This window comes from Mesorhizobium sp. B2-4-14, from assembly GCF_006442155.1.
Classification (GTDB): domain Bacteria; phylum Pseudomonadota; class Alphaproteobacteria; order Rhizobiales; family Rhizobiaceae; genus Mesorhizobium.
This window is the reverse complement of sequence record NZ_VFVA01000006.1, coordinates 55,666-110,889: the sequence shown is the minus strand read 5'-3', so window position 1 is coordinate 110,889 and position 55,224 is coordinate 55,666. Positions and strand designations below refer to the sequence as shown.

Here is a 55,224-nt window from a genome sequence, read left to right as displayed (position 1 = left end):
GTCGATCGTTGGCCTGGGAATTGCCACCTCGGCAACCGTCGGCTGGGGCGAAGTCGGCACCGTTGCCGGGATCACCATCACCGGCAAGAACCTGTTCATCTGCGGCCTGATCGGCCTCGTGGTGACCGGTTTGATCGTGGTGATCACCGAATACTACACCGGCACCAACAAGCGCCCGGTCAATTCGATCGCCCAGGCGTCGGTGACCGGCCACGGCACCAACGTCATCCAGGGCCTCGCGGTGTCGCTGGAATCGACGGCGCTGCCGGCCATCGTCATCGTCGGCGGCATCATCGCCACCTACCAGCTCGGTGGCCTCTTCGGCACGGCGATCGCCGTCACCACCATGCTCGGCCTTGCCGGCATGATCGTGGCGCTCGACGCCTTCGGCCCGGTCACCGACAATGCCGGCGGTATCGCCGAAATGGCAGGCCTGCCCAAGGAAGTGCGCCATTCCACCGATGCACTCGACGCGGTCGGCAACACCACCAAGGCGGTGACCAAGGGCTATGCCATCGGTTCGGCCGGCCTCGGCGCGCTGGTGCTGTTCGCTGCCTACTCGAACGATCTGAGGTTCTTTGCCGCCAATGGCGACAAATATCCCTACTTCCAGGGCATGGGCGAGATCTCCTTCGACCTCTCCAATCCCTACGTCGTCGCCGGTCTGATCTTTGGTGGCCTGATCCCGTATCTGTTCGGCGGCATCGCCATGACTGCCGTCGGTCGTGCCGCGGGCTCGATCGTCGAGGAAGTACGCAAGCAGTTCCGCGAAGATCCGGGCATCATGGCCGGCACCTCCAAGCCGAACTATGCCCGCGCGGTCGATCTCCTGACCAAGGCGGCGATCCGGGAAATGATCATCCCCTCGCTGCTGCCGGTTCTGGCGCCGCTTGTCGTCTATTTCGGCGTGCTTTTGATCTCTGGCTCGAAGGCGTCCGCTTTCGCGGCACTTGGCGCCTCGCTGCTCGGCGTTATCGTCAACGGCCTGTTCGTGGCCATCTCGATGACTTCGGGCGGCGGCGCCTGGGACAATGCGAAGAAATCGTTCGAGGACGGTTTCACCGACAAGGACGGCGTCAAGCATCTCAAGGGCTCCGATGCGCACAAGGCCTCGGTGACCGGCGACACGGTCGGCGATCCCTACAAGGACACCGCGGGTCCTGCGGTCAACCCGGCGATCAAGATCACCAACATCGTGGCGCTCCTGCTGCTTGCGGTGCTCGCGCACGGCTGAGCAAGAGCTGTTGAAAAAGCGAAACCCGCGGGGAGCGATCTCCACGGGTTTCGTTTGGTTGGGATCGGGCACGGTGCTTCGGCCGCCATCCGGCTTGGCTCCATTGCTCTCGGTACGCTTGCGGTAGCGGGCCAGGGATGCCGCATGCGGCCAGAATCCGGCGTTTCAGATAGGTGGATTTCTTCAGGGGTCGAAAGTCCTCGGCCGCGGCAAGAATTTCCACGCGCAGGACGCCCCATCACTGACAAGTCGGCCTGTCCGGGGCCAAACAAAAACCCGTGAGATCGCTCCCACGGGTTTTTGGTCGCCTGAGATACTGCTGCTTTCCCGGGGGAAGCAGTGACTGAAGATCAGGGGGTGCCGCCGCCGGGGATGCCGGGCGCCAGCTTGCTGGCGCCGTTGATAATCTGGCTGAGGAAGTTCTGGTCCTTGCCGCCAGTGGGCGTGGTGCGCGAGATGAAGTCGAAGATCTTGCCGTCCTTCAGGCCGTAATTGGCGATCTGGGTGACGCGGCCGTCCGCGCCGAAATAGACCGCCAGCACATGCTGGTCGACCAAGTGCGGCTTGTCGAACGCGACATAGCGCTTGCGCGTCTGCGAGATGTAGTAGAACGCCTCATTGTCGAAAGTCGCCGTGGTCGACGGCGTGCCAAGCGCCAGCAGCACCTGCTCGCGGCTGGAGCCGACCGGTACCGAATCGACCGCCTGCTGGTCGATGACATACCCTTGCGTCAGCGTCTCGCTTGGATTGAGATCGCCGATCATCTTGTTCGTGTGGCATGCCGATAGCGCCGAAGCCATAAGCAGCAGCGAGATCGCGCCGGCGGGCCTGGAAGTGAAGGTCGACTTGAAATTCAGCGCGCGCAACAACAATTCTCCATTACATCGCCGCAACTTGCGCTGGGCCGCAAAACCGGTAAACCAGCTTGCTTGCCGATGCAACAAGGCCAATTCAACAAACGGTCCCCGGAGACCATCCCCATGTTCCAGCGCCTTTTTGGCCGTGAACGCCACACCAACCGCGCCATCACCGACGCGCTCTACGCACAAATCGTGGCGGCGGCGCGGCAGACTGCATTTTATTCCCACTGGAGTGTGCCGGACACGCCGCTTGGCCGTTTCGAGATGCTTTCGCTGCACATGTTCCTGTTCCAGCATCGGCTCCGTGGCGAGAACGGCGTGGCGCAGGAGATCGCGCAGGTGCTGATCGACGAGTTCTTCCTCGACGTCGATCATTCGCTGCGGGAACTGGGCATTGGCGATGTCGGCGTGCCGAAGCGCATGAAGAAACTGGCCAAGATGTTTTATGGCCGCACGGCCGCCTATGATGATGCGCTGGAAAGAAACGATCATGACGGGCTGACCGCGGCACTTATTCGCAACGTCCGGCCCGATGCCGACACCTGGCCGGAAGCATCGCAATTGGCCGGCTATGTCGCCGGTGCCTGCAAGGCACTGGCAGCGCAGCCGTCCGAATCAATCGTTTCCGGGACGGTGACATTTCCGCTGGCCAGGGAGGTCGATCGATGAAACATGCTAAGCCGCAAAGCCCGGTTTCCTTTTTCGCGAATATCGCCCGGCTGCCGCAGAAAGGGCTGCCCGTGGTGATCGAGGCCGACGCCGCGCAGCGCGCAGCCCTTGCCGAAGAGCACGGGCTGCTGTCTGTCGAAGCCTATCGCGCGGAACTCCTGGTCGCCTCCTGGAAGCGCAATGGCGTGAAGGTCAGCGGCCGTGTCGAGGCCGACATCACGCAGGCCTGCATCGTCACGCTCGATCCCGTCGCGGCGCATATCGACGAACCGGTCGAGGCGCTGCTGCTCCCCGAGGACTCTAAGCTTGGACGGCAGGGGTTTGAAGGCGGTGGCGAGATTCTGCTCGATGCGGATGGGCCCGACAGTCCCGAAACATTTTCCGGCGACACTATCGATGTCGGCGCCCTCGCCGAGCAGTTCTTCGGTTTGGCGATCGACCCCTATCCGCGCAAGCCGGGCGCGTCCCTGGACGCCGGTGGCGACACCGAACCGGAGGAGAACGAATTTCAGCAAAAACTGCGATCCTTGCTGGGAAAATCCTGAAAACCTCGCCCGCGACGGAAAAGTCGGTTGTGTGAAAACCCAAAACCGCTATTTTCGCCAAACCTTTGCGATCACTAAAGCGACCTGCCGCCTAACCGTGAGATGAATACCGCGTGATCAGGATTTCCATCGATGCCATGGGCGGCGATCACGGACCAGCCGTGGTCATTCCGGCGCTCATGACGGTCGCGACCCGCCGCCCAGACATCCGTTTCGTCATCTACGGGCGTGAGGACGTGGTGCGTCCTGAACTGGCCAAGTTTCCCAAACTGGCCGAGGTGAGCGAATTCTTCCACTGTGAGGTCGCGGTCAGGATGGACGACAAACCAAGCCAGGCGCTGCGCCATGGCCGCTGGAAATCGTCGATGTGGAAGGCGGTCGAGGCGGTCAAATCGGGCACTGCGGACGCTTGTATCTCGGCAGGCAACACCGGCGCGCTGATGGCGATGTCGAAATTCTGCCTGCGCACCATGGCCACCATAGATCGTCCGGCGATCGCGGCCTTGTGGCCGACATTACGTGGCGAAAGCGTGGTCCTCGACGTTGGCGCCACCATCGGCGCCGATGCGCACCAGCTCATTGATTTTGCCATTCTCGGCACCGGCATGGCGCGCTCCGTATTCGGCATTGCCCGGCCGACCGTCGGCTTGCTCAACGTCGGCGTGGAAGAGATCAAGGGCCAGGAAGAGGTCAAGGAAGCGGGACGCATGCTGCGCGAGGCCAACATGGCCTCGATGAATTATCATGGCTTTGTCGAAGGCGACGATATCGGCAAGGGTACGGTCGACGTGGTGGTGACGGAGGGCTTCGCCGGCAACATCGCGCTGAAGACGGCGGAAGGCACCGCCCGCCAGATCGCGGGTTATCTGCGCGCCGCCATGAGCCGCACCCTGATGGCCAGGATCGGCTATGTCTTCGCCAAGGGCGCTTTCGATCGCCTGCGCGAGAAGATGGATGTCGGCCGCTCCAACGGCGGCGTGTTCCTGGGACTGAACGGCATCGTCGTCAAAAGCCATGGCGGTGCTGATTCGGACGGTTTTGCCGCGGCGATCGAGCTCGGCTACGACATGGTGCGCAACAATCTGCTCGACCGCATCGAGGCCGACCTGGATCTGTTTCATGCGCGCAACCCGCATGCCCTGTCATATCGGAAATCCGACGTCGTTAGCGACGCGAAGGAATAGGAAAGAACTTTGATCAGATCAGTCGTGCGCGGCACGGGCGCCGCGCTGCCCCGCCGCATCATGAAGAATGCCGATTTCGAGGGCATGGTCGAAACCTCGGACGAGTGGATCGCCCAGCGCACCGGCATCCGTCAGCGCCATATCGCGGGCGACGATGAGACGACGGCTTCCCTGGGCGAGGCCGCGGCGCGCGCCGCCCTTGCCGATGCGGGGCTGACGCCAGACGATATCGACCTGATCGTGCTGGCGACGTCGACGCCCAACAACACGTTCCCGGCCACCGCGGTCGAAATCCAGGACCGGCTCGGCATGCATCACGGCTTTGCCTTCGACATGCAGGCGGTGTGCTCGGGCTTCGTCTATGCAGTCACCACGGCCGATCTCTATATTCGCGGCGGCCTGGCCAAACGCGTGCTGGTGATCGGCTCGGAAACATTCTCGCGCATTCTCGACTGGAACGACCGCTCGACCTGCGTGCTGTTCGGCGACGGCGCCGGTGCCCTGGTGCTGGAAGCGGGCGAGGGGGGCGGCACGATCGCCGACCACGGTGTTCTGGCGGCCAGCCTGCGCTCCGACGGCACGCACAAGGACAAGCTTTTTGTCGATGGGGGACCATCGACGACGGGGACGGTCGGCCACCTCAGGATGGAGGGCCGCGAGGTCTTCAAGCATGCGGTCGGCATGATCACCGACGTTATCGAGGCGACCTTCTCGGCCGCCGGCATCACCGCCGACGATCTCGACTGGTTCGTGCCGCATCAGGCCAATAAACGAATTATTGACGCTTCCGCCAAGAAGCTCGGGATAGCAGAGCAAAAAGTGGTGGTTACCGTCAATTTGCACGGTAACACCTCGGCGGCTTCCGTGCCGTTGGCGCTGTCGGTGGCCGTTGCCGATGGGCGCATCAAGAAGGGTGACCTTGTGCTCCTGGAAGCGATGGGCGGCGGCTTCACCTGGGGCGCCGTTCTGCTTCGCTGGTAAGTGCCGAACGGCTCGGTTTCGGTCCTTGACCTTGACGGATCAATTACTTAGGCTCAGCCGTTGTTGTGCCGATTTTATGTTTGAGCTGATGGGACGGTCGCATGGGGGGAAAGACACTTACGCGCGCCGACCTTGCCGAGGCCGTCTACCGGAAGGTCGGTCTGTCGCGCACTGAATCCGCCGAACTCGTTGAAGCCGTTCTGGACGAAATCTGCGAAGCCATCGTCCGCGGCGAGACGGTCAAGCTGTCGTCCTTCGCGACATTCCATGTCCGCTCCAAGAACGAGCGCATCGGACGCAATCCCAAGACCGGTGAGGAGGTGCCCATCCTGCCGCGCCGGGTGATGACCTTCAAGTCGTCCAACGTATTGAAGAACCGCATCTTGCGCTCTCACCAGAACAGCAAGGCCAAGGGCGGCAAGTAGCCTCCATTGTACGGTTGAAAACCGGCCCCACCATAACGTTGGGCTTGAATATTGTTGCACAAACCGCTGAAATAAGGCCCGATTCGGCAGCATGGCCGGATTGGTGTTCCGCGTATGATCCATTCCGCGCAAACGGAATGAGCTTCTCTCTTTGTTGAGCGTGATCTCGTCTGAAGACCGTTCCGGATCACGCTCCAGCGTGAGGATTTCGCCCATGGACAAGAGCCCTGACGCCTTCCGTACCATCAGCGAGGTCGCCGAGGACCTCGACCTGCCGCAGCATGTGCTGCGTTTCTGGGAAACGCGCTTCAACCAGATCAAGCCGATGAAGCGCGGCGGCGGCCGGCGCTACTACCGGCCGCAGGATGTCGAGTTGATCAAGGGCATCCGCCACATGCTCTACGATCAGGGTTATACCATCAAGGGCGTGCAGAAGCTGCTGCGCGAAAACGGCAATCATTTCCTGGTTGCCATCGGCAATGGCGACATGGCCGCGGTCGAAGCGATTTCCCAGCGAAAGCAGGCCGACCAGGTGCCGCTGACGTCGGCAGCGCAGCCGCGCGGCGGCGATGATGAACTGGTTGGCCAGCCAAGGGTCAAGCCCAGCCGCCGCTTTTTCGGCCTTGGCAAGGGCGATGAGGAAGGTCCCGTTCAGCCGGACGCCTCGAAACTCTCGCGCGACAATCGCGCTCTGCTGCAGGAGGCGCTGTTCGACCTGCTCGAATGCAAGCGCTTGCTCGACCAGGTGCGCTGAGCCGTCGCACGAAATGCTTTGAAGCCGCGAAACTGGAACCCGCCTCGGGGTGAGGCGTTACGTTTTCTTCTGCAAGAGAAGGAAACGTATGATGGCACCATTCTCGACCCTTTCGGACATCGATCTCGAAAAGCAGATCACGGCGCTGTCGAGGGAACTCGCGGCGTTGCGCAAGGCAGTGTCCAGGCGGGGTGGCGCCTACTATGAAGACGGTCGTGATGCCGCGCTCGACACATATTCCGATCTTGCCGGGCGTCTGCGGGACGCCATGCCGGCAATTCGCAAGCAGGGTAGGGTGATCGAGAGATCGGCCCGCGACCATCCGGCGGCAGCCGCCGCGGTTGGCCTTGTGGTGCTAGGGCTGGTGGCCAGCCTGTTGTTCAGCCGACGCTGAGATGCCTTCGCTGTCCTTGGCATCGTGAATTCCAGGGCAGACAATGACGGCTCGCCGTTTTGGCGCCGTCATCCTCGTTTTTGGAGCACTTGCTTCTCGCGCGCACACCGCGCGCTGGCCGATCCGGTCAGCGATATCGGCTGTCGCCTCGGTATCTGGCGCGAAGCGCTTCGGCATAGAGGTGCACAGCACCCCTGTGCGGTCGGCGCAGGAATGCGGACTGCTCAAGCCGCCAGAGCCGTTCTATTTCCGCTGCGATCGCCGGGTTCGTCCAAGTGCCGTAGCCGGCGGCCGAGTAGACAGTGATCTCGCCGACATAGAGGCGATCGTCGGTGACTAGGAAGTCGATGCGGATGTAGTCGAGGTCGCCAGCAATGCCAGGTGCTATCGAGATCGCCTGGCGGACATGGTCGAGCAGCCTCGCATTGACGGGCAGGGCCTGGTCCTCATCGGGATAATCCGGATCCCGCCCGGGCAACGGATTGGCTTGCCGGTCGAACAACACTGAAAGCTTGGCGTGCTTATCCTCCACCCAGACATGGGATATCACCCCGCTGCAGACATGAACCTTGATGTCGGTGGCAATTTTGCCGCCGCTCAGTGTAAGCATCTCCTCCACGAAAACGGCCGGCACGATTGGCCGATAGGCCCATTCGCCATGGCGCCGACCATAGCGTTCGCGTTGCCAGCGCCTCGCCTTGCGCACGATGGCAGCACAGTCCGGCCCGCCTTCGGAAACGAATATGTTCATCGCGCAGCCATGGTTTGCCTTGATCACGGCGGCGCTGGTCAGCAGGCCCGGAGGGATATTGGCAGCGTCGCGCCCGCACCAGAGTATCTCTGGCATGGCGATCCCGGGGCAGGCGTCACGGATGTAGACCTTGGCCGCGAGCTTGTCGGTCAGCGTCACGAACAGCGGGTTGCGGTCGACGATTTTCCGCCACAGCACCAGTTCATTGTAGCGCATGGGCGCGGCCGGATTGGGCAGATAACCCAGTCCCACGGCAAATCGTGCGACAAGGACAGGGTGACGAGCCGTGAGCCACAATCGTGCGATTGACAGAACAAGACGATTTTTCCAGGAAACATCGGCCCCGGCCGTCATCGGGAATACCTGGCCAAGTTGGCGAAACCTGCCCCGGTGCGCGTACCCGGTCAGCATATGCCTTGCCGTATCGTGATTTGGCTCTGCGTGAAAGGTTTCGCGTACCGTCGGGGCATCGGGATTGACGCCGGAATTCTGGGCCAGCGGTTTCGGTGTAACTCGACAGGCCCGATTCACGTCGTCCCCGGCATTGCATCACCAAGAGAAGACCGGCCTTGAACAAGAAGCCAAGGCGGTCTTCTCGTTGGTCGTCTGGTATGCTTAGTAGGCCTTCTTCACCAGTTTCTTCATGTGGTGGTGGTGATGATGGTAGTGGTAGTGATGATGGCGATGGTGATAGCGATGGTGATGATGCTTTGCCATGGGGGCCGCATCCGCGCTCGTCGCACCGATGACCGGCGCCGTGAAAGCGAGGGCAACTGCAAGCCCGAGGGCCGAGAGGAGGGACTTCTTCATGGATCGTTTCCTTCTTTTGGCAGGCAGATATAAATCGGGTCGATAGTCCGACCGCCGCGAATGGAATTACGCTCCCGAATTTTTTCGTCAGTATTTCCCGATTGTAGAATTTTGTTTCTGAACTGTGTCTGGCCGACTGAGCCTCCATCACCACCATGGCACGGGCTGAAAGCTGTCTTGGTCGGCTGTTTGGCTACACACGCGCAGCGTGTCCGCCGCCTGTGCAGCAGTCACGCCGATACCGGAAAGCAAGGAAATCGTGCCGAGCGCCAGGAGGAATGTCTTGAGAGTCATTGTATGGGTCCTTCCAGGAAAGAGGCTGGGTGAAAACCGATAGGTTTTCACGCCAGCAACGCCGAGACAACGAACGGGCGCACCCAAACCGCTGATCAAACGAGCGTTCGGGCATTTAAAACAACGTGATCGGGATGCGCTTGCGAGGTGTGGGGTTCACGATAGTGTGACGGCCCGTTTGGCTCTTGGCAAATCGCTGGCGAGCGGGCATCTTCCTGCTCGTCTCAGGCAACATCCATTTTGATCAAACGCTTTCAGCCTCCGGAGTTGCCAATGCCCAACAATGCAAAAGAACATGCCCCTTCCGAACCGTTAGCCAATGAGCTCGGGCCAATTTACAGCACCCTCAAGGCGATGCGGGAAACCCGCGGTTACAGCGTGGAAGAGCTGTCGCTGACCTGCGGCCTGTCGGTCGACGAGATCGAGGACATCGAGAGCGGCAGGGCGGCCGATCCGGCGAAGCTGCGTCGTATTGCGTCCGCGCTTCAACTGCCACAGGACGCTGTGATTGTTTCGGCTGCGCCGGCACCGGCCGCACAAGGCCGGCCCCTGGCATAGAATCAGCAACAGGCATGTCCAAGAAGCCCGCCAGGCCCACTTGGCGGGTTTCTTGTTGATGCCGCAGCGTTCTCCAGCAGCCGGGCTTGCCGACTTGTCGATCGCACGTGTTTATACCCACGGCATCCAGATCTGTTGCCGATTGCGTCCGCCGTGCCTTGGGTTTTGAGCTGTGGGTCTTCTGATATGAGCTTGGAATCGGTTCGTGCCTTCTTCGCCGCGCATGCGCCGGACATTGAGGTCATCGTCACGGAAGCGAGTTCGGCGACGGTGACGCTAGCGGCGCAGGCGCATGGTGTGTTGCCGGCGCAGATCGCCAAGACGATCTGTCTTCGCGTCGCGGAACGGACCATGCTCGTCGTGACCAGCGGCATCGCCAGGCTGGATAACCGCAAGTTCAAGGACCAGTTCGGAGGCAAGCCGCGCATGCTCGACGCTGAAGAGGTCGTCGAGGCGACAAGCCACCCGGTGGGTGGCGTCTGCCCGTTCGGCCTGCCGTCGCCGCTGCCGGTCTACTGCGACGTGTCGCTGCGCGAATTCGGCGAGGTCGTGCCCGCCGCCGGCGCCACCAACGCTGCGGTACGGATTGAGCCGCGGCGTATGGCGGACCTGGTCGGCGCCGAATGGGTGGATGTGTGCCAGGGTTAGAGGCCGGATCCAAGCCGGAACTGAAGAAACCAGGGCGCGGAAAGAGGCGAGTCGAAAATCGGCTAACTGGCCGGGCGGACTTCGGGGGCAAGTCCTGCATAATTGGTCGGAGTGGCCGGATTCGAACCGACGACCCCTTGACCCCCAGTCAAGTGCGCTACCGGGCTGCGCTACACTCCGGACCGGTCGCGATGTATCGTGATAACCCTGCTTCGGTCAACCAAAATTCGGCGTTTGTTGCACCGGCGTTGATACGATGGCTCTTGGCCTCTGCAATGCGGGCCGCAGCCGCCGCTGATGGCGGTATTCGAGCGCGATAGCACCCCAGATCAAGCCGAGCAGCAGGTAGACGTGGCGCCAGTGATCGATGTCGATGAAGGTGCCGAGCCCGATATTGCCGATGAAGGCGACATAGGCGCACAAGAGATAGGGTTGCCACGGCCGGTCACGCAAAAGGATGCGGAACCCGGCTGCCAGGGTCCAGAGGACAAGCGTCAGGAACGACACGAAGCCGAGCCAGCCATAGTCCATCAGCATCTTCAGCCAGATGTCGTGCGTGTCCTCGCCGAACCGCGTGCCGAAGACCAGTGGGCCGATGCCGAACGGATGCTCCATCGCCATCTGGAAACCGATCGTATAGCGGGCGAAGCGGCCGAGGCGGGCGGTGTCATAGCTCTGTTCGAGGTGCGCGCGGTTGGAGAACATCTCTGCCACCCCAGGCAGATGCAAGATGACGATGATGGCGATGGCCAGCAGCGACAGTGCGGCGATCGTCATGATCACCACGCGCAGCCGGAACATGCCGCTGTTGCTCTGCAGGAACAGGCAGCCGGTGAGCAGCACGGCGGAGACGGCAAACATGCCCCAGGCGCCGCGCGAGAAGGAGAAGAAGATGCCGGCCGTGATGATCAGCAAAGGTATCGCCAGCAATGGCATGCGCGAGATCGGTCCGGTCAGGAGCAGATAGAGCAGATAGATGCCCGGCAGCACCAGGAACGGTCCGAACACGTTCGGATCCTGGAAGGCGCCAGCGGCGCGATCGTATTTGGTGAACATTTCAGCACCGGGAAAGGCGTGGAAATAGCCTGCTATGCCAAGCAGCGACGTCGCCACCGCCGAGACGACATAGGCAATGAAGATCAGACGGTAGAGGTTCGGCTGCATGGCGGTGATCGATGCGAAGAACACGGCGCTGAAGGCGAGAAACAGCGATACGGCGAGATAGAGCGGCGTGTTGGCGAGGTTCGCCATCTGCGTCATCGAGATCATGCCGCCGATGTTCATCGCCACCAGAAGCACCAGCAGTGGCGTGGCGGCGCGGGAGATCCTCAGGCCGAAGAGGGCCCAGACGGCGATCAGCCCGGCCATGTAGATTTCATAAGGGGCCGGCTCGCTGATGACGAAGCCGGACAGGAGGATGCCGACCACCACCGCGCCCGAGGAAATCAGCGTGATCAGCTTGGCGTTGACCGCCGCGTGCGGCAAATCATGGCTGATCGCGCTCAATAGGCGTTTTCCGTGTTGAGCAGCCGAATCGGGGTCAGGAACAGGATCCGCAAATCGAACAGCAGCGACCAGTTTTCAATGTAGTAGAGGTCGTACTCCGTCCGCATGCGGATCTTCTCATTGGTGTCCATCTCGCCGCGCCAGCCATTGATCTGCGCCCAGCCGGTGACACCGGGCTTGACCTTGTGGCGGGCGAAATAGCCGTCGACCACCTCGTTGTAGAGAAGGTTATGCGACTGCGCGGCAATGGCATGTGGACGCGGCCCGATGAGCGACAGCGAGCCCAGCAGCGAGTTGAAGAATTGCGGCAGTTCATCGATCGACGTCTTGCGGATGAAGCGGCCGACGCGGGTGACCCGCGGGTCGTTCTTGGTCACCGTCTGTTTGGCGGTCGGATCCGACCTGTCGGTGTACATCGAGCGGAATTTGTAGACCTCGATCACCTCGTTGTTGAAGCCGTGCCGTTTCTGTTTGAACAGGACAGGCCCCTTGCTGTCGAGCTTGATGGCGATCGCGGTGCCGAACATCACCGGCAGGAAGACGACGATGCCGATGAGGCTGAAGATGATGTCGAAGGCACGCTTGGCGACCGAATCCCAGTCGTTGATCGGCTTGTCGAAAATGTCGAGCATCGGCACCGAGCCGATGTAGGAATAGGCGCGCGGGCGAAACTGCAGCGCGTTGGAGTGTGCCGACAGCCGGATGTCGACCGGCAGGACCCACAGCTTCTTCAGCAATTGCAGAACGCGCGTTTCGGCGGTCAGCGGCAGCGACACGATCAGCATGTCGATGCGGGCGATGCGGGCGAACTCGATCAGTTCCGAAATGGTGCCGAGCTTGGGATACCCGGCAACGATGGGCGGCGAGCGCTTGTCGCTGCGATCGTCGAAGATGCCGCAGATGCGGATGTCGTTGTAAGGCTGCTTTTCGACCGAGCGGATCAGGATCTCCGCCGCCCTGCCGCCGCCGACGATGACGGCGCGCCGCTCCATGCGGCCATCGCGTGCCCAGCGCCGGATCAGCTTCGACATCACCAGCCTGAGGCCGAAGAGGAAGACAAAGCCGACGACGAACCACGTCCCGAACAGCAGGCGTGAATAATCTTCCGACATCTTCGTGGCGAAGGCTGTCAACGCCATCAGGGCGAAGGCGCCGGCCCAGGCCAGCAGGATGCGGCCGAAATTGGCGATCGGCCGCATGAGGGAGACCACCTGATAGCAATCGGTGACATCAAGCAGCACCACGGCGAGGAACGACGCGGCGGCAATCGTCACCGGATATTGCCAGGCGAGATAGTTAAAGAACCCGACATAGTAGAAATAGACGCAGAGCCCCGAAACGAACAGCACCGCGAATTCGACCATGCGCAGGACGCCGCTGACCATGATCGGCGACATCGTATCGCGCCGGTATTGCGTGGCGACCTGTCGGGCAACGTCGTTCATGCCGCCCGGCGCATCGCCATCGGCCGGGCCGTCGAATTTACGCACCGCTTCGGGTGAAAAGCGGCGCGCGGGGTCGATCTCGTTCATGGGACAGTCCGCAAGCTTCCCTCGGGGATAGCAAAAGAGAGCTAAGAAACCCTTGAAGCAACGCATGGCTTTGGAAGGGCTTGGACTAGCTGTCGAGCGCGGCGAAGTAGGCTTTCTCGATTTCGGCGGCCATGACGTCGGCGCCGAAACGCGCCCTGAGGCCGGAACTGTCGGGCATCAGTTCGCGATAGGCGGCAAGGTCGGTCAGCGCCTGGCTCATCTTGCCGGCAAGCTCGGCCGCATCGGGCCGGATCAGGGCAGGGGAATCGGAACCAAAAATCTCTGGTATGCCGCCGACTGCGGTCGCGATCATCGGCCTTGCCCCGGCAAGGGCCTCCAGCACGATATAGGGCATCGCCTCGGCACGCGAAGGAACCACGACGAGCGCCGCCAGCGCGAAAGCCTCCCTGGCCGGCATTGGTGGCAGGAAACGGACATGGCCCTCAAGTCCCAGGCGCCGCACTTGTGCGTGGTAGCGTGGCAGGTCGTCGCCGTCGCCGACCATCACCGCGCTCAGCGCGCGGCCGAGGCGAGGGCCGGCGGCGGCCAGGGCATCGATGAAGATGTCTGGCCCCTTGAGGTCCCGCATCATGCCGATATAGAGCAGGTCCGCCTGATCGGCGTTGGCGATCACGGGTTCGAATTCGGCCGCGCGCAAGCCGTTGTAGACCAGCGCGTTCGGAATGGGCGGTTCGCCCACCTTCCTGCGATAGGTCCGCCGCTCATAATCGGAGACGAACAGCAGGCAATCGGTGAAGCGCGCCATGAAGCGCTCGAGCGCGAAGAACATCTTTCCGGTGGCGGTGTTTTCGTCATAGTGGAGGGAGCCGCCATGCGGCGAATAAAGGCGGGCTACGCGAGACCTTGACACCCGCAACAGTGAGCCGAACAGACGGGCATAGGCGCCACCCTTGGCGCCGTGCCCGTGCAGCACGTCCGGCCGCAATTCCTTGATGATCCTGTAGGTGCGTCTGGCCGAGGCGAGGTCGCCCGGGCCGACATGACGCTGCATTGGCGTGCGGTGGATGCCGAGCGCCAGCGTCTCCTTCATCTGCGCGAACAGACGCTCCTCGAATTCGCCGCCCGTGGTCGAATCGCAGACGATGCCCACCATGTGACCGGCGGCGGCCTGCGCTTCCGTCAAATCGCGCACATGCCGGAAAATTCCTCCGACGGGTGAACGAAAGCAGTGGACGATCCTGAGCTTGTCCGCCACGTGGTGTCATTCAGAACAGGCGTTCACGAACGTAGACGGTGTCTCCGGGCAGCAGCGGGTCCGAGGTGACCACGCGGCCGGTCATCACCTTGCCGTTGATGTCGCGCGTGATGTCGACGCTTTCCTGATTGGCGCGCGGCGTGAAGCCGCCGGCAATGGCGATGGCCTTCTGCACGGTCAGGCCGGGTACGTAGGAATACTGGCCGGCGGCGCCGACTTCGCCCATGACGAAGATCGGCCTGTAGCGATCGATCTCGACCGAGACGTCGGGGTCGCGCAGATAGCCTTGCCGCAGCTTGTCGGCGATCGCCTTTTCCATCTGCTGCGCGGTGTGGCCGCGGGCCGGTATCGCGCCGACGAGCGGGAATGAGATATAGCCCGACTGGTCCACACTGTAGGTATTGGTCAGCCCGTCCTGCTCGAACACCGTGACACGGACACGGTCGCCGGCGCCGAGACGATAGGGCTGGTCGAGGATCTCGTGGAAGGCTGCTGGCGTCGGCCGATAACTGGAGCAGCCGGCGAGCATCGATACGGCAAGCAGTGCGCGAAAGAGGGTAGCAGTGCTTTTCATGACCGGATACGTACCTTCGACTGGCCGCTGCCGCATCGCAGCAAACATCTGGGATCGGGCTCGTTATCATCCTGTTAGGGTTAATGGCCGGTAAAGGAGTCGGCTGATGCCGTTTACGCCGGCGAGAATTTCGCCGTATTTGCTGGTTTATCGTTTTTCTTCCCGTTCGCGCGTAAATGCTAACCAAAACTTACCGTGATCTTAACGGCTGAGTTACCATAGTTGTTTACGGTGCATCCCGACCCAGTTTCGGAGTAGGGATGCATGTCCGTTCAATCCGCGGCCGCAGATGTCGACGTTGATCTCAGGCAGCTTTTCGCCAGCCTGGCGAGGAATTGGCTGCGCATCCTGGTCTTCGTTCTGGTGGTGACAGGACTGGCGTTCGCGTTCGCTTCGCTCGCGACCCGGCATTACAAGGCCCAGACGCAGGTGGAGATCGTTCCGCGCGAATCCGTCTACACCCGTCCGGCCGGCAACACTGACGGCGACAAGCCGATCCTCGACGAGCAAGGCGTTGCCACCCAGGTCCAGATAATTTCGTCCAACGAGATCCTGAAGCAGGTGGCGCAGAAGCTCGGCCTGTCGCGGCTGCCTGAGTTCGACGAAACGATCAATATGTCCTCCCTGAGCCGCGTGCTGATCCTGCTCGGCTTGAAAAACGACCCGATGGACGTTCCGGCCGACGAGCGTGTCCTGAAGAAGATGGGTGAGAAGCTCAACGTCTATGGTGTTGAAAAGACCCGCATCATTGCCATCGAGTTCTCCTCGGAGGATCCCAAGCTCGCCGCCGCCATTCCCGATGCCATCGCCGCCGCCTATATTGCGGGGCAGGGTGCGGCCAAGCGCGAATCGAACACTGCTGCCGCCGACTTTCTGGCGCCCGAGATCGCCGACCTGTCGAAGCAGGTCAAGGATGCCGAGGCCAAGGTCGCGGCCTACCGCGGCCAGTCCGACCTCCTGATTGGCGGCAACAATTCCGTTCTGGCCACCCAGCAACTGGCCGAGTTGTCGACCGAATTGTCCCGGGTGCGGGCCAACCGCGCCGCGGCCGAAGGCACCGCCGACAGTGTGCGCAAGGCGCTGCAGAACGGCGGCTCGCTGGATTCGCTGCCGGAAGTGCTGTCGTCCGACCTGATCCAGCGTCTGCGTGAGCGGCAGGTCGAGCTGCGCGCCAACATCGCCGATATGTCGACGACACTGCTCGACAATCATCCGCGCATCCGCGCCGCGAAATCGCAGTTGGCCGACCTCGATGCGCAGATCCGCAGCGAAGCCCAGAAGGTCATGAGGGGCCTTGTGATGCAGGCGGACGCGGCCAAGGCGCGCGAAAACCAGCTCGTCGCGGACGTCAACACGCTCAAAGCGGCTTCGGCGCAGGCCGGCGAACAGCAGGTCGGCCTCGACGCGCTGCAGCGCGATGCCGCCGCCAAGCGCCAGCAGCTCGAACTCTACCTGACCAACTACCGCGAGGCGGCTTCGCGTCAGGACCGCAACTATGTCCCGGTGGATGCCCGCATCGTCTCGCCGGCCTTGGTGCCCGCCGAGCCATACTTTCCCAAGGTCGGGCCGATCATCGGTGCGGCCGCAGCGGCTTCGCTTCTGCTGGCGGCGGTGTTCACGCTGTTGCGGGAGCTCTTCTCGGGCCGAGCAATGCGCCCGGCCACAGGAGCCCGCTTTGAGCCGATCGACGAAGTGCCGATGCCGCCGACTGTCCATCAAGAGCCATCTGCTCGCCTGGAACCGCCTGTCGCCAGCAAGCCCGCCAATCGCGCCGCCGAAGCGCCATTGCCCGAAACGGTCATGGGCCCGGAGATGATCGCGCAGCCCCAGCCAGCTGTGGAGGCAGTATCTGCCGCCCATGCCGCCCCTGTCGCCGGGGCCTCGCCCATGGCTGAGGCCAAGCCTATGGCTGAGGCCAAGCCAGTGGCTGAAGCCGAGCCTGTCACGGAGATCCCGCGGCCACGCTCCGTGCTTGGCGAGATCGATATCGAGAAGGCCGCTGAAAAGCTGATCGCGAGCGGGGCCGCGCGCGCCATATTCGTTTCGCCCGAAGGCGACGAGGCGGCCGCGTCGGCGATCCTGGTGGCGCGTGAGGTGTCCGACGCCGGCCTGCGCGTCCTGCTGCTCGACCTCACCGCCTCGGGCGCCGCCTCGCGGCCGATGCTCGACAGCGGGCTTTTCCCGGGCATCACCGATCTGCTCGCCTCGCAGGCGCAGTTCAGCGACGTGATCCATGCCGATCTTTATTCCGACTGCCATGTCATCCCCGTTGGCACGGCCGACCCGGTCCGCGCCATGCGCGCCGCCGACAGGCTGCCGATCATCATGCAGTCGCTGACCACGGCCTATGATCTGGTGGTGGTCGAATGCGGACCGGCCGACGCGCAAGGCATCAGCCGCCTGGGCAGCGATGCCACCGAGGTGTTCCTGTCCATGCTCGAGCCGGACGACGAAGTGACGCGAGCCGCCGTCAAGCTGATCGAGAACGGCTATCCCGACCTGACCCTTGTTACGCCGCTTGGCCACGAACCGCCCGGCACCCCGGGTCAGCGCTCCGCGGCTTGAAAGAACAGCCGTTGGGAGGCTTGCTCACTTTACGGCGAGCTTAGCTGTCGTCCTCGCCAGCCGGGGGTGCTGCCTGTCCGGCTGACTTACGGCGCAGCATCTTGGCCAGCTTCCAGATCGCCGGGCTGTTCTTGATGAAAGCCTTCAGCCGTGCATTCTGGCGAAGCATCAATGCCAGCGCACGGCCCTTCAGCGTCAGCGGGACCAGCACCTCGAAATGCTGCGTTTCGATATCGCACCATTGTCGCTTGTAGGGCTCGTCGCCGACGGAGAAATCATAGACCGCGAAACCCGTCTCGCAGGCCTCCTGGATGTTGTCGAAGAACAGGAAGTCGCCGGGACTGGTGTGCGCGAGATCGTCCTCGGCGATCGCTCCGAACTCGCAGATCAGCCGCCTGCCCGAGCGGCTCGATCCGGTGATAGCGCGCAGCTTGCCGGCAACCTCCAGTCCGTGCAGCACGAAAGGAGGCTCGGGCTGGTCCAAGGCCTGGGTAAACAGCCCTCGGAAAAAGGCGCGCGTCGGATCGTCGCCGAAGACGTTGGCAATGCCCATCTTGCGAAAGCGAAGCTCCTTCATCTCGAAGAAGGCGTCGAGCAACCGCTCCACCTCGTCCGAGCTGCGAGCCTCGATGCGCCGGTGGCTGCCGACTGCCTCGAATTTGCGGGTCTGCGAACGATGCTTCTTGCGTTTGCGCTTTCCGCCGGCGCGCAGCAGCAACGCATCGAAGCCTCCGGCAAGGTCGGCGGCCAGCGAAAGATTGGGGCTGGAAAAACGTGCAAGCGACGCCAGCGGATTGGCGATATCATCGAGCTTGGGCAGCAAGCGTTCCAGCGCGATGAGATCGATGTCCGGACGGGATTTGGCGACGGCCGCAAGCATCGAACGGATGGCGGCGACATCCGCATTGGCCAGCCATTGCGGGTCAGCGGCCGCGAAATTGCCGTTGGCGTGCCGGCCGCCCATGAAACGGGCGACTCGGAACCGTCCCTGGTTCACAACTTCCAGCGCCAGTGCAAAGACCGGCTTGCCTTCGAGAGCGAGCGTAGCCACGAGGAGTTCGGGCTTGACCTGCGCGGCCCAGTTCATGACCCAGGTCGCGCCCTGTGCCGGCGCACAGACCGCCGAGCGGCAGAACCTCGCATAGGCCGCCAGCCCCTCGGCGCCCGCGACCGAGATCGATGGCCCGGTGGCACCCCCAGGCAGGGCGCGTGGTGATGCCTCGGTCGCCGCAAGCCGATTGCCGTCAAATGGCGCCATTGCGTCAACCATACCTCAATCCTTAAGGCGTATTGATCCCGATTTGGGGGGGCGCTCAGGCGTGTTCCGTGCTTGGATCAGCCTAGGCGCAAAAGGTGAATGAATGATCGACGGTGGGGAGGCTATCCGAAAACTGGCGCTCAACGTCGCGCGCTATACCGGCCTCGCCCCATTGGCCAGACCGTTTGTCGGCGGCATCGGCGCCATCCTGATGCTGCACCGCGTGACAGCGACACCCGAAAAGCCGGATAGCGCAAACCGGCACCTCAACATCGCGCCCGGCTTCCTCGATGCCGTGATCGCCGACATGAAGGCGGACGGCTATGCCTTCGTCTCGATGGACGAAGCCGTGGAGCGCATCGAGGCAGGCGGCAAAGGTGGTCGGTTCGCCACCATCACCGCCGACGATGCCTATCGTGACAACATGACGGAGGCGCTGCCGGTGCTGGAAAAGCACGGCGCGCCGATCACCATCTATGTCGCCCCGGGACTGATCGACGGTACCGCCGATCTGTGGTGGGATGTGACCGAGGATATCGTCAATGCCTGCGACCGGCTGACGCTGGCGACCTCAAATAGTCCAATCGTGATTGATTGCGCGACCCCCGCCAGGAAGCGTCAGGCCATAGCCCGGTTGCACGCCTACCTCGCCACCGAGGTTCGCGAGGAAGACCTTAGGACTGTGCTGCGCGATCTGGCCACTTCCAATGGCATCGACGTGGATGCTCCGCGCCTGCGGACCCTGATGAACTGGAATGAGATTCGCACCATCGCCGCGCATCCGCTGGTGACGATCGGCGCCCATACGATCAACCACAGCAATCTGAAGCGGCTTTCCGAGGCCGATGCGCGACACGAGATCGGCGCCGTGAAGGATATGTTGCGGGCCAGGCTCGGCAGGGTGCCGCGCCATTTTGCCTACCCTTATGGCTATGCAAGCGCCGTCGGCTGCCGCGAAGTGGGCTTTGCCCGCGAGGCCGGCTATGCCTCCGCCGTGACGACCCGCCATGGTGTGCTGCGCGCCGAACATGCCGGTTTTCTCCACGCTTTGCCCCGCATTTCGGTCAACGGCCGCTACCAGAGCCTTGCCCATATCCGCACCATGCTGTCGGGCGTGACGACGCCGCTCGCCAATGCCGGCAAGATGGTCGTCACCGTCTGACGGGCTGCCAAGGCATGGCTCAGCGCTTGGCGCGTGGCTCCAGCATCAGCCACTTGATGATGCCCATGGCCGGCAGAACCCAGAGCAGGCCGCTGAGCAGAAAGAAGAAGAAATGCACCCACGCGCCCGATTCCGACAGGCGGGCGACCGCGAAGATCGATGCGACCAGCGCGTAGATGATAACCAGCGCCACCAGCAGGAACATTCCGATCAGCTTTTTCAGGCGAATGGGCATGGCTTGGCCTCGTTGATCGCTATCGCTTAGGCCGAACACACGGCACGCGCAACCCGTGACAGGCGGCGCGACGGCGTGCCGCGCCGCCCGGTCTTGCCAGCAGGAATGCGATGGTCCACCAATCCGCGACATCAACCTGCCGGGATAGATTCATGGTCGCCATTACTGCTGCCGCGCCTTACCAGGCCCGTGACCGCGACCTGCACAACCGGGCGCTGGTGCGCGGCTGGCTCTACGTCGTGCTTCTGGTGCTGTTTGCGTTGGTGCTGGTTGGCGGCGCGACGCGGCTGACCGAGTCCGGCCTGTCGATCACCGAGTGGCAGCCGATCCATGGCGTCATCCCGCCGCTCAACGACGCCGAGTGGCAGGAGGAATTCCAGCGCTATCAGCAGATCCCGCAATACACCGAGCTCAACAAGGGCATGACTATCGAGGCATTCAAGTCGATCTTCTGGTGGGAGTGGGCGCACCGTCTGCTGGCGCGCAGCGTCGGCCTGGTCTTTGCCTTGCCGCTGCTGTTCTTCTGGGTGACGCGCCGCATAGAGCGCGGGCTCGGACCGAAACTTTCGGGAATTCTTCTCCTCGGCGGCCTGCAGGGCGCTATTGGCTGGTGGATGGTGGCCTCAGGCCTGGTCGACCGTGTGTCGGTGAGCCAGTACAGGCTGGCCACGCACCTGACGCTGGCGGCACTGATCTTCACCGCGACCATGGTCGTCGCCCGCGGGCTGGCGCCGCATTCCGAGCCCGCCGCCGATCGCTCGACGCAGAGATTGGCCGGTTTCATCGTGCTTCTGGCGCTGATCCAGATCTATCTCGGCGGCCTGGTCGCCGGTCTCGACGCCGGTATGAGCTACAACACCTGGCCGCTCATGGATGGCAGGATCATCCCTGGCGATCTGCTGATCCTCGAGCCGGTATGGCGCAACGTCTTCGAGAACCCGAAGACGGTGCAGTTCATACATCGCCTCGGCGCCTACACGATCTTCGCCGTCGCGCTCTGGCACATGATCGCCACGCGCCGTCGGCTGCCCGGCTCAACCCATGCCCGCCGCGCGACGCTGCTGTTCGTGCTGGTGCTAGTGCAGGCCTCTATCGGCATCGGCACGCTGCTGATGCAGGTGCCCCTGCATATGGCCCTGACGCATCAAGGGTTCGCTCTGGTTGTGCTCGGTTTTGCCGCCGCCCATTGGCGCGGCACCAAGGGCGCTTATCCCTTGCCCAACGAGGTCGCCGTCGGGCGTTGATCTAAGTCGGGGGCATCCGGAACCCGCTCGACCGCGGCGCCTTGCGGCTTCACTGTTCGAAGGGATCAGAAGTGCGCCCGCACCACGCGGATCGCCCTGGCGATCGATAGTTCGCGATTCTCCTCGACCTCGTTCTCATCCTCGTGGTGCCAGGCCGCCGACAGACAGCCATACGCCATGGCATGGTCGAGAATGGCTGCCGGCGTCTGGGCCAGCGTCCCGGCGAAGACTTCAGCCATGCGCACGATGCGCTCCGGATCGAGGCAAAGCGCGTCACGGCCGAGCGGATTGTAAAACATGTTGGCAGCGTCGAAGCCGGGGTCGCCGAGCACGCCCTTTGGGTCGATGGCCAACCAGCCGCGTGGGCCATGCAGGATGTTCTCGTGATGCAGGTCGCCGTGTAGGGGCCTAACATCGTGGGGAGCGGCCAGCAGCCGATCGGCGATGGCGCCGGCCTCGACATAGATGCTGGCGATGTCGGCCTCACGATCAGCCCTTGCTTTCTTGAACAGGCTCGAAAACCGCTCCCTGAGCGGCTGAAGCCCGGATGGGAAGGGGTGCTTCGAAGACGAAAGCAGCCTCGTCATCACCTCTGCGGCGATCTCGGTGGCGGTACTGTCCCCCTGTCCATCGAGAACCCCCGAAAGCAGGGTTTCGCCGCCATATTCGAGCAGCATGGAATGTCCGTCCCGGCCGAGCAGCCGTACCGCACCTTCGCCGCTTCGCCAAGCCAGGTAGCGCTCGCCGCGCAACTCGTCGGCGACATCGTCGAACGGTTTGAGCGCCTTGACGATCGCGGGCGAGCCGTCCTCGAACCGCACCTTCCAGATACGGCTCGAAAAGGTCTCGGCGATGAGTTCGGGCGCGCTGACCCTCCAGCGCGCCGGAAATGCGGGTCCGTCCATCAAAGGCCGAGCACCAGGTCCATGTTCTGGACGGCCGCGCCCGAGGCGCCCTTGCCGAGATTGTCATAGACCGCCAGCAGCAGCGCCTGCGCTCTGTCGTCGTTGGCGAAGACATAGAGCTTCATGCGGTTGGTGCCGTTGTAGATCTCAGGATCGATCTCCGGCATGCGTTCCAGATGCGTATAGGGCGCCACTTCGACCACGCCGCCCTTGATGGCGGCGAAATGGTCGGCAATGGCCGCATGCAACTCCGCACCCGTCGGCACATAGTCGAGGCCGCCGAGCTGCAGCGGCACCACCGTGATCATGCCTTGGGCAAAATTGCCGACAGCCGGCTGCATGATCGGATCATGCGACAGCTTCGCGTAGGCCCGCAGCTCCGGCACATGCTTGTGCTGCAAGGTCAGCCCATAGGGCAGGAACTCCGAGGCGTCCTCGCCCTTGGCGACGTAGTCCTCGATCATCGGACGTCCGCCGCCCGAATAGCCCGAAATGCCGTTGACCGTGATCGGGAAATCGGCCGGCAGCAGACCGGCGGTGACCAGCGGCCTGAGCGTCGCGATCGGCCCCTGCGGCCAGCAGCCGGGATTGGCGATGCGCTTGGCCGAGGCGATCTTCTTCGCCTGCTCCTTGTCCATTTCGGCGAAACCATATTCCCAGCCTTCGGCGACACGATGCGCGGTCGACGCATCGATGACCTTGGTGGTGTCGTTGGTGATGAGCGAGACGCTTTCCTTCGCCGCATCGTCCGGCAGGCACAGGATCGCGATGTCGGCGGCATTGAGGAATTCGGCGCGCGCCGCCGTTTCCTTGCGGCGCTCGGCAGGAATGGAAATGATCTCGAGGTCGCCACGCTCGGCAAGCAGCGCCCGGATCTGGAGGCCGGTGGTGCCGTGCTCGCCGTCGATGAAGATTTTCGGTTTCATTGCCTGATTAATTCCCTGAAGTTTCAAGATTATATGCCGTTACCGTGATTCACGGCGGCGCCGTTGTTGTGGCCATTATTCAATTCTTCCTGTCGCGCCTTCCGCTCCGCCAGCAGACCGAGATATTGCATGGCGATCATCGAGCCGGCGATCGCCGTTATATCGGCGTGATCATAGGCCGGCGCAACCTCCACCACATCAGCACCGACAATGTCGATCTGGTTGAGCTGGCGCAGCGTCGACAGGATTTTCGCCGAGGATGGCCCGCCGGCAACCGGCGTGCCGGTGCCGGGCGCGTAGGCGGGGTCGAGGCAGTCGATGTCAAAGGTCAGATAGGTCTTCTTGCCGCCGGTGCGGTCGACGATGGCGTAGGCAATGTCGGAGGCGCGCATCTCCTCGATCTCGTGGCCGTAAAGGATCTTGATGCCGAACGTGTCGGGCGCATGGGTGCGGATGCCGATCTGAATCGAACGGTCGGGATCGATGATGCCCTCGTTGACCGCGCGGCCGACGAAGGATCCATGGTCGATGCGCTTGCCGTCATCGGGCCATGTGTCCTGATGGGCGTCGAACTGTACCAAAGCAAGCGGTCCGTGGATGGCGGCATGCGCCTTGAGCAGTGGCCACGTCACGAAATGATCGCCGCCGAGGGTCAGCAGGAAGGCGCCTGACTTCAATATCTTCGACGCTTCGCGTTCGATCGCTGCCGGCGTCTTCTGATGGTTGCCGGAATCGAGCAGGCAATCGCCGTAGTCGACCACGGCGAGATGCTCGAACAGGTCGCGTGAGAAGGGGTACTGCGGATCATTGTCGAGGATCGCCGAGGCACGACGAATCGCCTGCGGCCCGAAACGGGCGCCGGGCCGGTTGGTAACGGCGGCATCGAACGGAATGCCCCACACCACCGCGTCCGCGCCCTTCACATCCTTGGTGTACCGGCGGCGCATGAACGACAGCGCGCCGGAATAGGTCGGCTCGAACGCGGCGCCCGTTTTGGAACGGGCGGTGAAGGCGTGGTCGATGTTCTTGTTCGCCATTACGAATCCTCGTTTTTATCGGGTGCAACAACTACAGAACCGGCATGGAAGATGCCAGTCATAGCTTGGGGAGACGAAACGGCGCCGCCCGGGTGCCACGGCAACACAGGATTGTATCATCATGACGCAGACCGCGTTTCTTGGTCCGTCCGATGCCGTAGTGTCGACCCACACCGGCACGATCGCCGGCGAACGCTTCCAGGTGCTCGATTCGTGGCGCGGCATCTGCGCCCTGCTGGTGGCGCTGTTTCATTTTCCGACCGCTTCGACGATCTCGCAGAGCGGCTTCATCGGTTCGTCCTATTTGGTCGTCGATTTCTTCTTTGTCCTTTCCGGTTTCGTCATCGCCGGCAACTACGCCAATCGGCTGAGCCAGCCGGCACAGGTCGCCCGCTTCGCGCTGGTGCGTTTCGGTCGCATCTACCCGCTGCATCTGCTGATGCTTGCCGTCTTCGCGGGGTTTGAGCTGCTGCGGCTGCTGTTGCCGGCACTGCATGGCACCGGCGCCGCACCCTACACCGAAGGGTTCGATCTGAAGAGCCTGCTTGCCAATCTTCTGTTGCTGCAGGGTGTCGGCTTCGAGGATCGACTGACCTGGAATGCACCGAGCTGGAGCATTTCGGCGGAGTTCTTCGCCTATCTCCTGTTCGCGGGCGTGGTGTTCGTCGCCGGCGCGCGCGCCTGGGTGTGGTTCGTCGCCGCTGCCGTCACCGCGCCGTTGTTCCTGCTCGGCTTCTCCACGCATCATATGGATGTGTCCTACAATTTCGGCTTCATCCGCTGCCTCTACGGCTTCTCGCTCGGTGCCCTGCTTGCCTGGTTTCAGCATGATTCCATTGCAGGGGCGCGACAGTTCCTCGCCAGGAGCAGCCGGCGGATGAACTGGACGCTGGCTGAAATTGTCATGGTGGCGGTGATCGTCGTTTTTGTCTCGCTGGCGGGCGACAATGATTTCGGCATCGCAGCCCCCCTCGTGTTCGCGCTGGCGCTGTTTCTCTTCGCCCATGAAGGCGGCTGGATTTCCGCTATGTTGAGGGTGCCGTTCATGCTGACGCTCGGCGCGCTGTCCTACTCGATCTACATGGTCCATCTCTTCGTCCAGGCGCGCATGATCAACCTCGCCGGGCTCGTCGGGCGCAAGCTCGACCTCGATCTTGTCGGTGACATCGTCCTGCGTGGCCAACCCGCGACGGGGTTCGGTGCCGGCTGGGCCGGGACGGTGGCGATCGTCATCATGCTGGCCGCCACCATCGCGGTGTCGTGGATCACCTGGCGCTTCGTCGAAACGCCGGCGATGGCGTGGTTCCGCCACGAATCGAAGCGCCTCTGAGGCGAGCATCCGCTAGCCGGCTTCGTTCACCTGCCTGTCACGGGCATCGCCTATCCGGATCTCGATCCTGCAAGGAGCGATTCTCGATGCGGACCCTCTGGTTGAGCCTTCTGTTTTCCACGGCGCTTGTGGCATCTGCTGGCGAGTCAGTGGCCGGCGAAACCCGCGCCAGACAAATCCTCGACCGCTTCGAAAATGCCAACCAGTGGCGCGACCATGTCATGGTGGCCGCGCATCGCGCCGGCAGCATGCAGGCCGGCAAGACGCTCTACGCGGAGAATTCGCTCGCGGCTGTCGAGGGCTCGATCGCCATGGGCGCCGAGATCGTCGAGGTCGACATCAGGCGCTCGAAGGACGGCGAGTTCGTCGTCATGCATGACAGCTGGCTCGATCGCACCACGACCTGCAAGGGCGAGGTGGTGAGGTACACGCTGGCGGAACTGAAGACCTGCCGACTGGTGGTCGAAGGCACTCGCGCCGTCACCGACGAGCGGGTCTCGACGCTGCGCGAGATGCTGCTGGCGACCCGGGACAGGATCCTCATCAATCTCGACAACAAGCTTGAAGTCGGCGACCTGCCGGGCATGATCGCGGTCGCCCAGGATCTCGGTATGGCCGACCAGGTCATCGTCAAGGAGAACCTGTGGAACCAGAACCGGATTGCCACGGTGAAGACCGCCATGGCCGCGATCGGCGGCGGCTTCCAGTTCATGCCGATCATCGCCGATGACGCGGTGCACGATGCCGGTTTCGCGGAGACGGTCGACCACTCCTTCTCGCCACGAGCGATCGAGCTGATCAACTGGCGGGCAGGCGCCGAGACGCTGACCGAAACCGGCGGACCGCTGTTCAGCACGCGCATGCGGGCGGTCGCGGTACGGGGAAACTGGCACATCTGGGCCGATACCTACGCCATCGTCAACAAGCCGGGCGGCTTCTTGGCCGGCGGCCGCGGCGACGAACTGGCGGTGCAGGCCAGCCTGCCGCGCGAAGCCTGGGGGTTCTGGGTCGACTGCGGCGCCAGCATCATCCAGACCGACGAGCCGAAGGCGGCAATCGATTGGCTGGCGGCGAACGGTTACCGTGTGCCTTATACCAACGATGCGCGGCCTGCGGAGCAGGCGCACACGGCGAGCATCAACTAAGCAACCGAACGCCGGCTCGTCACCTCTCCCGGCGCTTCGTGCCGACCTCCCCATCGAGGGGAAGTGGAAGGGCCGCGGCAAATTCTCCGCCCCGGAATGGCAAGAGCAGCAGGTTTTCATATCGGGCGGGCCACGGGTGCACCAAGCGTGACGCCACCTATGAGGAGGCCACGAAGGTGGGGTTCGGTGATAGCGCGACAATGACCGGGTGCGCATAACAAAACAAAAAGGCCGCTCGGAGGCGGCCTTTTCGGTATCGGCAGTTCGAAACGCTTAGCGCTTCGAGAACTGGAACGAACGACGGGCCTTCGCCTTGCCGTACTTCTTGCGCTCGACGACGCGGCTGTCGCGGGTCAGGAAGCCGCCCTTCTTGAGCACGGCGCGCAGCGCCGGCTCGTAGTAGGTCAGCGCCTTGGAGATGCCGTGACGCACCGCGCCGGCCTGGCCGGAGAGGCCGCCGCCGACGACAGTGGCGACGATGTCGTACTGGCCCGAGCGGTTGGAGGCGATGATCGGCTGGTTGAGGATCATCTGCAGGACCGGACGCGCGAAATAGGTCGCGAATTCCTTGTCGTTGACGACGATCTTGCCGGAACCCGGCTTCACCCAGACACGCGCGATGGCGTTCTTGCGCTTGCCGGTGGCATAGGCGCGGCCCGACTTGTCGAGCTTCTGGACGTGGACGGGGGCCGCGGCCTGCGCGTTGGAGTTGCCGGTGGCGGCGCCCAGTTCTGCGAGCGAGGAAAGCTCAGCCATCTTATGCGACCTTCTTGTTCTTGGAATTCAGCTTGGCCACGTCGAGGACTTCAGGCTGCTGGGCGACGTGCGGATGCTCCGCGCCTGCATAGACGCGCAGGTTCTTCATCTGGCGGCGGCCGAGCGGGCCACGCGGGACCTTGCGCTCAACGGCCTTCTCGACGACACGCTCGGGGAAACGGCCCTCGAGCAGCTGGCGCGCGGTGCGCTCCTTGATGCCGCCGGGATGCCCGGTGTGCCAGTAGTAGACCTTGTCGGTGAACTTCTTGCCGGTGAACACCACCTTATCGGCATTGATGACGATGACATTGTCGCCGTCGTCGACATGCGGGGTGAAGGTCGGCTTGTGCTTGCCGCGAAGATGATTGGCGATGACAGTGGCGAGACGGCCGACGACGAGACCCTCGGCGTCGATCAGGATCCACTTCTTCACCACATCCGCAGGCTTCTGCGAAAAGGTTGTCATGTTTTCTGCTTTCGGTTCTGACCTTCACGAGAAAGGCGTTTCTTGTTGCTTGGATTGCCGAAAGGCCCGTGCCCGTCGCCAATAACAAAACGGCGGCCTTTGCGGGCCGCTGCTTCGTGAGGGGCTTATAGGCGAGGGGCGGCGCAGCGTCAAGGCGCATTGAAAGTCTTGCGTCAGAGAAAGTATCGCCAAAACATGTAGTTAGATGAGAGGTATTATTTTACCGCACCGATTTGGCGTGGCCTGCCGCGCTTAGTGCTTTGCTTCAATCTCCTTGCGGGCCGCGCTTGAGAGGAAGGCTGATCTGGTAATGCCGCGTTCGCGCGCGGCCGCGTCGATGGCCCGCAATACGCCGCGCTCGAAGGTCACATTTGCCCGGACGACGGCGCTGTCATTATCGATGAGCGGTACAGAAACCAGATAGCTGCCTCCAGCGAGTGCGCTGCGTATGTCGGGAAGCGCGACAATCGCTTCGTGGCTGGACGGCTCGGGGACGGGCATATCCTCCGCCCACAGTTGCAGTGCTTCGGTCGCGTTCGGCACGATGTCCTTGGCTTCGTCCGCAGCCGAAAAACAGCCGGGAATATCAGGAAAGCGAATGCCGAACGCGCTATCGGCCTCCTTGTCGACCAATGCGAAATAATTCTTCACCCTAGCCTCCAAACCGTTCACGCGGTCCTAATCCAGCCCGCTTGCTTGGCGATCGCACGAGCTGTGCCGGTTGGCAGATCCTTTTCCGGATGGGGAACAATCAACACGATCTCGCCTTTGCGGAACTTGTGGTGTGAACCGCGCACCGAGATCAGCTCGAAACCTTCATCCCTCAGGCGTTTCACGATTTTACGACTATCACGCTCCAGCAAAGATCGCCTGTGCGCATATATATACACATTAGAGAAAAATCCAACATCACGTAAGTGATTAAGCTCGTCTCGGCGGGATCGAATACGTACCGGTGGCATGCGCCACCGTCTGCCCTTCCGGGCCGGCGACGATATCGATGTCGAACAGCATCAGGTTCTTTCCCAGCTTCAGGATGCGGCAATGGCCGTCGATCGGCCCGGCCTCGGCCTTGCGCACGAAGTTGATGTTGAGGTTGGTCGTGACCGAGAGCGCGTCCGGCCCGGCATGGCTGAGCACGCAGACATAACCACCGATGTCGGCCAGCGTGAACAGGGCAGGTCCGGACACCGTGCCGCCGGGACGCAGATGCCGTTCGCCGGCATTGAGCCGCACCGTGCAACCGCCGGGAAATACGTCGATCGCCTCATAGGCGGTGGAATTCTCGTTGAGTTGCGGAAAGACGGTTTCCATCAGCGCGTTGATCTGCGCTGCGGTCAGCACCGGCTCGAGTTTTGTCTGGGCGGGCATGTCGGTCTCTCATTCTGCGACAGGCCTGTATGGGCGCAGCCGGGCGTTTCTGGCAACACCTTCATCCGGCTGGCGCAAGCGATGGGTGTTGGATGAAACCCGATCCGGTATTAGATACTCCGGCAGCCCGATCGGAATCGCGGAGACCCTAGCCATGGCCGAAATCCTTGCCATCACGCCTGCAGCCGCCGAGGAGGGCCCGGTCACGACGAGCCTGGATAGGGGCGTGCTGCGCCTGACGCTCGCCAACCCCCCCGCCAACGCGCTGTCGCTTTCCGTAATGACGGCGCTGACCACGGAACTCGACCGCGCCAAGGCGGACAAGGCTGTTCGCGTCATCGTGCTGTCGGCTGCCGGCAAGGTCTTTTGCGCCGGCCATGATTTGAAGGAGATGACCGCGCGCCGCTCCGATGCCGATCGCGGCAAGGCCTTCTTCGAAGAGACGTTCGCCGCTTGCGCCACGCTGATGCAGGCGATCGTGCGCCATCCCGTGCCCGTGATCGCCGAAGTCGACGGCCTGGCGACCGCCGCCGGCCTGCAGCTGGTCGCGAGCTGCGACCTGGCGATTGCCTCGCATGAGGCGACCTTCTGCACCCCAGGCGTCAACATCGGCCTGTTCTGTTCGACGCCGATGGTGGCGCTGTCGCGCAATGTCTCGCGCAAACAGGCGATGGAGATGCTGCTCACCGGCGAGACGATCGATGCCGCGACGGCCAAGGAATTCGGCCTCGTCAACCGCGTCGTGCCGCGCGAGTACCTGAATCAGATTGTCACCAAATACGCGCAAACCATTGCTTCCAAATCATCTCTGGTGGTGAAGACCGGCAAGGAAGCCTTCTACGCGCAGGCCGAAATGGGGCTGGCGGATGCCTATGCCTATACCGGCCGCGTCATGGTCGAGAACATGCTGGCACGCGACGCGCAGGAGGGCATCGGCGCCTTCATCGGCAAGCGCAAACCGGAATGGACGGACGACTAGCCGTGGAGCCGCGCATCTCCATCATCACCATCGCCACCGACGATCTCGATCGGGCGGTGCGCTTCTACGAGGCGATGGGCTTGAAACGCCATGCCGGGATTACCGACGGTGTCGCCTTTTTCCAGATGGGTGGCGCCATTCTCGGCCTGTTCCCGCGCGCCAGCGCCGAGGCGGATTCGGGTATCGTGTTTGCCGGTGCGCCGTCGGCGGTCTACCTCGCCTACAACACCCGCTCCGATGCCGAAGTCGATGAGGTGCTCGCCTTGGCAGAGCAGGCTGGCGGGCGCATCGTCAAGCCGGCCGGCCGCGCCTTCTGGGGCGGCTGGTATGGCTACTTCGCCGATGCGGACGGACATGTCTGGGAGGTGGCACACAATCCGGCCTTTCCGATCGCAGAAGACGGCACGATTTCGCTGCCTGATTGATGGCTTACCGCAAGCAGCTGACGCGGCTCAAGGCACGTATCTCAAGCGCATTTTGCTCGATGCCGAGCGCGTGGCTATCCGCAGGCCTTCATGGAGGAAGCGCTGAGGGAGGACGACGCGTGACTGTCGAGGATGACCTCAACTGGCGGGTCGAGCAGGCTTGCCGCGAGGGTTGGCCGGCGGCAACCGAGACGGTCGTCGAAGGCTGGCTTATGAGGCGCTCAGGTGGCAGAATCCGCCGCACCAATTCGGTCAATCCGCTACGCGGCAACCGGGCAGGGCCGGCGGAAGCTCTTGCCTCTGCCGAGACCTTTTATGCCGGTTATGGCCAGATACCGTTGTTTCGCGTTCCCGGTGTCGCCGGCGAGATGGATGCGGTTCTCGACCAGCACGGCTATGCCGTCGAAGGCGGTACGATCCATCTCTACGCCGATATCGATGCGATGGCCCGGGTGCGCGACGAAAAGGTCGTGATTTCCGCCACACCGGGCGAGGACTGGTTCGGCGCGCGATTTCGCATGAGCGGCTATGACGATGCCGATCGCCGCATCTTTCGCGAGATGACCGGGTTGATCGTCGGCGACCGCGCGTTTGTGTCCTGTGAATACGACAGCGAAATCGCTGCCCTGGCCTATGGTGTCATCCGCGATGGGCTGCTTGTGGTGGAATCGGTTGAAACGGATGCCCGCTTCAGGCAGCAAGGCCTCGGCCGCAGGACCGTTGGCAGCCTGATCGATTGGGCGCGGCGGGCAGGCGCCACGGCTGCCTGCTTGCAGGTCGTGGCAGACAACGTGCCCGGGCGTGCACTCTACGCTTCGCTCGGCTTCAACCGCGAACTCTACCGATACCACTACCGCAGGAAGGCAGTTGCCCAGTGAACCACGACACCTATGACAATGCCTATATCGGCGGCATCCTCAATTCGGTGAAGACCATCGCCATGGTCGGCGCGTCGGCCAACGACGTGCGGCCGAGCTATTTCGTGCTGAAATATTTGCTGGCCAAGGGATTCTCGGTGTTTCCGATCAATCCCGGTCAGGCCGGCAAGGAAATCCTCGGCCGGATGACCTATGCCAGGCTGGCCGATGTGCCCGAGCCGATCGACATGGTCGATATCTTTCGCGCACCGCCAGCGGTGCCGGGTATTGTCGACGAGGTGTTGCGGCTCGATCCTTTGCCCAAGGTCATCTGGATGCAGCTTGGCGTACGCCATGACGAGGCCGCCGCGCGCGCCGAGGCCGCCGGGATCAAGGTGGTGATGAACCGCTGCCCCAAGATCGAGTACGGCAAGCTGTCCGGCGAGATCGGCTGGACCGGTGTCAATTCCGGCGTGCTGTCATCGAAAAAGCCGTTGATGCGCCAAGGCTTCCAGAGTTTTGGTGTGCGCCAGAAATGACGCAACCTGAAAACCGGGATCGCTTTTTTCGCAAGAGATTTTGGTCAAGCGCTGATGCGCAAAAATTTTCCGGGATGCGATTGAGTTTCCCCCGCGTTCATCGCAGATCGCGCGCCGAAAGGCATTTTCTTCTTTGCATTCCGGTCCGGGCTTCGCCAAGAATGCCCGGCGAATTTTGAGAAATTCTCGAGGGAGGTTTCAGTGATCCGTACGCCCGGTTTCAATACGCTCGCCGTCCACGCCGGCGCCAAGCCCGACCCGGCTACTGGCGCGCGCGCCACGCCGATCTACCAGACCACCTCCTTTGTCTTCGACGACGCCGATCATGCCGCATCGCTGTTCGGGCTGAAGGCCTTCGGCAACATCTACACCCGCATCATGAACCCCACCCAGGCGGTGCTCGAGGAACGCGTTGCCGCGCTCGAGGGCGGCACGGCTGCGCTTGCCGTCGCCTCCGGCCACGCCGCGCAGGTGATCGTGTTCCACAATCTGATGCAGCCGGGCGATAATTTCGTCGCCGCCAACAAGCTTTATGGCGGTTCGATCAACCAGTTCGGCCATGCCTTCAAGAATTACGGCTGGGAAGTGCGGTGGGCCGACACCAACGACGTCTCCACCTTCGAGAGTCAGATCGACGACAGGACCAAGGCGATCTTCATCGAGAGCCTCGCAAACCCCGGCGGCACTTTTGTCGATATCGAAAAGATCGGCGAGATCGCGCGCAAGCACGGCTTGCCGCTGATCGTCGACAACACGCTGGCCTCGCCCTACCTGATCCGGCCGATCGAGCATGGCGCCGACATCGTCGTTCATTCGCTGACCAAGTTCATCGGCGGCCACGGCAATTCGATCGGCGGCGTCATCGTCGACGGCGGCACCTTTGACTGGTCGAAGTCCGGCAAATACCCGATGCTGTCGGAACCGCGCCCTGAATATGGCGGTCTCGTGCTGCACGAAACCTTCGGCAATTTCGCTTTCGCCATCGCCGCGCGCGTGCTCGGCCTGCGCGATCTCGGACCTGCGATCTCGCCCTTCAATGCCTTCCTCATCCTGACCGGTCTTGAAACCTTGCCGCTGCGCATGCAGCGCCACTGCGACAACGCGGTCACGGTCGCCGGCTGGCTGTCAAACCATCCCAAGGTCGCCTGGGTGAATTATCCAGGCCTGCCCAGCGACAAGAACAACGCGCTGCAGAAAAAGTACTCGCCCTTGGGCGCTGGCGCCGTGTTTACCTTCGGCCTCAAGGGCGGCTACGAGGCCGGCGTCAAATTCGTCGAGGCGCTGGAATTGTTCTCGCATCTGGCCAATGTCGGCGACACCAAATCGCTCGTCATTCACCCCGCGTCGACCACGCACCGCCAGCTTTCGGACGAGCAGAAGGTCAAGGCCGGCGCCGGCCCGGACACCGTGCGGCTTTCCATCGGCATTGAGGACGTCAGCGATATCGTCGCCGACCTCGAACAGGCGCTCGCCAAGGTTTGATCGCTGATGTCTAGCTTTCTTTCCGTCGACACCAAGACCGTCGAGCCCGAATCTGGCGCGCCGGCGCCGGACCGGCTGATCTCGGGCGATCCGAAATTCCGCACCTGGAACGTCGAGGAGCGGGACGGTGGGCTCTACGCAGGTATCTGGGAATCGACGCCGGGCAAGTGGCGCATCGTCTACGACGAATGGGAATTCTGCCACATCCTGTCTGGCGTTTCGGTTATCGCGGAGGACGGTGGCGAAGCGCGCACCGTCAAGGCCGGCGACAGTTTCGTTCTGCGGCCGGGCTTCAAGGGCAGCTGGGAAGTGCTTGAAACGACTTGCAAGGAGTATGTGATCAAGCTGTGAGCTGTTTTGGCCGGGAACTCGCGCAACCTCGGGCCCGCGATCGTTCAGAAGCCGACGGCGAGCTTTTCCAGCCCATGGAAGTGGTAGGTGTCGCGGAAGCGCGGTTCCTCGGCAAGATGCAGTTGCGGGTGCCGATCGAACAGCGTCTTCAGCGACACCTGCAGCTCCAGCCTGGCCAGCGGCGCGCCGATACAGAAATGGATGCCGGCGCCGAAGGACACGTTCTTCTGGTCCGCACGATCCGGCCGGAAGGCCAGAGGTTCGGCGAAGCCGCGCGGATCGTGATTGGCCATGCCAAGCAAAAGCCCGATCGTCTCGCCCGGTTGCACGATGATGCCCGGGGCGATCTCGATCTCCTGATAGGCATAGCGCGTGAACATATGCAGCGGCGCGTCGAAGCGCAGGCATTCCTCTACGGTAGCAGCGGTTCCTTCGGGCGACCTGAAGAAGCGGCGCGGGTCGCCGCTCTGCGCCAGGATAGAGCGCACCGCGTTGCCGGTCTGATGCACGGTCGCTTCATGCCCGGCATTGAGCAGCAGGATGGCAGAGGACACCATCTCGTCTTCCGATAGTTTCTGGCCGTCCTCCTGCGCCGAGATCAGCAGCGACAGCAGGTCGTCGCCCGGGTTCTTGCGTCGCTCGATGACGTAGCCGCGCAGGAAATCGGAGAACTCGCGTGCCGCGCGGTTGGCGGTGTCCTCGGTCTCGCGGGTACGGCCATGGATATACATGGCGACCATTTGATGTGACCAGTCGAGCAGTTGCGGCCCCATCTCGACCGGCACGCCGAGCATTTCGGCGATGATGGTGATCGGCAGGGGAGAAGCGAAGGCCGGCAGCAGGTCGACGGTTTTCTCTCCTTCGAAACAATCGATCAGCTCGTGGGCGAGGGCTTCGACACGCGGCCGCAGCCGTTCGACCTGGCGTGAGACGAAGGCCCGGTTGACCAGTGTCCTCAGCCGCGTGTGCACCGGCGGTTCCAGTTCGAGCATGGAGTTCGCCTCGATGCCGTCGAATGCCTCGAGATGGCTGCGGTCCTCGCCGATGCCGCGGCTGTCGGGAATGCCGGCCGGGTTCTGGCGGCCGAAGCGGCGGTCGCGCAGCAGCCGGTTGACATCATCGAAGCCGCCAAAGCACCAGAACCCGAACTCCTCCCAGTAGAACGCATTCGAGACGCCATGCAGGAAGGCATAGGCCTCGTACGGGTTCAGGAAGAAGGCCGGCCCGTGCGGGTCGAGCCTCAGGTGGCGGGTCGCCGGATCAAGGGCAAGGTAAGGAAGTGCCGGTTTGGTCATTCCAGACCAATAGCGCGGCTTGCCAGCTTGGTTCCAGACCGTATGTCGCGCCCAATGAACTAAGTTTGGCGGACCAGTCGATTGAGCCGGCCGGTGCGCTGCGGAAGGCCTGGACGGACGAGTGCGATTGTCGTCAGCGCGGGCAGTGGCGATATCGCCGGCCCTGAAGACGTGGCTGCGGGCCGAGGTCCGAGCGCGCCTGCCTGAAGCTGAATTAGTCCTGGCAATGCCGGGGAATATGCACGCGCCGCCAGCCCGAAGAGCCTTCCCGCACCAGCACGCGCCGCGCGACGGTCTGGTAGGACGCAGGAACATCGGTGACGCGCCTTTGCTCCGGCTGCACCAGCACTTCCTCGGCGATTTGGTCATATTGCGCCGGGATGACGATGCGGCGGGTACGTTCCGGCTGGATCACCACCGTCTCGGCGACGCGTTCGTAGCGCGCCTTGTGCCAGATCTTGCAGAGCACGCGGCGCCCATGGATGACGCGCCACTCCCAGGAATAGCCGCCGCCATCGACCTTCGCGGTGTGGTAGACGGTGCGGGTGATCGCGGGCACGACTTCGTAGCTCACCTGTGTCGGAACGGTCATCACCACGCGTTCGCGCGTGCCATAGATGGGTGGGGTGTAGTCGACCTGCTGGCCCGGCGGGCTTATCATCACGTCTTCATAGACCGTGTCGTAGACGGCCGGTGCGCGCACCGGTTCATAGCACTCGACAGCGCGGCCACCGGCTGCCGTCTGCGACGTCGTGCCGAGCATTGCCAGCCCGGCAACGGCGAAGGACGCGCTTCTGCTGAGCATCACATTCCCCCTGTTTGAACTGCAGGCACAAGTTCAACATTGAATTGTAGGGTAAGCGGTCCTGGAGAAAAGCGGTTTCCCGCATCTCGTTAAGTGACGCGGTTAAGAAATTGCTACGTTGGCGGCGGGTTGATTGTGCGGCTGTGGCACGGCGGAGGCTGTCATTGCAACGAATCCTGGCCGTAAAGCTTGATTCGCCTTACCCAGATGGCTAGGACGGGTCGGCCTTGCACAAGGATGAGCCGGCATCCTATCTACGGAACAGCGATCCAGAACCGATTCTTCCCGACTTGCCAGCATTCCCGGCGCCGGAACCCCACCGCGAGATAAGAGATAACTGATGAAGAACCCTGTCGAAACCTACATGAACCTCGTTCCGATGGTGGTCGAACAGACCAATCGCGGCGAGCGGGCCTACGACATCTTCTCGCGCCTCCTCAAGGAGCGCATCATTTTCATCACCGGACCGGTCGAGGACGGCATGGCGACGCTGGTCTGCGCGCAGCTTCTGTTCCTCGAAGCCGAGAATCCGAAGAAGGAAATCAACCTTTACATCAATTCGCCAGGTGGCGTCGTTACCTCGGGCATGGCGATCTACGACACCATGCAGTTCATCAAGCCGGCCGTGTCGACCCTCTGTATCGGCCAGGCCGCCTCGATGGGCTCGCTGCTCCTGACCGCTGGCCACAAGGACATGCGCTTCGCCACGCCGAACGCGCGCATCATGGTCCACCAGCCGTCCGGCGGCTTCCAGGGCCAGGCGTCCGACATCGAACGCCACGCCCAGGACATCATCAAGCTGAAGCGCCGCCTCAACGAGGTCTATGTCAAGCACACCGGCAAGAGCTATGACGAGATCGAGAAGACGCTCGATCGCGACCATTTCATGACCGCCGACGAGGCGAAGGATTTCGGCCTTATCGACAAGGTCATTTCGTCGCGCGAGGCGGCCGAAGGGGCGCTGGCATAAAGGCTAATTGGCAGCTGGATGGCACCATCACGCGCTTTTGGCGCGTCTTGCGGCATTTCGGCCACAATTGGCTGTTCCCTCGGGGATTGGGATTTGCCTACGTTAAGGCTATGTTGATTTTCGACGGCTTAGCTTTGTGTGGGGTGCTGCGAATCATTGCCACGTTTTCTGATTTGTGTTTCGTACGGAATACGTTGCGGGAGCCGGGACACTGGCGGCGGCGGATTCCCGCGATAGATTGAAGTTACGCCCTTTCAGCCAGACCATCGGCGGGCGGCCATGAAAGGACATGAAAATGCCTGCGAACAATACCGGCGGCGGTGATTCCAAGAACACGCTTTATTGCTCGTTTTGCGGCAAGAGCCAGCACGAGGTGCGTAAGCTGATCGCTGGTCCGACAGTCTTCATTTGCGACGAGTGCGTCGAACTCTGCATGGACATCATCCGCGAGGAGAACAAGACCTCGATGGTGAAGTCGCGCGAGGGCGTGCCGACACCGCAGGAGATCCTCAAGGTTCTCGACGACTACGTCATCGGCCAGCCCTACGCCAAGCGTGTGCTGTCGGTGGCGGTCCACAACCACTACAAGCGCCTCGCGCACGCCGGCAAGAACAACGATGTCGAACTGGCCAAGTCCAACATCCTGCTGATCGGCCCGACCGGTTGCGGCAAGACGCTGCTCGCGCAGACGCTGGCCCGCATCATCGACGTGCCCTTCACCATGGCGGACGCCACGACGCTGACCGAGGCCGGTTACGTCGGCGAGGACGTCGAGAACATCATCCTGAAGCTGTTGCAGTCGGCCGACTACAATGTCGAGCGCGCCCAGCGCGGCATCGTCTACATCGACGAGATCGACAAGATTTCGCGCAAGTCCGACAATCCCTCGATCACCCGCGACGTGTCGGGCGAAGGCGTGCAGCAGGCGCTGCTGAAGATCATGGAAGGCACGGTCGCCTCCGTGCCGCCGCAGGGCGGCAGGAAGCATCCGCAGCAGGAATTCCTGCAGGTGGACACAGCCAACATCCTGTTCATCTGCGGCGGCGCGTTTGCCGGCCTGGACAAGATCATCTCGGATCGCGGCCGCAAGACCTCGATCGGCTTCGGCGCCATCGTCGCTTCGCCCGAGGATCGCCGCACCGGTGATGTGTTCCGGCTTGTCGAGCCGGAGGATCTGCTGAAGTTCGGCCTCATTCCGGAGTTCGTCGGCCGTTTGCCGGTCCTGGCGACGCTGGAGGATCTCGACGAGCCGGCGCTGATCCAGATCCTGACCGAGCCGAAGAACGCTCTGGTCAAGCAGTATCAGCGGCTGTTCGAGATGGAGAATGTCGACCTGACGTTCCACGAGAACGCCTTGTCGGCGATCGCCAAGCGCGCCATCGAGCGCAAGACCGGCGCGCGCGGCCTGCGTTCGATCATGGAAGCGATCCTGCTCGACACCATGTTCGAACTGCCCGCGCTCGAAGGCGTGCGCGAAGTGGTGATTTCGGAAGAAGTGGTGACCGGCAGCGCCCGGCCGCTCTACATCTATTCCGAACAGAAGGAAAAGAAGGGCAACGTCAGCGCGTGATATCGCACTTGATCCGATGTTTTTTATGGAACGGCGCCCTCGCGGCGCCGTTTTGCTGTGAGGGCATGCGACCTTTGCACTGGAGTGGATTGCGGCGATGTTAACTCTTGATCTTTGCCCCTCTTGCATCCACCTAACACGAGAAGGCCGAGGTGCCCGATTTCTGTGCTGTAAAACTCCCGTCACAAACGGTGGTAGGCGGAACGATCCCCGGTCGTTAATATGAGATTCGCGGTTGGCCTGATGGCGACCGCGACATGAAAGGTTGGACAATGGCCAAAATATCCAAGGCTCCCAGCGACGGCGTCTTCGCAGTCCTCCCACTGCGCGACATCGTGGTGTTCCCGCATATGATCGTTCCGCTCTTCGTTGGGCGTGAAAAGTCGATCAAGGCGTTGGAAGAGGTGATGGGTCAGGAAAAGCAGATCCTGCTTGCCACCCAGATGAATGCCGCCGATGACGATCCCGAGCCCGATGCCATCTTCGACATCGGCACGCTCGCCAATGTGCTGCAATTGTTGAAGCTGCCCGACGGCACCGTCAAGGTTCTGGTCGAAGGCGCCTCGCGCGCGAAAATCGTCTCCTTCACCGACCGCCCCGACTTCCACGAGGCCCGCGCCACGGCGCTGGTCGAGCCGGAAGAGGAAGAGGTCGAGGTCGAGGCGCTGGCGCGTTCGGTCGTCACCGACTTCGAGAACTACGTCAAGCTGAACAAGAAGATCTCGCCCGAAGTGGTGGGTGCCGCCAGCCAGATCGACGACTATTCCAAGCTCGCCGATACGGTTGCCTCGCATCTCGCCATCAAGATCCCTGAAAAGCAGGAGATGCTGGCCACGCTCTCGGTCAAGGAGCGGCTGGAAAAGGCGATGGGCTTCATGGAAGCCGAAATCTCCGTCCTGCAGGTGGAGAAGCGCATCCGCTCGCGCGTCAAGCGCCAGATGGAGAAGACCCAGCGCGAATACTACCTCAACGAGCAGATGAAGGCGATCCAGAAGGAGCTCGGCGAAGGCGAGGACGGCCGCGACGAGGCCGCCGAGATCGAGGCGCGCATCAAGAAGACCAAGCTTTCCAAGGAGGCCCGCGAAAAGGCGGAAGCCGAACTGAAGAAGCTGCGGACAATGTCGCCGATGTCGGCTGAATCGACCGTTGTGCGCAACTATCTCGATTGGCTGCTGTCGATACCGTGGGGCAAGAACTCCAAGGTCAAGCAGGATTTGGCCTATGCGCAGAACGTGCTCGACACCGATCATTTCGGCCTCGACAAGGTCAAGGACCGCATCGTCGAATATCTCGCCGTTCAGAGCCGCCAGAAGAAGCTGAAGGGGCCGATCCTGTGCCTCGTCGGCCCTCCCGGCGTCGGCAAGACCTCGCTCGGCAAGTCGATCGCCAAGGCGACCGGCCGCGAATTCATCCGCATGGCGCTTGGCGGCGTGCGTGATGAGGCCGAGATCCGTGGCCACCGGCGCACCTATATCGGCTCGATGCCCGGCAAGGTCATCCAGTCGATGAAGAAGGCGAAGAAGTCCAACCCGCTCTTCCTGCTCGACGAGATCGACAAGATGGGCCAGGACTTCCGTGGCGATCCATCGTCGGCGCTGCTCGAGGTGCTCGATCCCGAGCAGAACTCGACGTTCATGGACCATTACCTCGAGGTCGAATACGACCTGTCGAGCGTGATGTTCGTGACGACGGCGAACACGCTGAACATCCCTGCGCCCTTGATGGACCGCATGGAGATCATCCGTATCGCCGGCTACACCGAGGACGAGAAGATCGAAATCGCCAAGCGGCACTTGCTGCCCAAGGTGGTGCGTGACCATGCCCTGCAGCCGAAGGAATTCTCCATCGGCGAGGACGCGATCCGCGCTATCATCCAGACCTACACCCGTGAAGCGGGCGTCCGTAGCCTGGAGCGCGAGTTGATGAAGCTTGGGCGCAAGGCGGTGACCGAGATCCTGAAGACGAAGAAGAAGACGGTGAACATCACGGCGGCGAACCTCGCCGACTACCTCGGTGTCCAGCGCTTCCGCTTCGGCCAGGTCGAGGCTGACGATCAGGTCGGTGTGGTCACCGGTCTTGCCTGGACGGAAGTCGGCGGCGAACTGCTGACCATCGAAGGCGTCATGATGCCCGGCAAGGGCCGCATGACGGTGACCGGCAATTTGCGCGACGTGATGAAGGAATCGATCTCGGCGGCGGCCTCCTATGTCCGCTCGAGGGCGATCGATTTCGGCATTGAGCCGCCGCTGTTCGACAAGCGCGACATCCATGTGCACTTGCCGGAAGGCGCTACGCCGAAGGACGGCCCGTCTGCTGGCGCCGCCATGGCTACGGCTATCGTGTCGGTTCTGACGGGTATTCCGGTCCGCGCCGATGTGGCAATGACTGGCGAGATAACGCTTCGCGGCCGCATCTTGCCGATCGGTGGCCTCAAGGAGAAGCTGCTTGCCGCGCTCCGCGGCGGCATCAAGAAGGTGCTGATCCCGGAAGACAACGCCAAGGATCTGGCGGAGATTCCAGACAACGTGAAGAACGGCATGGAAATCATTCCGGTCTCGCGGGTCGGCGAAGTGTTGCGCCACGCACTGGTGCGCATGCCCGAGCCAATCGAATGGGTCGAGCCCGTCAATCCCCCGGCCGCGACTGACACGGCGGATGACGCTGGAAAGTCGCTTGCGCATTAGAGTCTGCTAAAGTTGCAGCGCACAAACAGAAAGCCGGGCCTCGCGCCCGGCTTTTTCATGTTAAAATCCCCGGATTTCCGGGCTTTTTTCCACTTTTCCCGGGCTTTTCGACTTGGTTGCGGGAACGCTTCTTTCTAAAGTCCGTTTCCTGCCGGATGAGTCGTATGTTCCGGCGTTCTCATGGAAGGGAATTTTTATGAACAAGAACGAACTGGTGTCCGCTGTCGCCGACACCGCGAGCATTTCGAAGGGTGACGCGCAGTCGGCGGTCGATGCGGTATTTTCCGTGATCACCGGCGAACTGAAGAAGGGCGGCGATGTACGGCTTGTCGGCTTTGGCAATTTCACCGTGTCAAAGCGTGCGGCTTCGACCGGCCGCAACCCGCAGACCGGCGCTGAAGTGCAGATCCCGGCACGCACCGTGCCGAAGTTCTCGGCCGGCAAAGGCCTCAAGGACGCAGTCAACTAAGCGCGTTTTTTTCTTTTTTCAGAGACCAGAAAAGCCGGGCTCCCCGGCTTTTCCTTTTTATCTCTGCCTGGAGGCGGATGATTGTCATGCGGTTGGCGCATCCGCACGCATCAGACCTTCCTGTTTGAGGTCGGCCCAGAGGGCGGCGGGCAGTTTCGCGTCGAGCAGCGCCCGGTTGCTTTCTACTTCGCTCGGCCGCTGGCCGCCGGGGATCACTGAAACGACCGAGGGGTGCAGCAGCGGGAATTTGAGCGCCGCCTCGATCAGCCGCACGCCATGGCGTTTGCAGACAGCTTCGATGCCGGCGACCCGGTCGAGAATGTCCTTGGGCGCTTCGGAATAGTTGTAGTAGGCGCCGGGCTTTGGTCCCGTTGCAAGGATGCCGGAATTGAAGGGGCCGCCGAGAACGATGCCGATGCCGCGTTTCTGGCAAAGCGGCAGGAAGGACGTCAGCGCCTCCTGTTCGAGCAGCGTGTAGCGTCCGGCCAGCAGAAACAGGTCGAAATCGCCGCGCTCGGCCAGTGTCTGGGCAACCTGCCATTCATTGATACCGCCGCCGAAGGCCTTGATGACGCCCTGGTCGCGCAGCGACAGCAGCCCGTAATAGCCCGAGCGCATGAACTCCTCGATGCGCCGGTCGGACGCCTCCTTGCTGCCATGGGTGAAAATGTCGACATCGTGCACGAACAGGATGTCGATCCGGTCGACACCCAAGCGTTCGAGCGAGGCTTCGAATGAGCGCATGATGCCGTCATAGCTGTAATCGTACACCTCCTGACGCGACGGCGTGTCAAAGAACTTGCCTATGCCTGTGCGCTGCTCTGGCGGGCAGGCGCGCATGAGGCGTCCGACCTTGCTCGACAGCACGTAGTCGTCGCGCTTCTTCGAGCGCAGGAACGGATTGAGGCGTGTTTCGGATAGGCCAAGCCCATAGAGCGGCGCGGTGTCGTAATAGCGGCAGCCGGTCGCCCAAGCGGCGTCGAGCGTTGCATTGGCATCCTCGTCCGAGACGGCGCGATAGAGATTACCCAGCGGCGCGGTGCCGAAGCCGAGTTCTGTAAAGGTGATGCCGCCATTGCCGATGCGGTCGAAATGCCGTGTCTTCATATCTTAGAGGTGTCCCGGGTTGATTTGTCTGACATGACATTATCACGCCTGTGGCCCGGCAAAAGCGCTGCACAGCGTTGGACATGCATTTTCGCCGTTGCTAGCATGAACGAAATCAAGCTGTTCGTGGAAAAATCCGGGATGATTTCGAGCGCGGGTTTGCCGTGAGCGACCAGAACGAAAACCTGTTCAGAACCGCGCTCGACGAACTTGGCGCCGTGCTGGCGCGAGTGGATGAAGGCCGCATCGATGCCGCGTGCAATATGTTGGCCGATGCCGGGCGGATCGTCGTCTATGGCTGCGGCCGCGAGGCCCTGCAGGTCAAGGGTTTTGCCATGCGGCTATATCATCTGGGACTGCCGGTCTCGGTGGTCGGCGACATGACCACGCCGCCGCTGGGGCCGGGCGATGTTTTCCTGGCCAGTTCCGGGCCGGGAGAAACCTCGACGGTGCTCACCTTGATGCGCGTCGCGCACGAAGCCGGCGCGACAAATCTGCTGCTGACCGCTCAGTCTGGTGGTAGTGCGGCGCGGCTGGCTGACGCCACGCTGCTCATCCCGGCCCAGACCATGGCCAATGACCAGGGACCGCAAAGGACTTCGGTGCTGCCGATGGGCTCGCTATTCGAGGGGGCGCTGTTCCTGCTGTTCGAGGTGATGGTGCTGAAGCTCAAAGCCCTGACCGGTGCGTCGCCTGAAGCCATGCGCGCGCGCCACACCAACATGGAATAGATCATGCGCTATGAACTGATGCTGCCGCACCAGATCCGCAAGGCGATCGCCGAAAACTGGCCGGTCGTTCTGCCGCTCGGCGTGCTGGAATACCATGGCGAGCACATGGCCGTCGGCATGGACACGCTGGCCGTCATCAAGACGCTGGAACTGTTCGAAAAGGAGAGGCACATCGTCATCCTGCCGCCTTTCTACTATGGCGCGGCGAGTTACGCGGTGGCACCCCCGGAAGGCAGTGGTTCGGTGCAGGTCGGCGGCAATCAACTGGCGCCATTCGGCGAGGAGCTGTTCTACAGCCTGCTGCGCATCGGTTTCCGCAACATCCACGCCATCATCCACCACCAGACCGAGAATTTCGCCGCCGGCATGCCGACCGATCTGGCCTTCAAGACCGCGGGCCGGCAGGCCATCTTTCGATTTCTCGAAAAGGAGCGCGGCGAGGGCTGGTGGGGTTCGAACACCATGACCGATTACTATGCCGGCCATGCCCAGGGTGAGAATGTCTTCAACTGGGTGCAGGTGCATCCACTGATGCCGGCCGCTATGAATGGCAAGTATCCGTTCGATCATGCCGGGATCGGCGAGACGTCATTGATGCTGGCGCTATATCCGGAGGCTGTTGACGCGGCGCACTTCGCCGACAACAAGAGCTGGTATACGGCGAGCGCCAAGGATGCGTCGGCGGAACTCGGGCACAAGGGCGTCGCCATGATCATGGATCACCTGCGCACGATCCTGAAGGCTTAGCCTTTTGTCCTCAGCCAGGCGCTCGGCATGAGGCCCTTCGGCGTAGCGATCGTGCCCTTGTAGCCGACCCGGATGTTGCACGCGCCCCGGTGCTTCGCCGTCACGCCTATCCGGCCTATTTCACGGCTCCCGCTGTCATGCCCATGATCAGATAGCGTTCCAGGGCGATGCCGATGACCGCCAGCGGCGCGATGGCCGCGGTGGCAAGGGCCGCCATCGACCACCAGTTGATGCCTTGCGAGCCGGTCTGGCTCGCCACCATCACCGGGATGGTCTTGGCATCGGTCGAGGTCAAAAGGGCGGCGAAGAAATACTCGTTCCAGCACAGCACCATCGCCAGGATGAAGGCGGCGACCATGCCCGGCAGCGCGATCGGCATGACGATGCGCAAGAATGCGCCCCAGATCGACAGGCCATCGACGAGTGCTGCTTCCTCCAGTTCGACCGGTATCGAGTTGAACTGGTCGCGCATGATCCAGATGACGATCGGCAGCACCATCAGCGTGTAGAGCAGGATCAGCCCGACGCGCGTGTCTAGCAGGCCGACCTCCCGGTAGAGGACCAGGAAGGGCAGGGCGAGCACCACAGGCGGCAGGATCAACTGCGACAGGAAGAAGAACGAGATATCCTCGTTCTTGAACCAGGCGAAGCGATAGCGGTAGCGCGTGAGGCTGTAGGCGGCGAGGCTGCCGATGATGATGGCGAGGCTCGACGCGCCAACCGAGGTGATGACCGAATTCATGAAGCGCTTGAAGAATTCGTCACGCACCGTGGAGGTCTGGGAAATCGAATCCGGCGACAGGCCAAGCGATCGCCAACCCTTCCAGTCCGGCTGGAAGTCTATGAAGGGGATGAGATGCCCTTGCGTGACGTCGACCGCCGATTTGAACGAGGTCGTTATCGTCCAGTAGATCGGGAACAGGCAGATGAAGGCCCAGAACACCAGCGCGCCGTAGATGAAGACGCGGCTGGTGATGAAGCTCGCCGGAGAGCGGATTTCGGAGGCGGTATAGTCGGTGGTCTGAACGCTCATGATCCGGCCACTCAGTTGACGTTGCGCACGAAGCGGTTGGCAAGCTTCAAGAGCCAGGTCACGAACACGACGATGATGACGAGATAGGCCATCGCCAGCATGGTGCCGTAGCCGACATTCGAGCGGTCGCGGTATTCGCGGTAGATGAAGCTCGATACGGAATCGGTCGCACCGCCCGGGCCGCCCGACGTCACCGTGATGATGATGTCGGCAAGCTTCAGCTTGAAGATGATGCGCAGGATCACCGCCGTCACCGACACCGGCAGCATCAGCGGGAAGGTGACCTGCCAGAAGGTCTGCCATGCGGTCGCGCCGTCGACGCGCGCCGCCTCGAGCACCTCGCGCGACATTGCCTGCAGGCCGGCGAGCAGCATGATCATCATGAACGGAATGAAGGTCCAGGCATCAAGCAGCATGATCGAGATGCGCGCGGTGATCGGGTCGGAAAAGAAGGCGGGATTGTCCCAGCCGAGATGGCGTGCCAGCGTTGCCGCCGGTCCGAACCGGTACTCCATGAGTGATTTGCCGATCATCCAGGACACCGCCACGGGCGACAGCATCAGCGGCATCAGGAAGACGACGCGGAAGAATTTTCGCGCCCGGATCTGCGCGTTGAGCAACAACGCCAGCCCGAAGGCGATGACATATTCGACCAGTACCGCCAGCACATAGAGCACCATGTTGAACAGCGCGTTGCGGTAGTAGGGATCGCCGAGCATCTGCCAGAAATTGTCGAGCCCGTTGAACCTGCGGCCACTGAAGGAACTGAGATTCCAGTCGGTGAGCGCTATGTAGAAACCGAACAGCGTCGGGAAGATCACCATGGCGATGGTGAAGAGCAGCGCCGGCAACAGGAACAGCGCGCGCTGGCCGTCCTCGCCACGCGTCAGAACCTGGCCGATGCCGAGTGCCACGCCCCACAACACATAGGCATAGACGACAGGACGCCACGTCTCGAAGCCGATCGTATCGATTTCGCTCTTGTAGAGGATCTGCACCACGATGGTCGCTAGCAAGCCAAACGTGGCGATTGTCATCAGCGCCCAGCCGAGACGTTTGCGGCCCGGCGGGATCAGATCATAAGGGACGGCGTCAGCCGGCCACTGGTGTGCGGTCGAAGTCTGGTCAGCCACAAATCTCGCCCGTTTTTAGAAAGTTCCGCGATGGCCGGAGGTCAGACATGGTCCGGCGGATCGCCCGCCGGACCATGGTGTGTATGGGCATTAGGCCATGCCGAGCGAAGCCTTATAAAGCTTGATCTGCTTTTCGCGGCCGATCTGGTCTGTCAGCTTTTCCCAGGCTGCGGCGATGGCATCCGCACCTTCCTGTGCCTTCATCTTGCCGGCGAAGGTGTTGGCCAAAATGTCCTCGGCGGCGCTGTAATACTGGAAGATGCCGGGGATGCGCGGCTCGATCGCCGCGTTGGGATGGTTGTAGCTATCGCCTTCCGACTTGAGGTAGGAGGTGATGAAGGCTTCGTCGTAGCCCGCGGCCACCCATTCCGGAATGTCGAAGTGCGAATTGCGGTAGGGCTGGAAGCCGGACGGATACATTGCCGTCCAGATCGACAGGTCCTTGCCGCCGAGATGGGCGGCGGCCGACCAGGCCGCCTTCTTTTTCTTTTCGTCCTTGTCGACGCGGGCCATGACATAGACGCCCCAGCCGAGATAGGCGCAGTTCGGCGAATAGTTCGGACCGCTGGCCAGCTTTTCCCATTTGCCAGTCTTGGAATTGTAGACATCGTCGGAGCCCGGCAGGATCGAGAAGCCGGTGACATCGCCGATGACCGATGAATCATTGGTCTTGACGTTCGAGCCGACGTCGCCCCACCAGGGGATCATCGAGCCCGTGCCGGCCAGGAATTGCTGGAAGGCGGTTGTGTTCGGGTCGGCGTTGATCTGGTCGGCGGGTTCGGAGGGCAGAGCGTCGATCACGTCCTGGATGGCGCGCACCCAGGCAGGGTTGTTGATCCGCGGCTTCATCGTGTCGGCGTCGAACAGCCAGGCCTTGTCGTCGGGGTGTTTGGCGTAGGCGGTGGCGCGGCTGCCCAGGAAGTAGAAACCGAAACCGCCCCATGGCTTGGGTGCATCGAGATAGCCATAGACATCCTGGCCCTTGAACTTCTTGCCCTTGAGGAACTTGGTCACGGCCTGCACCTGCTGCCAGGTTTTCGGCACGCCCCATTCGCCCTCACCGCCGCCATCCTTCCACTGCTTGGCAAGGTCCGCGTCTGCGAACACATCGGTGCGGTAATTGAAATTGTGCGTGTCGCCATCGATGGTCACGCGATACTGCTTGCCGTCCCACGTGCCGACCGGCGGCTTCAGATAGTTGACCAGATCGTCGAAATCGATCTGTTTCTTGACCCAGTCGGGCATCTCCGACGTCAGGCCCTTGCCGCAGACATCGCCTTCGAAGGGCGCGCCCATCTCGATGATGTCGAAGTCGACGGTGCCGGTGGCGATCGACTGCTGCAGGCGGGCGTTGTAATCAGCCTGCGCCAGGTCGATCCAGCTGATCTTGGCGCCCGTATAGGCCTCCCACGGCTTCAGGAAGCCGCGGAACAGCACATTGTGCAGGTTCTGGTTGTTGAGACCCATGAATGTCAGCTCGACGCCGGCGAACTCGCCTTGCTTGACATTTGCCTTGGTCGCGTCGAGGCAGAGCTCGCCGACCTTCTGGAAATCGGCATCGGTCGGCTGGCCTTTGCCAACGCCGGGAATCTGCAGGATTTTCGCACGAAGTTCGCTTGCCGCGGAGGCAGGGCGCGTCAAGGCGCCGAGCCCTGCACCGGATGCCGCCGCGATCGCCGCCATGCTGGCAGCGCCCTTCAATATGTCACGCCTGGTCGCACCAGCGCTGACCAGTTTTTCGTAAAGACCTATTCTCATCGATTATTCCTCCCAGAATATCTGCGTGAACGGATGTAGCCAAACTTCTCAGGCATTGGAGCGCCAACGATTCTCCCGGCTCGGAAACGAAATACGCAGGCCCCCACCTGCTCGATTGAAATTCCGATTTTGCGGTTCGGGAAACCAGCGTTCGGACCAGCGCCCATCACTATTCTCACAACCAAACGCCGTGTCAACGAGAACAGGTTTTTATCTATAAGAGACCGACTTGCCCTGGCAGGTCGCGTTGGTTAGCTTCTGCGCCTACGGCCAGTGGAGCCGATGGGGGAGATATGGCTCAAGTCACAATCAGCAAAGTGGCCAAGGCATTTGGAACCGTCAAGGTTCTGCACGAAGTCAGCGTCGATATTTCGGATGGTCAGTTCGTGGTGCTGGTCGGTCCCTCGGGTTGCGGCAAGTCGACATTGCTCAGAATGGTGGCCGGGCTGGAGACCGTCTCGGGCGGCACGATCGCGATCGGCGACCGCGTCGTCAATCATCTGCCGCCGGCAAAACGCGACATCGCCATGGTGTTCCAGAACTATGCGCTCTATCCGCACAAGACTGTGGAGCAGAACATGGCGTTTGCCCTCAAATTGCGGAAAACCGATCCGGCCGTGGTCGCCGAGCGGGTCAAGCGGGCCGCCGACATCCTCGACCTCAACCCTTACCTGAAGCGCTACCCCCGGCAGCTTTCCGGCGGTCAGCGCCAGCGCGTGGCCATGGGCCGCGCCATCGTGCGCGACCCGCAGGTGTTCCTGTTCGACGAGCCGCTCTCCAATCTCGACGCCAAGCTGCGCGTGCAGATGCGCACCGAGATCAAGGAACTGCACCAGCGGCTGAAGACCACCACCATCTACGTCACCCACGACCAGATCGAGGCCATGACCATGGCCGACAAGATCGTCGTCATGCGCGATGGCCACATCGAGCAGGTCGGCGCGCCGCTGGATCTGTTCGACCGGCCGGCGAACCTGTTCGTCGCCGGCTTCATCGGCTCACCTTCGATGAACCTGCTCAAGGGCGTCATGCGCAAGGGCGGCGTCGACATTGCCGGAACGATGTTCCCGCTGGTTCCCAACAATGTCGTCGAGGAGGGGCGTGGCGTCGTCTACGGCGTGCGGCCCGAACATCTCGAAATCCACCCCGACGGCGTGCCGGCGAAGATTTCGGTGGTCGAGCCGACCGGCTCGGAGACGCTGGTGTTTCTCCGCTTCGGCGAAGGCGAGATGGTGGCGCTGTTTCGCGAGCGCCATGACTTCAGGCCCGGCGATACGTTAAAGCTCCGGCCAAGGCTGGACCACATCCATCTGTTCGACGCCGAGACCGGCACGCGTCTCTGATCTTAAACGGAGTTCACGAGGACCATCATGCTCAAAGGGATCGATCCGCTGCTCAATGCCGATGTGCTCCAGGCATTGCGGGCAATGGGCCATGGCGATGACCTGATCATCGCCGATACCAACTTCCCGTCCGATTCGGTGGCACGCCAGACGGCGCTCGGCCGGCTGCTGCGCATCGAAGCGTCGGCGGCGCAAGTGGTCAAGGCGGTGCTGTCGCTCTACCCGCTGGACACGTTCGTCGACGATTCCGCCGCCCGCATGGAGATCGTCGGCAAGCCGGACGAGATTCCGCCGGTGCAGAAAGAGGTGCAAAAGGAGATCGACGAGGCCGAGGGCAAATCCTGGCCGATGCTGCCGGTCGAGCGCTACGCCTTCTACGAGCGCGCCAAGCAGGCCTATTGCGTCATCCAGACCGGCGAGCGCCGCTTCTATGGCTGCTTCGCCTTCCGCAAGGGCGTTGTGCCGCCGGATGCGGAGTAGCGGCATGGCTTCGGGCACGCCGATCATCATCCTCGGTGTCTTTGTCGCCGACACCGCCTATCGCGCCGATCGCCAGCCCCGCATGGGCGAAACGATCCTCGGCAACTCCTTCAAGCTTGGGCCGGGCGGTAAGGGATCGAACCAGGCCGTGGCTGCCGGCAAGCTCGGCGCCGACATCACCTTTCTGACAAGGCTTGGTGTCGATGCCTTCGCCGACATGGCCAGGCGGACCTGGAAGGATGCCGGTGTGAAAAGCGCCGTCATCGACACGCCGGACAGCTACACGGGCGCCGCCTACATCTTCGTCGAGGAGGGAAGCGGCAACAACGCCATCATCGTCAGCCCTGGCGCCGCCATGTTGATCTCGCCCGGTGACATCGAGGCCAATGCCGCCCTGGTCGGTGGCTCCGGCGTTTTTGTCACCCAGCTCGAACAGCCGATCGATGCCGCGATGCGGGCACTGGAGATCGCGCGCGGGGCAGGGGTGACGACCATCCTCAATCCCGCCCCCGCCGCCAAGCTTCCCGACAGCATCTATGCGCTCTGCGACTATCTCACGCCCAACGAGACAGAGACCGAGGAACTGACCGGAATGAAGGTCTCCTCGGTCGACGACGCCCGCGCCGCCGCCGGAAAGCTGCTCGAAAAAGGTGTCGGCACGGTCATCGTCACGCTGGGCGACAAGGGCGCGTTGCTGCACACGAAGAATCGCTCCGAGCACATCCTGGCGATCAACGCAGGTCCAGTGGTCGAAACCACGGGGGCGGGGGACGCCTTCAACGGTGGCCTTGCCGCCGCGCTGTCGCGAGGCGTGGAGCCGCTGGAAGCGGTGCGATTCGCCTGTGCCGTCGCCGGCATTTCGGTGACGCGACCCGGCACGGCGCCGTCGATGCCGGCACTGCAGGAGGTCGAGGCGCTGCTGGCGAAGGTTAAAGAAGTTTGAAGGCTTGAATGGTGGGCGATGACGGGCTCGAACCGCCGACATCTTCGGTGTAAACGAAGCGCTCTACCAACTGAGCTAATCGCCCGCTCCGGGCCGGACCTTTAAGCGGTCGGGACCGGCTTCGCAAGGCCAAATGACAGTCAACGCCCTGATCGCAGGCCGTATTTGCGAACAAAACGCCGGCTGTCAAAAAACCTTCTCCAGTTTGCTGTTATGATGGTTTGGTGCGCTTGACACCCGGTGGCGAACCCCTTATCCAGCGCCCCAACGACGAACACGGCTGACACGTGCTCGTCAATGCGCGGGTGTAGCTCAGTTGGTTAGAGTGCCGGCCTGTCACGCCGGAGGTCGCGGGTTCGAGCCCCGTCACTCGCGCCATTTCTCCTAGGGGTAACAAGCCCTTGGCTTGGGAGAAATGTCGACGTTGAATGTCAGGAACTTTCCATGAAAGTTCGGCTCAGGTTCTCTCTGAGGCCAGTTGCTTTCTCATAAATCCTCCATAAACTTACACCGATCATGGCGGCGCCATCCGAAAATCCTTACCCTCCGGCAACAGCTGCCCGCCATCGACGACAATGGTCGTGCCGGTGATGTAGCTGGCATCGTCCGAGGCGAGGAACAGGAAGGCATTGGCGACGTCGCGCGGGCTGCCGAGCCGACCGAGCGGGATGGAATCCTCCATGTTCTTGATATAGGCGGCGCCACGGTGCTGCTTGATGGCTTCGGTGAGGATGTTCCCCGGTTCGACGCCGTTGACGGTGATGCCGTAGCCGGAGAATTCGAGCGCGGCGGCGCGGATGAAGCCGTTGATTCCTGCCTTGCTGGCCGAATAGTGACCATGGCCTGGACTGGTGACATGCGGGCCGGTGATCGATGAGGTGTAGAGCATGCGGCCGAAGCGCTGCGCCTTCATCGGCACCAGGGCCGCGCGGCTGGCATTGAAGGTGCCGCGCAAATTGACGGCCATGACGCGGTCCCAGTCGTCGGCGCTGGTGTTTTCGATCAACTGCCAGGGATAGATGCCGGCATTCTGGACGATGATGTCAAGGCGGCCGTGGCGCTCCAGCGCCAGAGCCACGGCCGCCTCGGCATCGCGCATTTGCGAGATATCGGTGCGGACGAAAGGGGCTCCGAGCTCATTCGCCGTCGCTTGCCCGGCCTCGGTCTCGGTGTCGGCGAGCACCAGCCTTGCCCCTTCTTCGGCGAAGCGCAGCGCGATACCCTTGCCGATGCCGCGCGCGCTGCCGATGATCAGCGCCACCTTGTCTTTCAGTCGTCCGGTCATGCGAGCCGTCCTGTCATGCCAGTCTTTGGCGAATGGTTTGCTTGAATGCGTCGAGCAGCACCGCGGCCAGCACCAGCAGGCCGTGGATGACCTGGGTGAAGTTGGCGGGCAGGCCCATCAGATTGATCGCGGTGTTGATGGCCGAGAGCAGCAGCACGCCGGCATAGACGCCGGGCAGGGTGCCGACGCCGCCTTTCAGGCTGACGCCGCCGATGACGACCGCGGCAAAGGCATTGAACAACAGGCCAACGCCAAGATTGGCGGTGGCGCCGGAGGTGCGGATCGCGAGCAGCCAGCCGGCGAGCCCGGCGATGGCGCCGGCGAGCACGAAGGCGATGATCAGGTTGCGGTTCACCCGGATGCCGGCGCGGAAGGTAGCGGTTTCGTTGCCGCCGATCATCACCAGGTGCCTGCCAAAGGGCGTCTTGGCCATGATCAGCGAGAAGACGACGAAACAGGCAATGGCGATCCAGGCGGTGAGCGGCAGGCCGATCAGCCGCTGGATACCGAACCAGCGGATGGAAGGCGCCAGATCCTGCGCCGAGCGGCCGCCCGAAATGACCAGCACCAGGCCGCGCACCCAGATGTAGGACGCCAGCGTGATGATGAAGGCGCTCATCTTGACCTTGACGACGAGCAACCCGTTGAAGGCGCCGATGAGGCCGCCGACGGCCAGCGCCAGTAGCAGCGACACCGGAACCATCAGCCATTCCGGGTGCAACTGGATGCCAAGGCCGATGCCCGATGAGCAGAACAGGATGCCAACCACCATGGCGCTGAGCGCGGCAACAGATTCGACCGACAGGTCCATGTGGCCGGCGATGATGACCAGCGCCAGGCCGATCGACATCACGCCCAGCACGCTCGAGGCTTCGATGATGTTGGCGAAGATGCCGAGTTGGAAATAGTTCGGGATGAAGATAGAGAACACCACCAGCACGAAGACCAGCATGAACCAGACAAGGTTGTCGAGGACGAACTCCAAGGCATGGCGTGTGCGGGGGTTCATGGCATGATCCGGCTGGCGGCATGGCCCCAAATTTCAATCGGGACCGTGCACGGATTGAAGTTGCGGGGAGGTGCTCCGGGCCGTTGGCCCGGAGCGTTTCGTCATCTCACCTATTCGACGGCCTTGACGGTATCCGCCGGCGCCTTCTGGTTGCCCCAGAAGGCCGGATTGTCGACGTTTTCCTTGGTGATGGCGGCACCCGGAATCTTGATGTTCGGTCCCCAGGCTTCCTTGGTCACGACCGATTTCAGGCCCAGAACGTCATAGTCGCCGGGCTTGATCTCCTGCTTGTTGGCGACCTTGTCCATGAACATGGCGACCGCCGCCGCCTGCGCGTAGAGCGGCTGCTCGACTTCGACGTTGAGCCAGCCCTTGCGGATCAGGTCGAGGCCGACCGGCGCGCCGTTCGAGCTCATCAGCATGACGTCGCCGGGCTTCTTGCCGGCGGCCTCGAGCGAGGCGACGGCGGCGACCGATAGATGCGCGGCGTGGCTGAAGATCAGGTCGATGTCGGGATTGGCCAGCATCTGGTCGGCGACGATGGTTCCGGCATTGCTCGCCTCCCACTGCATGGCCGGGAGCGAGATGATCTTGACGTCCGGGAACGCCTTCATCTTCTCCTCAAAGCCCTTCTGGATGTCGAGCGTATAGGGATCGCCGGGATCGCCGAGCACCTGCAGGACCTTGCCCTTCACCGATCCGTTCTTCGCCTTCAGCAGCTTCTCGGCCTGGTCGGCGGCGATGTGGCCGATCTCGACGGTGCCCGCCACCGAGGTGAAATCGGAAGGCGTCGACGTGATCTGGCGGTCGAACTCGACCACCGGGATGCCGGCGGCACGCGCCGCCTCGATGGATGGCTTCAGCGCGTTGAAATCGACGGCGGCCAGAATGATCGCCTTCGGCTTCAGTGCGATGACGTCGTTCATCTGCGACTGCTGCGCGTCGGTCTTGTTGTCGGCGTTCAGCGTTTTCATCTCATAGCCGACCTGTTTCAGGAACAGTTCCAGCGCGGTCACGGAGCCGGTCTGGAATTCATCCAGCAAAGTCGGCACCAAATAGTAGACGGTACCCTTGGACTGGGCGAATGCCGGCGTGAGCGTGGCAAAGGCCAGTGCCAGGATACCGAAGACAGCAAGAAATATTCTCTTCATGTCATTGGCTCCCTGTTAAGCCGGACCCCTCTTTGTCCCTCAGCCTGTCGGTCCGGCACCGGCAAGCGTCTCCCCGGTGATCATGTTGATCACCGCATCGGGACTTGTTTTGTTTCTGGCGACATCGCCGGCCACGACACCCTGCCGGATCACCACGATCCGGTCGGCGACCTGAAAGGCCTGCTGCATGATATGGGTGATGATGACGACGCCGATGCCCTGGCTCGCCACCTGGCGGATCATGTCGAGGCCGCGCCGCGTCTGCTCGACGCCAAGGGCGGCGAAGGGCTCGTCGAGCAGCACCAGCTTGCCGCCCCAGTGCACGAAGCGGTTGAGTTCGATGGCCTGCCGCTGGCCGCCCGAGAGGTGCTCGACATTGGTGCGCAGTGACGGAATGCGGGTGCCGGCGCTGGCGAGCGCCTTCCCGACGACGGCCTCCATGGCACGCTCGTCGAGCACGGGAATGCCAAGCACCTTCCTGGTGATCTCGCGGCCCATGAAGAAATTGGCCACCACATCGACATTGGTGCACAGCGACAGGTCCTGGTAGACGGTCTCGATGCCCGCCGCCTTGGCTTCCGCCGGGGACCTCGCAAGAAACTCCTTGCCCTCGAACAGCATGCGGCCCGAGGTCGGCTCCAGCCCGCCGGCGATGATCTTGACCAGCGTCGATTTGCCGGCGCCATTGTCGCCGAGCAGCGCCACCACCTCGCCCTTGCCGATGGAAAAGCTGATCCCCTTCA

At 62.4% G+C, this 55,224-nt stretch carries 58 protein-coding genes and 3 tRNA genes (2 of these 61 cut by a window edge); 31 read left to right on the top strand and 30 right to left on the bottom strand.

Going from position 1 to position 55,224, the window contains the following annotated elements:
- A protein-coding gene (locus FJ938_RS08060; protein ID WP_140692651.1) for a sodium-translocating pyrophosphatase crosses the window boundary here: on the top strand, positions 1-1,234 show its 3' portion. 908 nt of this gene lie to the left of the window's left edge; 1,234 of the gene's 2,142 nt are visible here — the last part of the coding sequence; the start codon falls outside the window, past its left edge; the stop codon is at positions 1,232-1,234.
- Between the two features lie 350 nt (positions 1,235-1,584).
- Here FJ938_RS08060 and FJ938_RS08055 read toward each other — a convergent pair whose 3' ends face one another.
- Complete coding sequence (locus tag FJ938_RS08055; protein WP_140692648.1) at positions 1,585-2,100, bottom strand: outer membrane protein assembly factor BamE; 516 nt, start codon at positions 2,098-2,100, stop codon at positions 1,585-1,587.
- 114 nt (positions 2,101-2,214) lie between these two features.
- On the opposite strand from FJ938_RS08055, the gene FJ938_RS08050 reads away from it, so the two are divergent.
- From FJ938_RS08050 to FJ938_RS08020, 7 genes are all read left to right on the top strand, one after another.
- Positions 2,215-2,763 carry a ubiquinol-cytochrome C chaperone family protein gene (locus tag FJ938_RS08050; RefSeq protein ID WP_140692645.1) on the top strand — a complete coding sequence of 183 codons (549 nt, stop codon included), beginning with the start codon at positions 2,215-2,217 and terminating at the stop codon, positions 2,761-2,763.
- Positions 2,760-3,308 carry a DUF177 domain-containing protein gene (locus tag FJ938_RS08045; protein ID WP_140692642.1) on the top strand — a complete coding sequence of 183 codons (549 nt, stop codon included), beginning with the start codon at positions 2,760-2,762 and terminating at the stop codon, positions 3,306-3,308. The genes FJ938_RS08050 and FJ938_RS08045 overlap by 4 nt, the downstream gene beginning before the upstream one ends.
- Before the next feature lie 113 nt (positions 3,309-3,421).
- Positions 3,422-4,492: a phosphate acyltransferase PlsX gene (gene plsX, locus FJ938_RS08040; RefSeq protein WP_140609551.1), complete on the top strand. Its 1,071-nt coding sequence runs from the start codon at positions 3,422-3,424 to the stop codon at positions 4,490-4,492.
- Between the two features lie 9 nt (positions 4,493-4,501).
- On the top strand, positions 4,502-5,473 hold the full coding sequence (locus FJ938_RS08035) for a beta-ketoacyl-ACP synthase III (RefSeq protein WP_140609549.1): 972 nt from the start codon (positions 4,502-4,504) through the stop codon (positions 5,471-5,473).
- Between the two features lie 101 nt (positions 5,474-5,574).
- Positions 5,575-5,898 (top strand): integration host factor subunit alpha, encoded by a 324-nt coding sequence (locus FJ938_RS08030; RefSeq protein WP_010915609.1) that lies wholly within the window; start codon positions 5,575-5,577, stop codon positions 5,896-5,898.
- A gap of 214 nt (positions 5,899-6,112) precedes the next feature.
- Entirely contained in the window at positions 6,113-6,652 is a 540-nt protein-coding gene (locus FJ938_RS08025) for a MerR family transcriptional regulator (protein WP_140609545.1), read from the top strand.
- A gap of 91 nt (positions 6,653-6,743) precedes the next feature.
- Entirely contained in the window at positions 6,744-7,046 is a 303-nt protein-coding gene (locus FJ938_RS08020; protein WP_140692805.1) for a hypothetical protein, read from the top strand.
- A 127-nt stretch (positions 7,047-7,173) separates the two neighbouring features.
- On the opposite strand, the gene FJ938_RS08015 is transcribed toward FJ938_RS08020, so the two are convergent.
- The 3 genes from FJ938_RS08015 to FJ938_RS29350 form a co-directional block, all read right to left on the bottom strand.
- Complete coding sequence (locus FJ938_RS08015) at positions 7,174-8,049, bottom strand: ATP-grasp fold amidoligase family protein (RefSeq protein ID WP_181169033.1); 876 nt, start codon at positions 8,047-8,049, stop codon at positions 7,174-7,176.
- Positions 8,050-8,412: 363 nt separating this feature from the next.
- Entirely contained in the window at positions 8,413-8,607 is a 195-nt protein-coding gene (locus FJ938_RS08010; RefSeq protein WP_140692637.1) for a hypothetical protein, read from the bottom strand.
- A gap of 147 nt (positions 8,608-8,754) precedes the next feature.
- A complete protein-coding gene (locus FJ938_RS29350; protein WP_181168725.1) occupies positions 8,755-8,901 on the bottom strand; it encodes a hypothetical protein in 147 nt (48 codons plus the stop codon).
- A 273-nt stretch (positions 8,902-9,174) separates the two neighbouring features.
- Between FJ938_RS29350 and FJ938_RS08005 the strand changes: the two genes are divergently transcribed.
- Together FJ938_RS08005 and FJ938_RS08000 are read left to right on the top strand one after the other, a co-directional pair.
- Positions 9,175-9,459, top strand: a complete 285-nt coding sequence (locus tag FJ938_RS08005) for a helix-turn-helix transcriptional regulator (protein ID WP_140692634.1) — start codon at positions 9,175-9,177, stop codon at positions 9,457-9,459.
- Positions 9,460-9,645: 186 nt separating this feature from the next.
- On the top strand, positions 9,646-10,107 hold the full coding sequence (locus FJ938_RS08000) for a YbaK/EbsC family protein (RefSeq protein WP_140609535.1): 462 nt from the start codon (positions 9,646-9,648) through the stop codon (positions 10,105-10,107).
- Between the two features lie 103 nt (positions 10,108-10,210).
- Here the strand turns inward: FJ938_RS08000 and FJ938_RS07995 are convergent.
- From FJ938_RS07995 to FJ938_RS07975, 5 genes are all read right to left on the bottom strand, one after another.
- Positions 10,211-10,287 (bottom strand) — tRNA-Pro (locus FJ938_RS07995).
- A 36-nt stretch (positions 10,288-10,323) separates the two neighbouring features.
- Complete coding sequence (locus FJ938_RS07990; protein WP_140692631.1) at positions 10,324-11,613, bottom strand: O-antigen ligase family protein; 1,290 nt, start codon at positions 11,611-11,613, stop codon at positions 10,324-10,326.
- Positions 11,610-13,145, bottom strand: coding sequence for an undecaprenyl-phosphate glucose phosphotransferase (locus tag FJ938_RS07985; protein WP_140692628.1), 1,536 nt, complete (start codon positions 13,143-13,145; stop codon positions 11,610-11,612). The genes FJ938_RS07990 and FJ938_RS07985 overlap by 4 nt, the downstream gene beginning before the upstream one ends.
- Before the next feature lie 85 nt (positions 13,146-13,230).
- On the bottom strand, positions 13,231-14,361 hold the full coding sequence (locus FJ938_RS07980; RefSeq protein WP_140692626.1) for a glycosyltransferase: 1,131 nt from the start codon (positions 14,359-14,361) through the stop codon (positions 13,231-13,233).
- A gap of 10 nt (positions 14,362-14,371) precedes the next feature.
- Positions 14,372-14,935 carry a polysaccharide biosynthesis/export family protein gene (locus FJ938_RS07975; protein ID WP_140692623.1) on the bottom strand — a complete coding sequence of 188 codons (564 nt, stop codon included), beginning with the start codon at positions 14,933-14,935 and terminating at the stop codon, positions 14,372-14,374.
- 264 nt (positions 14,936-15,199) lie between these two features.
- Here FJ938_RS07975 and FJ938_RS07970 point away from each other — a divergent pair, with 264 nt between their 5' ends.
- Entirely contained in the window at positions 15,200-17,500 is a 2,301-nt protein-coding gene (locus FJ938_RS07970; RefSeq protein WP_140692621.1) for an exopolysaccharide transport family protein, read from the top strand.
- Positions 17,501-17,540: 40 nt separating this feature from the next.
- Here the strand turns inward: FJ938_RS07970 and FJ938_RS07965 are convergent, their stop codons facing one another.
- A complete protein-coding gene (locus tag FJ938_RS07965) occupies positions 17,541-18,770 on the bottom strand; it encodes a GNAT family N-acetyltransferase (protein ID WP_140692618.1) in 1,230 nt (409 codons plus the stop codon).
- Between the two features lie 91 nt (positions 18,771-18,861).
- Between FJ938_RS07965 and FJ938_RS07960 the strand changes: the two genes are divergently transcribed.
- Positions 18,862-19,920, top strand: a complete 1,059-nt coding sequence (locus FJ938_RS07960) for a polysaccharide deacetylase family protein (RefSeq protein WP_140692615.1) — start codon at positions 18,862-18,864, stop codon at positions 19,918-19,920.
- A 19-nt stretch (positions 19,921-19,939) separates the two neighbouring features.
- On the opposite strand, the gene FJ938_RS07955 is transcribed toward FJ938_RS07960, so the two are convergent.
- A complete protein-coding gene (locus FJ938_RS07955) occupies positions 19,940-20,155 on the bottom strand; it encodes a DUF2842 domain-containing protein (RefSeq protein ID WP_140692613.1) in 216 nt (71 codons plus the stop codon).
- A gap of 152 nt (positions 20,156-20,307) precedes the next feature.
- Between FJ938_RS07955 and FJ938_RS07950 the strand changes: the two genes are divergently transcribed.
- On the top strand, positions 20,308-21,399 hold the full coding sequence (locus tag FJ938_RS07950) for a COX15/CtaA family protein (RefSeq protein ID WP_140692610.1): 1,092 nt from the start codon (positions 20,308-20,310) through the stop codon (positions 21,397-21,399).
- Between the two features lie 65 nt (positions 21,400-21,464).
- On the opposite strand, the gene FJ938_RS07945 is transcribed toward FJ938_RS07950, so the two are convergent.
- The 3 genes from FJ938_RS07945 to speB are packed head-to-tail and all read right to left on the bottom strand — an operon-like array spanning position 21,465 to position 24,267.
- The gene (locus tag FJ938_RS07945; protein WP_210243409.1) at positions 21,465-22,307 is read right to left on the bottom strand and encodes an aminoglycoside phosphotransferase family protein; all 843 of its coding nucleotides are present in this window, start codon (positions 22,305-22,307) and stop codon (positions 21,465-21,467) included.
- Entirely contained in the window at positions 22,304-23,230 is a 927-nt protein-coding gene (gene argC / locus FJ938_RS07940) for an N-acetyl-gamma-glutamyl-phosphate reductase (protein WP_140692605.1), read from the bottom strand. The genes FJ938_RS07945 and argC overlap by 4 nt, the downstream gene beginning before the upstream one ends.
- Positions 23,231-23,259: 29 nt before the next feature.
- Positions 23,260-24,267 carry an agmatinase gene (speB, locus tag FJ938_RS07935; RefSeq protein ID WP_140692603.1) on the bottom strand — a complete coding sequence of 336 codons (1,008 nt, stop codon included), beginning with the start codon at positions 24,265-24,267 and terminating at the stop codon, positions 23,260-23,262.
- 121 nt (positions 24,268-24,388) lie between these two features.
- Between speB and FJ938_RS07930 the strand changes: the two genes are divergently transcribed.
- Together FJ938_RS07930 and FJ938_RS07925 are read left to right on the top strand one after the other, a co-directional pair.
- Positions 24,389-25,597, top strand: coding sequence for an acyltransferase (locus FJ938_RS07930; RefSeq protein WP_140692600.1), 1,209 nt, complete (start codon positions 24,389-24,391; stop codon positions 25,595-25,597).
- Between the two features lie 86 nt (positions 25,598-25,683).
- Positions 25,684-26,742, top strand: a complete 1,059-nt coding sequence (locus FJ938_RS07925; protein WP_140692597.1) for a glycerophosphodiester phosphodiesterase family protein — start codon at positions 25,684-25,686, stop codon at positions 26,740-26,742.
- Between the two features lie 273 nt (positions 26,743-27,015).
- Here the strand turns inward: FJ938_RS07925 and rpsI are convergent, their stop codons facing one another.
- The 5 genes from rpsI to FJ938_RS07900 form a co-directional block, all read right to left on the bottom strand.
- Entirely contained in the window at positions 27,016-27,498 is a 483-nt protein-coding gene (rpsI, locus tag FJ938_RS07920) for a 30S ribosomal protein S9 (RefSeq protein WP_140609507.1), read from the bottom strand.
- 1 nt (position 27,499) lies between these two features.
- Positions 27,500-27,964 carry a 50S ribosomal protein L13 gene (gene rplM, locus FJ938_RS07915; RefSeq protein WP_140692594.1) on the bottom strand — a complete coding sequence of 155 codons (465 nt, stop codon included), beginning with the start codon at positions 27,962-27,964 and terminating at the stop codon, positions 27,500-27,502.
- Positions 27,965-28,216: 252 nt separating this feature from the next.
- Positions 28,217-28,615 carry a type II toxin-antitoxin system HicB family antitoxin gene (locus FJ938_RS07910; protein WP_140609505.1) on the bottom strand — a complete coding sequence of 133 codons (399 nt, stop codon included), beginning with the start codon at positions 28,613-28,615 and terminating at the stop codon, positions 28,217-28,219.
- 17 nt (positions 28,616-28,632) lie between these two features.
- Positions 28,633-28,824, bottom strand: a complete 192-nt coding sequence (locus FJ938_RS07905; RefSeq protein WP_140609569.1) for a type II toxin-antitoxin system HicA family toxin — start codon at positions 28,822-28,824, stop codon at positions 28,633-28,635.
- Between the two features lie 61 nt (positions 28,825-28,885).
- Positions 28,886-29,335: a PaaI family thioesterase gene (locus FJ938_RS07900; RefSeq protein WP_140609502.1), complete on the bottom strand. Its 450-nt coding sequence runs from the start codon at positions 29,333-29,335 to the stop codon at positions 28,886-28,888.
- Positions 29,336-29,489: 154 nt separating this feature from the next.
- On the opposite strand from FJ938_RS07900, the gene FJ938_RS07895 reads away from it, so the two are divergent.
- The 6 genes from FJ938_RS07895 (at position 29,490) to FJ938_RS07870 (ending at position 33,968) form a co-directional block, all read left to right on the top strand.
- Positions 29,490-30,314, top strand: coding sequence for an enoyl-CoA hydratase (locus FJ938_RS07895; protein WP_140692591.1), 825 nt, complete (start codon positions 29,490-29,492; stop codon positions 30,312-30,314).
- A gap of 2 nt (positions 30,315-30,316) precedes the next feature.
- Positions 30,317-30,739, top strand: coding sequence for a VOC family protein (locus FJ938_RS07890; RefSeq protein ID WP_140692802.1), 423 nt, complete (start codon positions 30,317-30,319; stop codon positions 30,737-30,739).
- 119 nt (positions 30,740-30,858) lie between these two features.
- Entirely contained in the window at positions 30,859-31,617 is a 759-nt protein-coding gene (locus FJ938_RS07885; RefSeq protein ID WP_246673230.1) for a GNAT family N-acetyltransferase, read from the top strand.
- Positions 31,614-32,135: a CoA-binding protein gene (locus FJ938_RS07880; RefSeq protein ID WP_140609497.1), complete on the top strand. Its 522-nt coding sequence runs from the start codon at positions 31,614-31,616 to the stop codon at positions 32,133-32,135. Before FJ938_RS07885 ends, FJ938_RS07880 begins: the two co-directional genes overlap by 4 nt.
- A gap of 201 nt (positions 32,136-32,336) precedes the next feature.
- Complete coding sequence (locus FJ938_RS07875) at positions 32,337-33,617, top strand: O-acetylhomoserine aminocarboxypropyltransferase (protein WP_140609495.1); 1,281 nt, start codon at positions 32,337-32,339, stop codon at positions 33,615-33,617.
- Positions 33,618-33,623: 6 nt separating this feature from the next.
- Positions 33,624-33,968, top strand: coding sequence for a cupin domain-containing protein (locus tag FJ938_RS07870; RefSeq protein WP_140609493.1), 345 nt, complete (start codon positions 33,624-33,626; stop codon positions 33,966-33,968).
- A 44-nt stretch (positions 33,969-34,012) separates the two neighbouring features.
- Here FJ938_RS07870 and FJ938_RS07865 read toward each other — a convergent pair whose 3' ends face one another.
- Positions 34,013-35,263 (bottom strand): cytochrome P450, encoded by a 1,251-nt coding sequence (locus tag FJ938_RS07865; protein WP_140692589.1) that lies wholly within the window; start codon positions 35,261-35,263, stop codon positions 34,013-34,015.
- A gap of 214 nt (positions 35,264-35,477) precedes the next feature.
- Positions 35,478-36,068 (bottom strand): hypothetical protein, encoded by a 591-nt coding sequence (locus tag FJ938_RS07860; protein ID WP_140692586.1) that lies wholly within the window; start codon positions 36,066-36,068, stop codon positions 35,478-35,480.
- A 340-nt stretch (positions 36,069-36,408) separates the two neighbouring features.
- On the opposite strand from FJ938_RS07860, the gene clpP reads away from it, so the two are divergent.
- The 4 genes from clpP to FJ938_RS07840 all read left to right on the top strand — a co-directional run bounded on the left by clpP (position 36,409) and on the right by FJ938_RS07840 (position 41,761).
- A complete protein-coding gene (clpP, locus tag FJ938_RS07855) occupies positions 36,409-37,038 on the top strand; it encodes an ATP-dependent Clp endopeptidase proteolytic subunit ClpP (protein WP_027028064.1) in 630 nt (209 codons plus the stop codon).
- 295 nt (positions 37,039-37,333) lie between these two features.
- The gene (clpX, locus tag FJ938_RS07850; RefSeq protein WP_140609487.1) at positions 37,334-38,608 is read left to right on the top strand and encodes an ATP-dependent Clp protease ATP-binding subunit ClpX; all 1,275 of its coding nucleotides are present in this window, start codon (positions 37,334-37,336) and stop codon (positions 38,606-38,608) included.
- Positions 38,609-38,880: 272 nt separating this feature from the next.
- Positions 38,881-41,292 (top strand): endopeptidase La, encoded by a 2,412-nt coding sequence (lon, locus tag FJ938_RS07845; protein ID WP_140692796.1) that lies wholly within the window; start codon positions 38,881-38,883, stop codon positions 41,290-41,292.
- 196 nt (positions 41,293-41,488) lie between these two features.
- Entirely contained in the window at positions 41,489-41,761 is a 273-nt protein-coding gene (locus FJ938_RS07840; protein WP_140609483.1) for an HU family DNA-binding protein, read from the top strand.
- Positions 41,762-41,845: 84 nt separating this feature from the next.
- On the opposite strand, the gene FJ938_RS07835 is transcribed toward FJ938_RS07840, so the two are convergent.
- Positions 41,846-42,868 carry an aldo/keto reductase gene (locus FJ938_RS07835; protein WP_140692583.1) on the bottom strand — a complete coding sequence of 341 codons (1,023 nt, stop codon included), beginning with the start codon at positions 42,866-42,868 and terminating at the stop codon, positions 41,846-41,848.
- 164 nt (positions 42,869-43,032) lie between these two features.
- Between FJ938_RS07835 and FJ938_RS07830 the strand changes: the two genes are divergently transcribed.
- Both FJ938_RS07830 and FJ938_RS07825 read left to right on the top strand, forming a co-directional pair.
- Positions 43,033-43,599: an SIS domain-containing protein gene (locus FJ938_RS07830; RefSeq protein ID WP_140692580.1), complete on the top strand. Its 567-nt coding sequence runs from the start codon at positions 43,033-43,035 to the stop codon at positions 43,597-43,599.
- 3 nt (positions 43,600-43,602) lie between these two features.
- Positions 43,603-44,346, top strand: coding sequence for a creatininase family protein (locus FJ938_RS07825; protein WP_140692577.1), 744 nt, complete (start codon positions 43,603-43,605; stop codon positions 44,344-44,346).
- Positions 44,347-44,461: 115 nt separating this feature from the next.
- Here FJ938_RS07825 and FJ938_RS07820 read toward each other — a convergent pair whose 3' ends face one another.
- From FJ938_RS07820 to FJ938_RS07810, 3 genes are all read right to left on the bottom strand, one after another.
- Entirely contained in the window at positions 44,462-45,379 is a 918-nt protein-coding gene (locus FJ938_RS07820; RefSeq protein ID WP_140692574.1) for a carbohydrate ABC transporter permease, read from the bottom strand.
- Between the two features lie 11 nt (positions 45,380-45,390).
- Complete coding sequence (locus FJ938_RS07815) at positions 45,391-46,512, bottom strand: sugar ABC transporter permease (protein WP_140609473.1); 1,122 nt, start codon at positions 46,510-46,512, stop codon at positions 45,391-45,393.
- 90 nt (positions 46,513-46,602) lie between these two features.
- On the bottom strand, positions 46,603-48,270 hold the full coding sequence (locus FJ938_RS07810; RefSeq protein WP_140692571.1) for a sugar ABC transporter substrate-binding protein: 1,668 nt from the start codon (positions 48,268-48,270) through the stop codon (positions 46,603-46,605).
- Between the two features lie 293 nt (positions 48,271-48,563).
- Here FJ938_RS07810 and ugpC point away from each other — a divergent pair, with 293 nt between their 5' ends.
- Genes ugpC through rbsK form a run of 3 tightly spaced genes read left to right on the top strand, consistent with a single transcriptional unit; the run spans position 48,564 to position 51,036 of the window.
- On the top strand, positions 48,564-49,613 hold the full coding sequence (ugpC, locus tag FJ938_RS07805) for a sn-glycerol-3-phosphate ABC transporter ATP-binding protein UgpC (protein WP_140692568.1): 1,050 nt from the start codon (positions 48,564-48,566) through the stop codon (positions 49,611-49,613).
- Between the two features lie 27 nt (positions 49,614-49,640).
- Complete coding sequence (locus tag FJ938_RS07800) at positions 49,641-50,093, top strand: RbsD/FucU family protein (RefSeq protein WP_140692565.1); 453 nt, start codon at positions 49,641-49,643, stop codon at positions 50,091-50,093.
- 4 nt (positions 50,094-50,097) lie between these two features.
- Positions 50,098-51,036, top strand: coding sequence for a ribokinase (gene rbsK, locus FJ938_RS07795; RefSeq protein ID WP_140692562.1), 939 nt, complete (start codon positions 50,098-50,100; stop codon positions 51,034-51,036).
- 9 nt (positions 51,037-51,045) lie between these two features.
- On the opposite strand, the gene FJ938_RS07790 is transcribed toward rbsK, so the two are convergent.
- A tRNA-Val gene (locus tag FJ938_RS07790) sits at positions 51,046-51,121 on the bottom strand.
- Between the two features lie 216 nt (positions 51,122-51,337).
- Here FJ938_RS07790 and FJ938_RS07785 point away from each other — a divergent pair.
- Positions 51,338-51,414, top strand: a tRNA-Asp gene (locus FJ938_RS07785).
- Positions 51,415-51,550: 136 nt separating this feature from the next.
- Here FJ938_RS07785 and FJ938_RS07780 read toward each other — a convergent pair.
- From FJ938_RS07780 to FJ938_RS07765, 4 genes are all read right to left on the bottom strand, one after another.
- Positions 51,551-52,321: an SDR family oxidoreductase gene (locus tag FJ938_RS07780; RefSeq protein WP_140692560.1), complete on the bottom strand. Its 771-nt coding sequence runs from the start codon at positions 52,319-52,321 to the stop codon at positions 51,551-51,553.
- A 13-nt stretch (positions 52,322-52,334) separates the two neighbouring features.
- Positions 52,335-53,330, bottom strand: a complete 996-nt coding sequence (locus FJ938_RS07775) for an ABC transporter permease (protein WP_140692557.1) — start codon at positions 53,328-53,330, stop codon at positions 52,335-52,337.
- Between the two features lie 110 nt (positions 53,331-53,440).
- Positions 53,441-54,481, bottom strand: coding sequence for a sugar ABC transporter substrate-binding protein (locus FJ938_RS07770; RefSeq protein ID WP_140692554.1), 1,041 nt, complete (start codon positions 54,479-54,481; stop codon positions 53,441-53,443).
- Between the two features lie 39 nt (positions 54,482-54,520).
- Positions 54,521-55,224, bottom strand: the 3' portion of a protein-coding gene (locus tag FJ938_RS07765) for an ATP-binding cassette domain-containing protein (protein WP_140692552.1). 61 nt of this gene lie beyond the right edge of the window; only the last 704 of its 765 coding nucleotides appear in the window; its start codon lies beyond the right edge, outside the window — the gene reads right to left on this strand; it ends in the stop codon at positions 54,521-54,523.

Excerpts from the sequence above, each read along its gene's own strand:
- clpP (WP_027028064.1), top strand. The coding sequence starts at position 36,409 with ATGAAGAACCCTGTCGAAACCTACATGAACCTCGTTCCGATGGTGGTC.
- FJ938_RS07965 (WP_140692618.1), bottom strand. The coding sequence starts at position 18,770 with ATGGTTGACGCAATGGCGCCATTTGACGGCAATCGGCTTGCGGCGACC.
- FJ938_RS07835 (WP_140692583.1), bottom strand. The coding sequence starts at position 42,868 with ATGAAGACACGGCATTTCGACCGCATCGGCAATGGCGGCATCACCTTT.
- FJ938_RS08010 (WP_140692637.1), bottom strand. The coding sequence starts at position 8,607 with ATGAAGAAGTCCCTCCTCTCGGCCCTCGGGCTTGCAGTTGCCCTCGCT.
- FJ938_RS07955 (WP_140692613.1), bottom strand. The coding sequence starts at position 20,155 with ATGCCCATTCGCCTGAAAAAGCTGATCGGAATGTTCCTGCTGGTGGCG.
- FJ938_RS07985 (WP_140692628.1), bottom strand. The coding sequence starts at position 13,145 with ATGAACGAGATCGACCCCGCGCGCCGCTTTTCACCCGAAGCGGTGCGT.
- lon (WP_140692796.1), top strand. The coding sequence starts at position 38,881 with ATGGCCAAAATATCCAAGGCTCCCAGCGACGGCGTCTTCGCAGTCCTC.
- FJ938_RS07950 (WP_140692610.1), top strand. The coding sequence starts at position 20,308 with ATGGTCGCCATTACTGCTGCCGCGCCTTACCAGGCCCGTGACCGCGAC.
- rpsI (WP_140609507.1), bottom strand. The coding sequence starts at position 27,498 with ATGGCTGAGCTTTCCTCGCTCGCAGAACTGGGCGCCGCCACCGGCAAC.
- FJ938_RS08000 (WP_140609535.1), top strand. The coding sequence starts at position 9,646 with ATGAGCTTGGAATCGGTTCGTGCCTTCTTCGCCGCGCATGCGCCGGAC.
- FJ938_RS07900 (WP_140609502.1), bottom strand. The coding sequence starts at position 29,335 with ATGCCCGCCCAGACAAAACTCGAGCCGGTGCTGACCGCAGCGCAGATC.
- FJ938_RS07770 (WP_140692554.1), bottom strand. The coding sequence starts at position 54,481 with ATGAAGAGAATATTTCTTGCTGTCTTCGGTATCCTGGCACTGGCCTTT.
- FJ938_RS07930 (WP_140692600.1), top strand. The coding sequence starts at position 24,389 with ATGACGCAGACCGCGTTTCTTGGTCCGTCCGATGCCGTAGTGTCGACC.
- FJ938_RS07840 (WP_140609483.1), top strand. The coding sequence starts at position 41,489 with ATGAACAAGAACGAACTGGTGTCCGCTGTCGCCGACACCGCGAGCATT.
- FJ938_RS07775 (WP_140692557.1), bottom strand. The coding sequence starts at position 53,330 with ATGAACCCCCGCACACGCCATGCCTTGGAGTTCGTCCTCGACAACCTT.
- FJ938_RS07825 (WP_140692577.1), top strand. The coding sequence starts at position 43,603 with ATGCGCTATGAACTGATGCTGCCGCACCAGATCCGCAAGGCGATCGCC.
- FJ938_RS08025 (WP_140609545.1), top strand. The coding sequence starts at position 6,113 with ATGGACAAGAGCCCTGACGCCTTCCGTACCATCAGCGAGGTCGCCGAG.
- FJ938_RS29350 (WP_181168725.1), bottom strand. The coding sequence starts at position 8,901 with ATGACTCTCAAGACATTCCTCCTGGCGCTCGGCACGATTTCCTTGCTT.
- FJ938_RS08005 (WP_140692634.1), top strand. The coding sequence starts at position 9,175 with ATGCCCAACAATGCAAAAGAACATGCCCCTTCCGAACCGTTAGCCAAT.
- ugpC (WP_140692568.1), top strand. The coding sequence starts at position 48,564 with ATGGCTCAAGTCACAATCAGCAAAGTGGCCAAGGCATTTGGAACCGTC.
- rplM (WP_140692594.1), bottom strand. The coding sequence starts at position 27,964 with ATGACAACCTTTTCGCAGAAGCCTGCGGATGTGGTGAAGAAGTGGATC.
- FJ938_RS07925 (WP_140692597.1), top strand. The coding sequence starts at position 25,684 with ATGCGGACCCTCTGGTTGAGCCTTCTGTTTTCCACGGCGCTTGTGGCA.
- speB (WP_140692603.1), bottom strand. The coding sequence starts at position 24,267 with ATGGCGAACAAGAACATCGACCACGCCTTCACCGCCCGTTCCAAAACG.
- rbsK (WP_140692562.1), top strand. The coding sequence starts at position 50,098 with ATGGCTTCGGGCACGCCGATCATCATCCTCGGTGTCTTTGTCGCCGAC.
- FJ938_RS07970 (WP_140692621.1), top strand. The coding sequence starts at position 15,200 with ATGTCCGTTCAATCCGCGGCCGCAGATGTCGACGTTGATCTCAGGCAG.
- FJ938_RS07865 (WP_140692589.1), bottom strand. The coding sequence starts at position 35,263 with ATGACCAAACCGGCACTTCCTTACCTTGCCCTTGATCCGGCGACCCGC.
- FJ938_RS07870 (WP_140609493.1), top strand. The coding sequence starts at position 33,624 with ATGTCTAGCTTTCTTTCCGTCGACACCAAGACCGTCGAGCCCGAATCT.
- FJ938_RS07960 (WP_140692615.1), top strand. The coding sequence starts at position 18,862 with ATGATCGACGGTGGGGAGGCTATCCGAAAACTGGCGCTCAACGTCGCG.
- FJ938_RS07820 (WP_140692574.1), bottom strand. The coding sequence starts at position 45,379 with ATGAGCGTTCAGACCACCGACTATACCGCCTCCGAAATCCGCTCTCCG.
- FJ938_RS07860 (WP_140692586.1), bottom strand. The coding sequence starts at position 36,068 with ATGCTCAGCAGAAGCGCGTCCTTCGCCGTTGCCGGGCTGGCAATGCTC.
- FJ938_RS07810 (WP_140692571.1), bottom strand. The coding sequence starts at position 48,270 with ATGAGAATAGGTCTTTACGAAAAACTGGTCAGCGCTGGTGCGACCAGG.
- FJ938_RS07800 (WP_140692565.1), top strand. The coding sequence starts at position 49,641 with ATGCTCAAAGGGATCGATCCGCTGCTCAATGCCGATGTGCTCCAGGCA.
- FJ938_RS08030 (WP_010915609.1), top strand. The coding sequence starts at position 5,575 with ATGGGGGGAAAGACACTTACGCGCGCCGACCTTGCCGAGGCCGTCTAC.
- FJ938_RS07895 (WP_140692591.1), top strand. The coding sequence starts at position 29,490 with ATGGCCGAAATCCTTGCCATCACGCCTGCAGCCGCCGAGGAGGGCCCG.
- argC (WP_140692605.1), bottom strand. The coding sequence starts at position 23,230 with ATGAAACCGAAAATCTTCATCGACGGCGAGCACGGCACCACCGGCCTC.
- FJ938_RS08020 (WP_140692805.1), top strand. The coding sequence starts at position 6,744 with ATGGCACCATTCTCGACCCTTTCGGACATCGATCTCGAAAAGCAGATC.
- FJ938_RS07780 (WP_140692560.1), bottom strand. The coding sequence starts at position 52,321 with ATGACCGGACGACTGAAAGACAAGGTGGCGCTGATCATCGGCAGCGCG.
- FJ938_RS08050 (WP_140692645.1), top strand. The coding sequence starts at position 2,215 with ATGTTCCAGCGCCTTTTTGGCCGTGAACGCCACACCAACCGCGCCATC.
- FJ938_RS08045 (WP_140692642.1), top strand. The coding sequence starts at position 2,760 with ATGAAACATGCTAAGCCGCAAAGCCCGGTTTCCTTTTTCGCGAATATC.
- FJ938_RS07975 (WP_140692623.1), bottom strand. The coding sequence starts at position 14,935 with ATGAAAAGCACTGCTACCCTCTTTCGCGCACTGCTTGCCGTATCGATG.
- clpX (WP_140609487.1), top strand. The coding sequence starts at position 37,334 with ATGCCTGCGAACAATACCGGCGGCGGTGATTCCAAGAACACGCTTTAT.